At 73.7% G+C, this 56,375-nt stretch carries 50 protein-coding genes (1 of these 50 running past the window's edge); 26 read left to right on the top strand and 24 right to left on the bottom strand.

The genetic code is table 11. The annotated features are described in order from the left end of the window. Positions 1 to 668 carry the 3' portion of a serine hydrolase domain-containing protein gene (locus ACFYUV_RS47560; protein WP_387681876.1) on the top strand. It extends 592 nt beyond the left edge of the window, so only the last 668 of its 1,260 coding nucleotides appear in the window; its start codon lies beyond the left edge, outside the window; the stop codon is at positions 666 to 668. Between the two features lie 14 nt (positions 669 to 682). Here ACFYUV_RS47560 and ACFYUV_RS47555 read toward each other — a convergent pair whose 3' ends face one another. Together ACFYUV_RS47555 and ACFYUV_RS47550 are read right to left on the bottom strand one after the other, a co-directional pair. Then, complete coding sequence (locus tag ACFYUV_RS47555; protein WP_387682121.1) at positions 683 to 1,420, bottom strand: SDR family NAD(P)-dependent oxidoreductase; 738 nt, start codon at positions 1,418 to 1,420, stop codon at positions 683 to 685. Beyond that, on the bottom strand, positions 1,420 to 2,010 hold the full coding sequence (locus ACFYUV_RS47550; RefSeq protein WP_387681873.1) for an isochorismatase family cysteine hydrolase: 591 nt from the start codon (positions 2,008 to 2,010) through the stop codon (positions 1,420 to 1,422). Before ACFYUV_RS47550 ends, ACFYUV_RS47555 begins: the two co-directional genes overlap by 1 nt. 178 nt (positions 2,011 to 2,188) lie before the next feature. Here ACFYUV_RS47550 and ACFYUV_RS47545 point away from each other — a divergent pair, with 178 nt between their 5' ends. From ACFYUV_RS47545 to ACFYUV_RS47515, 7 genes are all read left to right on the top strand, one after another. Beyond that, a complete protein-coding gene (locus ACFYUV_RS47545; RefSeq protein ID WP_387681870.1) occupies positions 2,189 to 4,033 on the top strand; it encodes a protein kinase in 1,845 nt (614 codons plus the stop codon). Between the two features lie 113 nt (positions 4,034 to 4,146). Continuing rightward, positions 4,147 to 4,509: a Zn-ribbon domain-containing OB-fold protein gene (locus ACFYUV_RS47540; RefSeq protein WP_387681867.1), complete on the top strand. Its 363-nt coding sequence runs from the start codon at positions 4,147 to 4,149 to the stop codon at positions 4,507 to 4,509. An 11-nt stretch (positions 4,510 to 4,520) separates the two neighbouring features. Beyond that, entirely contained in the window at positions 4,521 to 4,829 is a 309-nt protein-coding gene (locus ACFYUV_RS47535) for a VOC family protein (protein ID WP_387681864.1), read from the top strand. A 16-nt stretch (positions 4,830 to 4,845) separates the two neighbouring features. Then, positions 4,846 to 6,360: a class I adenylate-forming enzyme family protein gene (locus ACFYUV_RS47530; protein ID WP_387681861.1), complete on the top strand. Its 1,515-nt coding sequence runs from the start codon at positions 4,846 to 4,848 to the stop codon at positions 6,358 to 6,360. A gap of 62 nt (positions 6,361 to 6,422) precedes the next feature. Then, positions 6,423 to 8,426, top strand: coding sequence for an acetate--CoA ligase family protein (locus tag ACFYUV_RS47525; protein WP_387682118.1), 2,004 nt, complete (start codon positions 6,423 to 6,425; stop codon positions 8,424 to 8,426). Further along, positions 8,413 to 9,162, top strand: coding sequence for a glucose 1-dehydrogenase (locus tag ACFYUV_RS47520; RefSeq protein WP_387681858.1), 750 nt, complete (start codon positions 8,413 to 8,415; stop codon positions 9,160 to 9,162). The genes ACFYUV_RS47525 and ACFYUV_RS47520 overlap by 14 nt, the downstream gene beginning before the upstream one ends. Before the next feature lie 267 nt (positions 9,163 to 9,429). Then, positions 9,430 to 11,493, top strand: a complete 2,064-nt coding sequence (locus ACFYUV_RS47515; protein WP_387681855.1) for a CHAP domain-containing protein — start codon at positions 9,430 to 9,432, stop codon at positions 11,491 to 11,493. A 61-nt stretch (positions 11,494 to 11,554) separates the two neighbouring features. On the opposite strand, the gene ACFYUV_RS47510 is transcribed toward ACFYUV_RS47515, so the two are convergent. From ACFYUV_RS47510 to ACFYUV_RS47500, 3 genes are read right to left on the bottom strand one after another with little or no spacing between them, the layout of a single operon-like run. Continuing rightward, the gene (locus tag ACFYUV_RS47510) at positions 11,555 to 12,367 is read right to left on the bottom strand and encodes a TIGR03619 family F420-dependent LLM class oxidoreductase (RefSeq protein WP_387681852.1); all 813 of its coding nucleotides are present in this window, start codon (positions 12,365 to 12,367) and stop codon (positions 11,555 to 11,557) included. Beyond that, on the bottom strand, positions 12,364 to 13,350 hold the full coding sequence (locus ACFYUV_RS47505; protein ID WP_387681849.1) for an acyl-CoA dehydrogenase family protein: 987 nt from the start codon (positions 13,348 to 13,350) through the stop codon (positions 12,364 to 12,366). Before ACFYUV_RS47505 ends, ACFYUV_RS47510 begins: the two co-directional genes overlap by 4 nt. 19 nt (positions 13,351 to 13,369) lie before the next feature. Continuing rightward, entirely contained in the window at positions 13,370 to 14,470 is a 1,101-nt protein-coding gene (locus ACFYUV_RS47500; RefSeq protein WP_387681846.1) for an acyl-CoA dehydrogenase family protein, read from the bottom strand. A 66-nt stretch (positions 14,471 to 14,536) separates the two neighbouring features. Between ACFYUV_RS47500 and ACFYUV_RS47495 the strand changes: the two genes are divergently transcribed. Continuing rightward, positions 14,537 to 15,727: a helix-turn-helix domain-containing protein gene (locus ACFYUV_RS47495; RefSeq protein ID WP_387681843.1), complete on the top strand. Its 1,191-nt coding sequence runs from the start codon at positions 14,537 to 14,539 to the stop codon at positions 15,725 to 15,727. Here ACFYUV_RS47495 and ACFYUV_RS47490 read toward each other — a convergent pair. Next, on the bottom strand, positions 15,705 to 16,670 hold the full coding sequence (locus ACFYUV_RS47490) for an alpha/beta hydrolase (protein ID WP_358298575.1): 966 nt from the start codon (positions 16,668 to 16,670) through the stop codon (positions 15,705 to 15,707). The genes ACFYUV_RS47495 and ACFYUV_RS47490 overlap by 23 nt on opposite strands. A 148-nt stretch (positions 16,671 to 16,818) precedes the next feature. Next, complete coding sequence (locus ACFYUV_RS47485) at positions 16,819 to 17,475, bottom strand: type 1 glutamine amidotransferase domain-containing protein (protein WP_387681840.1); 657 nt, start codon at positions 17,473 to 17,475, stop codon at positions 16,819 to 16,821. A 73-nt stretch (positions 17,476 to 17,548) separates the two neighbouring features. Here ACFYUV_RS47485 and ACFYUV_RS47480 point away from each other — a divergent pair, with 73 nt between their 5' ends. Both ACFYUV_RS47480 and ACFYUV_RS47475 read left to right on the top strand, forming a co-directional pair. Then, positions 17,549 to 18,442: a LysR family transcriptional regulator gene (locus ACFYUV_RS47480; protein ID WP_387681837.1), complete on the top strand. Its 894-nt coding sequence runs from the start codon at positions 17,549 to 17,551 to the stop codon at positions 18,440 to 18,442. A 45-nt stretch (positions 18,443 to 18,487) separates the two neighbouring features. Continuing rightward, positions 18,488 to 19,216, top strand: a complete 729-nt coding sequence (locus tag ACFYUV_RS47475; RefSeq protein ID WP_358298581.1) for a dienelactone hydrolase family protein — start codon at positions 18,488 to 18,490, stop codon at positions 19,214 to 19,216. Here ACFYUV_RS47475 and ACFYUV_RS47470 read toward each other — a convergent pair. From ACFYUV_RS47470 to ACFYUV_RS47460, 3 genes are read right to left on the bottom strand one after another with little or no spacing between them, the layout of a single operon-like run. Then, on the bottom strand, positions 19,208 to 19,948 hold the full coding sequence (locus ACFYUV_RS47470) for an ABC transporter ATP-binding protein (protein ID WP_387681834.1): 741 nt from the start codon (positions 19,946 to 19,948) through the stop codon (positions 19,208 to 19,210). The two genes, ACFYUV_RS47475 and ACFYUV_RS47470, sit on opposite strands and share 9 nt — an antisense overlap. Further along, positions 19,949 to 22,609, bottom strand: coding sequence for an ATP-binding cassette domain-containing protein (locus ACFYUV_RS47465; protein WP_387681831.1), 2,661 nt, complete (start codon positions 22,607 to 22,609; stop codon positions 19,949 to 19,951). It lies immediately after the preceding gene. Further along, positions 22,606 to 23,838: an ABC transporter substrate-binding protein gene (locus ACFYUV_RS47460; RefSeq protein ID WP_358298587.1), complete on the bottom strand. Its 1,233-nt coding sequence runs from the start codon at positions 23,836 to 23,838 to the stop codon at positions 22,606 to 22,608. The genes ACFYUV_RS47465 and ACFYUV_RS47460 overlap by 4 nt, the downstream gene beginning before the upstream one ends. Before the next feature lie 129 nt (positions 23,839 to 23,967). On the opposite strand from ACFYUV_RS47460, the gene ACFYUV_RS47455 reads away from it, so the two are divergent. From ACFYUV_RS47455 to ACFYUV_RS47440, 4 genes are read left to right on the top strand one after another with little or no spacing between them, the layout of a single operon-like run. Continuing rightward, entirely contained in the window at positions 23,968 to 25,056 is a 1,089-nt protein-coding gene (locus ACFYUV_RS47455; protein ID WP_387681827.1) for an alcohol dehydrogenase catalytic domain-containing protein, read from the top strand. A 41-nt stretch (positions 25,057 to 25,097) separates the two neighbouring features. Continuing rightward, positions 25,098 to 25,589 carry a cupin domain-containing protein gene (locus tag ACFYUV_RS47450; protein ID WP_358298591.1) on the top strand — a complete coding sequence of 164 codons (492 nt, stop codon included), beginning with the start codon at positions 25,098 to 25,100 and terminating at the stop codon, positions 25,587 to 25,589. Beyond that, complete coding sequence (locus ACFYUV_RS47445; protein ID WP_387681825.1) at positions 25,589 to 26,254, top strand: ArsR/SmtB family transcription factor; 666 nt, start codon at positions 25,589 to 25,591, stop codon at positions 26,252 to 26,254. The genes ACFYUV_RS47450 and ACFYUV_RS47445 overlap by 1 nt, the downstream gene beginning before the upstream one ends. Positions 26,255 to 26,278: 24 nt before the next feature. Continuing rightward, positions 26,279 to 26,590: a hypothetical protein gene (locus ACFYUV_RS47440; protein ID WP_387681822.1), complete on the top strand. Its 312-nt coding sequence runs from the start codon at positions 26,279 to 26,281 to the stop codon at positions 26,588 to 26,590. A 46-nt stretch (positions 26,591 to 26,636) separates the two neighbouring features. Here the strand turns inward: ACFYUV_RS47440 and ACFYUV_RS47435 are convergent, their stop codons facing one another. Continuing rightward, positions 26,637 to 28,868 (bottom strand): MMPL family transporter, encoded by a 2,232-nt coding sequence (locus ACFYUV_RS47435; protein WP_387681819.1) that lies wholly within the window; start codon positions 28,866 to 28,868, stop codon positions 26,637 to 26,639. 97 nt (positions 28,869 to 28,965) lie between these two features. Between ACFYUV_RS47435 and ACFYUV_RS47430 the strand changes: the two genes are divergently transcribed. Then, positions 28,966 to 29,487, top strand: a complete 522-nt coding sequence (locus tag ACFYUV_RS47430) for a TetR family transcriptional regulator (protein ID WP_352362996.1) — start codon at positions 28,966 to 28,968, stop codon at positions 29,485 to 29,487. A gap of 91 nt (positions 29,488 to 29,578) precedes the next feature. Here the strand turns inward: ACFYUV_RS47430 and ACFYUV_RS47425 are convergent, their stop codons facing one another. The 3 genes from ACFYUV_RS47425 to ACFYUV_RS47415 form a co-directional block, all read right to left on the bottom strand. After that, on the bottom strand, positions 29,579 to 31,666 hold the full coding sequence (locus ACFYUV_RS47425; RefSeq protein ID WP_387681816.1) for a PASTA domain-containing protein: 2,088 nt from the start codon (positions 31,664 to 31,666) through the stop codon (positions 29,579 to 29,581). A 108-nt stretch (positions 31,667 to 31,774) separates the two neighbouring features. Then, positions 31,775 to 33,547, bottom strand: a complete 1,773-nt coding sequence (locus tag ACFYUV_RS47420) for a protein kinase (RefSeq protein ID WP_387681812.1) — start codon at positions 33,545 to 33,547, stop codon at positions 31,775 to 31,777. A gap of 9 nt (positions 33,548 to 33,556) precedes the next feature. Continuing rightward, positions 33,557 to 34,378, bottom strand: coding sequence for a TIGR03619 family F420-dependent LLM class oxidoreductase (locus tag ACFYUV_RS47415; protein ID WP_387681809.1), 822 nt, complete (start codon positions 34,376 to 34,378; stop codon positions 33,557 to 33,559). A gap of 86 nt (positions 34,379 to 34,464) precedes the next feature. Between ACFYUV_RS47415 and ACFYUV_RS47410 the strand changes: the two genes are divergently transcribed. Then, positions 34,465 to 35,712, top strand: a complete 1,248-nt coding sequence (locus ACFYUV_RS47410; RefSeq protein WP_387681806.1) for an LLM class flavin-dependent oxidoreductase — start codon at positions 34,465 to 34,467, stop codon at positions 35,710 to 35,712. Continuing rightward, complete coding sequence (locus ACFYUV_RS47405) at positions 35,709 to 36,578, top strand: TIGR03619 family F420-dependent LLM class oxidoreductase (RefSeq protein ID WP_387681803.1); 870 nt, start codon at positions 35,709 to 35,711, stop codon at positions 36,576 to 36,578. Before ACFYUV_RS47410 ends, ACFYUV_RS47405 begins: the two co-directional genes overlap by 4 nt. A gap of 152 nt (positions 36,579 to 36,730) precedes the next feature. Here ACFYUV_RS47405 and ACFYUV_RS47400 read toward each other — a convergent pair whose 3' ends face one another. After that, positions 36,731 to 37,186, bottom strand: coding sequence for a MarR family winged helix-turn-helix transcriptional regulator (locus tag ACFYUV_RS47400; protein WP_358298608.1), 456 nt, complete (start codon positions 37,184 to 37,186; stop codon positions 36,731 to 36,733). A 62-nt stretch (positions 37,187 to 37,248) separates the two neighbouring features. Between ACFYUV_RS47400 and ACFYUV_RS47395 the strand changes: the two genes are divergently transcribed. From ACFYUV_RS47395 to ACFYUV_RS47385, 3 genes are read left to right on the top strand one after another with little or no spacing between them, the layout of a single operon-like run. Next, complete coding sequence (locus tag ACFYUV_RS47395; RefSeq protein WP_387681800.1) at positions 37,249 to 38,427, top strand: FAD-dependent oxidoreductase; 1,179 nt, start codon at positions 37,249 to 37,251, stop codon at positions 38,425 to 38,427. Positions 38,428 to 38,476: 49 nt separating this feature from the next. Beyond that, a complete protein-coding gene (locus ACFYUV_RS47390; RefSeq protein ID WP_387681797.1) occupies positions 38,477 to 39,289 on the top strand; it encodes a HipA family kinase in 813 nt (270 codons plus the stop codon). Next, on the top strand, positions 39,286 to 39,663 hold the full coding sequence (locus ACFYUV_RS47385) for a DUF3037 domain-containing protein (RefSeq protein ID WP_387681794.1): 378 nt from the start codon (positions 39,286 to 39,288) through the stop codon (positions 39,661 to 39,663). Before ACFYUV_RS47390 ends, ACFYUV_RS47385 begins: the two co-directional genes overlap by 4 nt. Before the next feature lie 11 nt (positions 39,664 to 39,674). On the opposite strand, the gene ACFYUV_RS47380 is transcribed toward ACFYUV_RS47385, so the two are convergent. From ACFYUV_RS47380 to dxr, 4 genes are all read right to left on the bottom strand, one after another. Next, a complete protein-coding gene (locus ACFYUV_RS47380) occupies positions 39,675 to 40,517 on the bottom strand; it encodes a GNAT family N-acetyltransferase (RefSeq protein ID WP_387682115.1) in 843 nt (280 codons plus the stop codon). Positions 40,518 to 40,553: 36 nt separating this feature from the next. After that, positions 40,554 to 42,146 (bottom strand): alpha/beta hydrolase, encoded by a 1,593-nt coding sequence (locus tag ACFYUV_RS47375; protein WP_387681791.1) that lies wholly within the window; start codon positions 42,144 to 42,146, stop codon positions 40,554 to 40,556. A 129-nt stretch (positions 42,147 to 42,275) separates the two neighbouring features. Then, the gene (ispG, locus tag ACFYUV_RS47370; RefSeq protein ID WP_358298617.1) at positions 42,276 to 43,445 is read right to left on the bottom strand and encodes a flavodoxin-dependent (E)-4-hydroxy-3-methylbut-2-enyl-diphosphate synthase; all 1,170 of its coding nucleotides are present in this window, start codon (positions 43,443 to 43,445) and stop codon (positions 42,276 to 42,278) included. Between the two features lie 40 nt (positions 43,446 to 43,485). Next, positions 43,486 to 44,676, bottom strand: a complete 1,191-nt coding sequence (dxr, locus tag ACFYUV_RS47365; protein WP_387681788.1) for a 1-deoxy-D-xylulose-5-phosphate reductoisomerase — start codon at positions 44,674 to 44,676, stop codon at positions 43,486 to 43,488. 198 nt (positions 44,677 to 44,874) lie between these two features. Between dxr and ACFYUV_RS47360 the strand changes: the two genes are divergently transcribed. Together ACFYUV_RS47360 and ACFYUV_RS47355 are read left to right on the top strand one after the other, a co-directional pair. Next, positions 44,875 to 45,888 carry a peptidase gene (locus tag ACFYUV_RS47360; protein ID WP_387681786.1) on the top strand — a complete coding sequence of 338 codons (1,014 nt, stop codon included), beginning with the start codon at positions 44,875 to 44,877 and terminating at the stop codon, positions 45,886 to 45,888. A 55-nt stretch (positions 45,889 to 45,943) separates the two neighbouring features. Beyond that, positions 45,944 to 47,038 (top strand): trypsin-like serine peptidase, encoded by a 1,095-nt coding sequence (locus ACFYUV_RS47355; protein ID WP_387681784.1) that lies wholly within the window; start codon positions 45,944 to 45,946, stop codon positions 47,036 to 47,038. A gap of 106 nt (positions 47,039 to 47,144) precedes the next feature. On the opposite strand, the gene ACFYUV_RS47350 is transcribed toward ACFYUV_RS47355, so the two are convergent. After that, the gene (locus ACFYUV_RS47350; protein WP_387681782.1) at positions 47,145 to 48,572 is read right to left on the bottom strand and encodes an aldehyde dehydrogenase family protein; all 1,428 of its coding nucleotides are present in this window, start codon (positions 48,570 to 48,572) and stop codon (positions 47,145 to 47,147) included. Between the two features lie 291 nt (positions 48,573 to 48,863). Between ACFYUV_RS47350 and ACFYUV_RS47345 the strand changes: the two genes are divergently transcribed. Next, on the top strand, positions 48,864 to 49,511 hold the full coding sequence (locus ACFYUV_RS47345; protein ID WP_352362964.1) for a TetR/AcrR family transcriptional regulator: 648 nt from the start codon (positions 48,864 to 48,866) through the stop codon (positions 49,509 to 49,511). A 65-nt stretch (positions 49,512 to 49,576) separates the two neighbouring features. Here ACFYUV_RS47345 and ACFYUV_RS47340 read toward each other — a convergent pair whose 3' ends face one another. After that, positions 49,577 to 51,427, bottom strand: coding sequence for a PucR family transcriptional regulator (locus ACFYUV_RS47340; RefSeq protein WP_387681779.1), 1,851 nt, complete (start codon positions 51,425 to 51,427; stop codon positions 49,577 to 49,579). A gap of 124 nt (positions 51,428 to 51,551) precedes the next feature. On the opposite strand from ACFYUV_RS47340, the gene gabT reads away from it, so the two are divergent. Both gabT and ACFYUV_RS47330 read left to right on the top strand, forming a co-directional pair. Further along, on the top strand, positions 51,552 to 52,880 hold the full coding sequence (gene gabT / locus ACFYUV_RS47335) for a 4-aminobutyrate--2-oxoglutarate transaminase (protein ID WP_387681777.1): 1,329 nt from the start codon (positions 51,552 to 51,554) through the stop codon (positions 52,878 to 52,880). Positions 52,881 to 53,090: 210 nt separating this feature from the next. Beyond that, positions 53,091 to 53,291, top strand: coding sequence for a hypothetical protein (locus ACFYUV_RS47330; protein WP_352362958.1), 201 nt, complete (start codon positions 53,091 to 53,093; stop codon positions 53,289 to 53,291). Positions 53,292 to 53,324: 33 nt separating this feature from the next. Here the strand turns inward: ACFYUV_RS47330 and ACFYUV_RS47325 are convergent, their stop codons facing one another. The 3 genes from ACFYUV_RS47325 to ACFYUV_RS47315 form a co-directional block, all read right to left on the bottom strand. Further along, positions 53,325 to 54,539: a saccharopine dehydrogenase C-terminal domain-containing protein gene (locus tag ACFYUV_RS47325; protein WP_352362956.1), complete on the bottom strand. Its 1,215-nt coding sequence runs from the start codon at positions 54,537 to 54,539 to the stop codon at positions 53,325 to 53,327. Between the two features lie 224 nt (positions 54,540 to 54,763). After that, on the bottom strand, positions 54,764 to 55,933 hold the full coding sequence (locus ACFYUV_RS47320) for an extracellular solute-binding protein (RefSeq protein WP_387681772.1): 1,170 nt from the start codon (positions 55,931 to 55,933) through the stop codon (positions 54,764 to 54,766). 85 nt (positions 55,934 to 56,018) lie between these two features. After that, a partial coding sequence (locus tag ACFYUV_RS47315; protein ID WP_387681769.1) for an aldehyde dehydrogenase family protein occupies positions 56,019 to 56,375 on the bottom strand: 357 nt, incomplete at its 5' end.

Raw genomic sequence — 56,375 nt, 5'->3', positions numbered from 1 at the left:
TCCCCCGCGCCGCCCGCCTCAAGGCCCCCACCCGCCCCCGCCCCGCCCCCGAGAACGCCGCGGCCGCGCCCGCCTCGCGAGCCCCCGGGACCTCCGCGCCCGCCTCCGAGAGCCCCGCGGCCGCCCTGGAGACCTCCGCTCCCTCCGGCGGAGGGACCGGGCCGGGCGCCGGAGGGGGGCGGGATCTGCTGGGCGAGATGGGCCGGGCGGTGCTCGATCCCGGCAGCCTGATGAACCGGGCGCTCGGCAACCCGGCCATCCGCCTGCTCGAAGGCGGCGCGAACAACCCGGTGATCCTGCGCGCCGGATGGCCCGCCGCCGGGGTCGTCACCACCGCCAAGGGCCTGGCCGGGTTCTACCGCGCGCTGGTCGGCGGCGACCTGCTGAGCTCCGCGACCCTCCAGGACGCCCTGCGCCCCCGCGTCAGCGGCCCCGACCGCGTGCTGTTCATGGACACCGCGTTCGGACTCGGCTACATGCGCCCGTCGTTCACGTTCCCCATGCCGTCGGCGACCGCGTTCGGCCACTCGGGGATGGGCGGTTCGCTCGGCATGGGCGACCCCGACCGCGGGCTCGCCTTCGGGTACGTGATGAACCGGATGGCCGACAGCCTCACCGGCAACCTGCGCGGCCTGCGCCTGATCGAGGCCGTCTACCGCTCCCTGTGACTTCACGGCGCGCGTCACTGCATGGTCACGCCGCCGCTCACCGACAGCGTCTGGCCGGTGATGTAGGCGGCGCGGTCGGTGCACAGGTAGGCGATCAGCCCCGCCACGTCGGCGGGCGTGCCCAGCCGGCGCAGCGGGATCCCTTTGGCGATCTTGTCCACGAGCCCCGGCTCGGCCTCGGAGATCCGCCGGAGCATCGGGGTGTCGGTCGGCCCGGGGCAGACGACGTTCGAGGTCACCCCGCCCCTCGCGGCCTCCCGGGCGAGCGTCTTGGCCAGGCCGAACAGGCCCGCCTTGGTGGCCGCGTACGCGCCCTCGCCGCCCGAGCCGGCCCTGGCGCCGTCGGAGGAGACGAACACCAGCCGTCCCCAGCCCCTGGCCGTCATGCCGGGCAACAGCAGCTTGGTCATGAGCATCGGGCCGCGCAGGTTGACCTGCCACATCAGGTCCCAGTCCGCCGGGTCGCTCGCCGTGAACGGCTGCACGACCGACACCCCGGCGTTGTGCACGAGCACGTCCACGAGTCCGGCCTCGGCGCAGAACGCCTCGACGGAGGCGGGCGCGGCCAGGTCCACGGCCAGCGCCCGCGCCCCGGGCAGCGCCGCGGCCGTCCGGCGGGCGCCCGGCAGGTCCACGTCGGCGACGGTGACGCGGGCGCCGAGCGCGGCGAGGTCGGTCGCGACGGCCGTGCCGATCGCGCCCGCTCCCCCGGTGACGACGGCGACGCGGCCGTCGAGGCGCAGGCCGTCCATCACGTCCACGCCCGGACGAGGTCGGCGGCGGCGACGCGGGTGGCCAGCAGGCCGATCGTGTTGCGCAGGACGGCCTCGGCGTAGTCCTCGGGGATCCCGGCCACGGCGTCCCGCACCACCGTCACCCGGTAGCCGAGATTGACCGCCTCCAGCGCCAGCCCCGGGATGCCCAGGTTGAGCGAGACCCCCATCGCGACCACGGACGAGACGCCGAGGGAGCGCAGCGTCATGTCCAGCGAGGTGCCGGTGAACGGCGAGAACCCGTGGTGCCGCCGGCTCTCCAGGTCACCGTCCTCGCGCAGCTCGGGCAGCACCTCCACGGCGGGCGTGCCCTCCAGCATGTGCGCGGGGTCCTTGAGCAGGGAGACGATGAACGGGCAGTTGCCGGTGTGCGAGCCCGCCCGGTCCGGCCGGAAGGCGGCCGTGCAGTGGATCACCGGGAGCCCGGCCGCTCGGGCCGTGCGCAGGACGCGGGCGGCGTTGGGGACGACGTCGTGACGGGCGCAGGCCGCCACCAAATCCGGAAATTTCGTGAGGTCGCCGACGACTCCCCGCTGCATCTCCATCACCAGCACGACCGACCGCTCCACCCGCACCCTCCGTCATTTAGCCGAGCGCTTGCTTGGGTTCGCCACAGCATAACACCGCCCCCACGGCCTCACCGGACGTCACCTTTCATCACAAAGGGCGAAATTTCTCCAGACGTGACAACCCACACCCCGGGTGAGACCGTCGAATGCACGACGGCATGGCTGATGGGGGTTGGACTTGGTCCCTGGTTACCGTGAAGTTCGTCAGCTCGGCGCGGGCCGCACCGGCCGCGTGTTCCTCGCCACCTACCAGTCCACCGGCGCCTACGTCGCGATCAAGTACCTGAACGCCACCCTGCGCAGGGACCCCGAGTTCATGGACCGCTTCAGGGCCGACGCCCATCAGCTCGTCGAGCTCGACGACCCCAACGTGGTCCGCCTCTACGAGTACGTCGAGACCCCGGACCGGGCCGCCGTCGTCATGGAGCTGGTGGACGGCGTCTCGCTGCGCACACTGCTGGCCGAGCACGGCCGGACGGCCCCGGAGGCGGCCCTGGTGCTGCTCAAGGGCATCCTCGCCGCCCTGGCCGCCGCGCACGAGAAGGGCGTGCCGCACCGGGACGTCAAGCCGGAGAACGTCCTGGTCCAGGCGGACGGCACGAGCAAGCTGGCCGACTTCGGGGTGGTCGTGCACGCCGAGGAGCCGGGGGTGCCGGCGGGGAGCCCGGCGTACATGTCGCCGGAGCTGTGGACGCGGGGACGGGCCGGGCCGCCGGCCGACCTGTACGCGGCGGCCTGCGTGCTGTTCGAGGCGGTCAGGGGGCGGCCGCCCTACCGCGTGTACAAGGAGGGCGGGAACGGCGGGGACGGCGAGCTGGACGTCGCGGCCCTGCGGGAGCTGCACCTGGCGGCGCCGGTGCCGCTGGAGGTGGTCCCGGACGCCCTGCGCGACCTGCTCAGGCGCGGGCTGGCGAAGGACCCGGCGGTCCGGTACGCCTCGGCCCGGCAGTTCGCGGCCGAGCTGGAGGAGGACGCCGCCGCAGGATACGGGCCCGACTGGGAGCAGCGCGGCCGCCGCCGGCTCGCCGAGCTGGCCACGCTGCTGGCCCTGCGCTTCCCGCTGGCGGCCAGGACCGAGCAGGACGCCCGCGCCCCGGGCCGGCCGCGCGCCGGGATCCGCGGGCGGGCGGTCCGGCTGCCCGCGCTGCCGCCGCACCTGTGGGTGGCGGGCGCGACGGTGGTCGCCGTGGCGATCGCCCTCGTGATCTCCGGCGGACGGCTGTCGCCGGGGGCGGGCACGATCCTGATGCCGCAGCCGAAGCCGCCGGGCGAGCTGAACCCGGCGCCGGTCGACGCCCACACGCCGACGCCCCGCAGGAGCACGCCCGCCACGGCCCGCGGCAGCGCGTCCCCGCCCGCCGCCACCGGCGGGCCGCACGTCTCGACCGGCCCGCCCGCGCCCACGAGTGCCGCACCCCCGACAGCGCCCCCGACAGCGCCCCCGACAGCGCCCCCGACAGCGCCCCCGACGGTGCCGACGCGGGCGCAGAGCGGGACCGCCCTGCCGCCGCCCGCCGTACGGGAGGCGAGCATCGCGCGGTGGAGCGGCTCGGCGGGCGCGATCAGGGTGTCCGCGGACGGCACGGGGCCGGTGCGGCTGCGGATCGCGTACACGCGGCGGCTCGGCGATGGGCCGGTCACCACCGTGCGGCGGGAGACCCTCACGTTGCGCGGCAGCACCGCCTACACCAGCGGGGTCCGGCACGATCCCGGGAGCGTGGACTGCGGGGTGCGGGCCTACCTCGGGATCGTCGTCATGACCGAGCCGGCGGCGGTCAACGGGCCGCAGGTGAGCGAGGTCGCGGTGGACGGCCCCGCCTGCACCGCCCCACCGCCGACCCGCTCCGGCCCGGCCACCCCGACCGGCACCGCGTCCCCGACCGCCGGGCAGCCCGTGGCGCATCCCACGCCGGCGGCGACCTACCCGGCGACCGCGCATCCCACGGAGGCCGCCTCCCCGGCGGACTCCCACTCCGGGGAGGGCGGGCTGGTGCCCGGCGGCCAGGAGCAGGAAGGCCGGTAGGAGCAGGGCCCCGAGGAGGGCGCAGCGCGGGCGGCGGGCCGCCCGGGCGGGGGGCCGGTTTCGTGAGGCAGGGGCTCTTGTTCGGTAACCAAGCGTGCGCTAGCTTGGCAGCGATGAGCGGTGACACCTCCCCCACCGGCGCCGCAGGGGCGCGCGGCGAGCTGGTGATCCGGCGCTGCGTGTCCTGCGGCCGCCGCGGCTGCCTGCCCGAGCCGTCGTGCCCGTCGTGCGGCGGCGCCGAGCTGGCCGCCGAGCCCGCCAGGGGCACGGGGACGGTCCACACGTTCACCGTCGTGCACCGGTCGTTCGCGCCCGGCTACCGGGGGCGGGAGCCGTACGTGCCGGCGTGGGTGGACCTGGACGAGGGTGTGCGCGCGTTCGGGCACGTCGTGGGGTGCGCGCCGGAGGAGGTCCGCGTCGGGATGCCGGTGCGGGTGACGTTCGTGGACGATCTGCCGCATTGGAGGCCCGTGTGAAACTCGGCAACGTGCTCATCCCCGTAGCCGACCTGGACGAGGCGATCGCCTTCTACGGCCTGCCGGTGAAGTTCAGGGACGGTGACCGGTTCGCCGCTCTGGACGGCGGGGGCGTCACCGTGGCGCTGGCCGGTCCGGCCGAGCACGTCACCGCGTCGGCGGCGCCGTCGTACAAGGTGGACGACGTGGCGGTCGCGGTGCGCGAGATGGCGGCGCGCGGGGCCGAGGTGGTGCGCGCGCCCGAGGACGGGCCGCACGAGAGGCGGGCCGTGCTGCGCGACCCCTCAGGAAACACGTTCGTGCTCTACTCGCCCCTCTGACCTGGAGGCACCCCCCATGGCGCGATCACCCTACGGCAACTACGGCCACGCGATCCTGACCGCGGGAGCGCTGCGCACGCCCGACCGGGTGGCGCTGACGTACTGCGGCGAGCGCAGCTTCACCTACGACGAGCTGAACCGGGCCGTCAACCGCCGGGCGAACGCGCTGCTGGCGGCCGGGATCACCGCCGGGCAGCGGGTGGCGGCGCTGCTCAACGAGACGCTGCTGGTCGCCGAGGTCTACCTGGCCCAGGCCAAGATCGGCGCGGTGACGGCGGCGCTCAACCCGTACTGGCCGGCCGAGACGCTGCGGGCGGTGGTGGCCGCCTCCGGCTGCACGGCCTTCGTGTACGACTCCACGGTCGCCGACCTGGTCGACGGCATCAGGGACGCCCTCCCGCAGGTCACCACCTGGATCGACGCCGGTGAACTGACCGGCGGCCTGGAGGAGGAACCGCCACTGGGCGGCTTCCACGACGACCCGCTGGCCCTCTACTACACCTCCGGCACGACCGGCCTGCCGAAGGCCGTCGTGCACACCCACGCCTCCTCCCTGGCGACCGCCCAGATCTGGCTGGACGTGCCGCGCGGCCCCGACTCGGTGTTCGGCACCGGCGCGATCATCTGGGGCATCGGCTTCCCCGCCATCGTCGGCCCCGCCCTGTACGCGGGCATGCGCCTGGTTCTGGAGCAGGACTGGGGGCCGGCGAACTTCCTGCGCGTGGTGCCGCGCGAACGGGTCACCCACGTGTCGCAGATTCCGTCGTTCTACGCGGCGCTGCTGGGGACGTCCGAGCACGAGGGGGTGGACCTGTCGTCGATCCAGGTGATCATGCTGGGCGGCGAGCCGCTGACCGCGACCATGCTCGACCGGATCAAGGCCAGGCTGCCCGGGGCCGGGGTCTACTCCTACTACGGGCAGACCGAGGCGCCGTACACGTGCATGGGCCGCGTGGACGACGGCTCGACGCCGCTCGGGTCGTCGGGGCGGGCGCGCACGGGCAACGCCGTACGGATCACCGGCCCGTCCGGCGCCGCGGTGACCGGCGAGGTCGGCGAGATCAACCTGGCCGGGCCGCACCGCATGGCGGGCTACGACGGCACGGACGACCACGGCGTCCTGCGCGGCGAGTGGTACGTGGGCGGCGACCTCGGGACGTTGTCGGCCGACGGCGTGCTGCGCGTCCTCGGCCGCCGCGAGGACTCCATACTCAAGCACGGCCAGTGGACGCAGCCGGCCACGATCGAGGAGGCCGTCTCGGCGCTGGACGGCGTGGCGGAGGCCGGCGCGGTGGGCGTCCCCGAGGGGGCGGACGAGCAGCGGGTGCTGCTGGCGGTCGTGCCGCGCGCCGGGCAGTCGCTGGACGCCGCCAAGCTGTCGCTCGCCCTGGCCGACACGCTGCCCCCGCACCAGCGGCCCGACCACATCGTGGTGACCGGCGAGCTGCCGCACTCGCAGGACGCCTCCGGCGGCCCCGGCAAGCTGCTGCGCCGCCGGATCCGCGAGCAGCACGGGCACCTGCTCGGGTGAGCGCCCAGAACCACGGGAACCGGGACCTCCCCCGCGACCCCCACGATCGCGACACTCGGGACATCCCTCGCGAGCACGAGGTCAAGGAGCTGGTCGCGGCGGCCGGGGTGCCGGTGCCGCGTGGGGTGGTGGTGCGTGACCTGGACTTCGCGGCGGCCGGGGAGCTGGCCGAGCCGCTGGTGCTGAAGGCGTTCGGCCCGGGGCTGGTGCACAAGTCGGAGGCGGGGGCCGTACGGCTCGGCCTGCGGGCGGACGGCCTCGCCGCGGCGGCCGAGGAGATGCGCTCCCGGCTCGACGTGGAGGGGTTCCTGGTCGAGGAGCAGGCGCCCGCCGGGGTGGAGCTGATCGTCGGGCTGGTCGGCGACCCGGGGTTCGGCCCGGTGCTGCTGGCCGGGCTGGGCGGCGTCTGGACGGAGGCGATGCGCGACACGGCGCTGCGCCTCTGCCCGATCTCCGAGCGGGACGCGCGCCTCATGCTGGACGAGCTGCGCGGCGCGGCCCTCCTCCACGGCCACCGCGGCAGCCCGCCCGTGGACGTGGACGCCGTCGTCAAGCTGCTCATGACGGTCGGCGGCCCCGGCGGCCTGTGGGAACGGCTGGAACTGGGCGAGTTCGAGCTGAACCCGGTCATCGCCACCCCTTCCGGCGTGACCGCCGTGGACGCGCGCTACCTGCCCGGCCGGCCGCGCCCGCCCGCCACCCGCGAGCCGGCCGACTTCCTGCCGCTCTTCGAGCCCCGCGCGGTGGCCGTCGTCGGCGCCTCGGCGAGCAGGCCGAACTTCGGGAACATGTTCCTCGACTTCTACCGGGCGGCCGGGGTGCCGCTGGTGGCCGTGCACCCGTCGGCCGCCGAGGTGGCGGGGGTGCCCGCGGTGCCGTCGCTGGCCGCCGCCGACGTGGACTACGCGCTGGTGGCGGTGCCCGCCGAGCGGTGCGCCGAGGTCGTGCGGCAGGCGTCGGGCATCCCGTACGTGCAGGTGATGAGCGGCGGGTTCGGCGAGGCCGGGCGCGCGGACCTGGAACGCGACCTGGCCGCGGCCGCCCGCGCGGCGGGCACCCGGCTGCTCGGCCCCAACTGCATGGGCGTGTACTGCCCGCGCGGCCGGCAGACGTTCGTCGGCGGCGGGGTCGGACCGGCGGGGACGGTCGCGCTGATCTCGCAGAGCGGCGGCCTCGCGGGGGAGGTGATCAAGGTCGGGGAGCGGCGCGGGCTGGCGTTCAGCCGGGTCGTCACCGTGGGGAACGCGGCCGACGTGACCCCCGCCGAGCTGCTGTCCTGGCTGGCCCGCGACCCCGAGACGCGGGCCGTCGGGCTCTACCTGGAGGACCCGCGCGGCGGCCGGGAGCTGCACGAGGCGCTGCGCGCGGCAGGGTTGCCGGTGGCACTGCTGGTCGGCGGGCGCAGCTCGCAGGGACAGCGGGCGGCGCTCTCGCACACCGGCGGCATGGTGAGCGACCTGCGGGTGTGGGCGGCGGTCGCGGCCCAGACCGGCACGGCGCTGGTCTCCTCCCAGGACGACCTGATCGGCGTGCTGGCCTTCTTCCAGGCGCACGGCTCCCGCGTGACGGACGGCGACCGGGTGCTGGTGATCGGGCCGAGCGGCGGCGCCGGCGTGCTGGCGGCCGACGCGTTCGACCGGGCCGGGGTGCGGCTCGCCCCGCTGCCGGACGGGGTGCTCGACGGGCTCGGCCTGGCCGCCGCGGGCAACCCGCTGGAGGTGCCGGTGGGGCCGCGCGGGCGTCCCGGGCTGGTGCCGGAGGTGATCGGGGCGATCGTCCGGCGGGAGCCGTACGCGGACGTGATCGCCCACGCGAACGTGCAGAGCTTCTTCACCTACGGCGACGCCGCCGAGCCCCTGTACGCCTACGCGCGGGCGCTGGCCTGCGCGCAGGAGGCGCTGCCGCGGGTCAGGATCACGCTCGTCACCAGGAACGGCGAGTGCGCGCCCGCGGGCGTGGAGGACGAGGTACGGCGGATCGCGGCGGCGGCGGGCGTCCCCGTCTACCGCTCCATGGAGGCGGCCGCGGCGGCCGTCGCGGCAGGAGGTAGTCGTGGGACTGCTTGACGGCAAGGTCGCGCTGATCACGGGCGGGGCCAGGGGCATGGGCGAGTCGCACGTGCGCCTGTTCCTCGAAGAGGGCGCGCGGGTGGTCTTCGGCGACGTGCTGGAGGAGGAGGGCAAGTCGCTGGCCGCCGAGACCGGGGCCGCGTACGTGCGGCACGACGTGCGCAGCCCGGACGAATGGCGGCGGGCCGTCGGCACGGCCACGGAACTGCACGGCCGGCTCGACGTCCTGGTGAACAACGCCGGCATCCTCGCCTACGGCCGCATCCAGGACATGGCGCCCGAGGACTTCGACCGGGTGATCGACGTGAACCTCAAGGGCACCTGGCTGGGGGTCAAGTCGGTGATCGAGCCCATGAAGGCGGCCGGGCGCGGCGCCATCGTGAACATCTCCTCGATCGAGGGGTTCGTCGGGGCGGAGGGGTTGTCGGCGTACGCGGCCTCGAAGTTCGCGGTGCGCGGGCTGACCAAGTCGGCCGCGCGGGAGCTGGCCCGGTTCAGGATCCGGGTGAACTCGGTGCATCCGGGGGCGATCAACACGGCGATGGCGGTGAACCCGGACCTGATGGCCGAGGTGGACGCGGAGGCGTTCGTGAAGTCCATGGTCATCAAGCGGTTCGCGAAGCCGGTGGAGGTCTCGCACGTGGTCGCGTTCCTGGCCTCGGACCGGGCCAGCTACTGCACGGGGAGTGAGTTCACGGTGGACGGAGGGTTGCTCACCGGGGCCGGTTACTAGGCCCGCTGGGCGCGACACGCGCGCCTTTTCCTGTTAAATCACCCACCCTGGGCAGGTCCGCCAGCTTGGTTGAGCTGCGGTTATGCGCCCGGTGATGTCTTTGCCTTCTCTTGGGGCGTGCTTGACCTTGGTCACGAAGCGGTAACCTCGCACCGCACGGAAGACTACAGGTTTCCGGTTTTGCCACACATGTCCCGGGTTACCCCCGTGTACCCGAGTATGTGTGGATAAATCCGGATCTTGACCGGAAGGTTCCCCCATACTTCCATGACGCCCGAGATGCAGAAGTACATCGACCTGCTGGAGAGCCAGCTCGGCTACGCCGAGAAGGCCGGTGCGTACACCAAGTTCGGCGACTGGTACGGCAAGACCGTCGAGTTCGACGCCGACTACTCCGCCGCACCCTGGTGTGACATGTACCTCTCCTGGGCCGCGCACAAGCTCGGCTACCAGGAGTGGATCGGGCAGTTCGCCTGGACCGTACGGCACGCCGAATGGTTCAAGGCTCAGGGGGCCTGGGGGAAGACGCCCAAGCCCGGCGCGCTCGTCTTCTACGACTGGAGCGGCACCGGCAAGATCGACAACATCGACCACGTCGGCATCGTCACGCGGGTCGAGGGCGACACGATCTTCACCATCGAGGGCAACATCGACGGCGGCGTCGCCAAGCGCAAGGAGCGCGACACCAGCAAGGTCGTCGGGTACGGCTACCCCGAGCGCATCAAGGCCCGTCTCGACGAGGAGGCGGCCCAGAAGCGGGCCGACGAGCAGGCGGCGACGCCCGCCAGGCCCGGCACCGACGTGGGAACGCTCCAGCTCCCCGCCGACTCGCTCAGCTCCCTGATCCCGCACGTCGAGCAGGAGCGCGCCGCCGAGGCCCCGCTCGCCGCGCGTCCGAAGGCCGAGTCCGACAAGCCCGCCAGGACCACGGCGTCCTCGCCTCCGGCGTCCCCCGCCGCGCCGTCCGCGTCCGCCTCGCCGGCGACGGGGGCGGCGCCCGTGCCGACGGCGGCGGCCGGGAAGTCGGGACAGAAGTCCAAGCACGCCAAGGCGACGACCGCCGACACCACGTCCGCCACCGCCGAGCCCCTTCCCACGCTCGTGGACGCCTCCTCGACCGGCTCGATCCCCGCGATCGGCTCCCCGTCGCTGGTCGGGTCCGCGCTGATCGCCGCGCTGGCGCTCGTCGCCCTGGCGAAGACCCGCCAGAGCCGCCTCCGCCCGGCGACCGCCTCGGCGAAGGCCGCCCGCGTACGCGCCGCCGCGACCCTCTCCGCGAGGGAAGGCGTCACTCTGAGCACCGCCGCTCTGAGCGTCACCTCTGCAGAGGGCACCTCCACGGGCGTCACCACGGGCGTCACCGCGGGCGTCACTGCCGGCACCTCCACGGGCGTCACTGCCGGCATCGCCGTGCCCGTCGCTCTGCCTGTTCCCGTGCCCGTCGCCGTGCCCCTTCCCGGGACGCGTTCCAGGCGCGGCACCCACGCCGCCCCCTCACGCCACCGGCGTCGCCGCCGTCCCGCGGAGACGCGCCACGAGCACACCCGGCCCTCCTCGCTGCGGACCACCGCCGAGCCCGCCGACCCCTTCGAACTCACCACCGCCCCTTCCGGCACGAGCCTCGAACGCGCGGCCGTCTCTCCCGAGGCCGGTCAGGGGGGCCGCTCCGAGCTTGGCGCGGGCTCTTTCGAGGTCGGCCGGAACCGTACCTTCGAGTTCGCCGCCCCCGTCCCCGAGTTCGGCCCCGCGGGCGGCGAGGTCGCGGCCGGTGTGGACGCGTTCGAGCCGTTCACCGACCGGATGGCCCCGCCGCGGCGGCTGGACAGCGCCTCGTTCCGGCCCGCCCTCGACACGGCGCCCTTCGAGCCCATGTTCGACACCGGCCCGATGGTGCCGATCTCGCTCCCCCCGGCGACGAGCACGTTCAGCGCCTTCTCCCCCAGCCCCCGACCGGGCGCCGAGGTGACCGCCCGGACGAGGACGACGCCGCGGGCCGCCCAGGCGTCCGGGATCGGCGCGACGTACCAGGGCCGTCGCCGCCGCAGCGAGCCGCTCCTGGACGCGTACGCCTCCGAGCACCCCTTCTTCATGGACGAGTTCACCGCCGATTCCGTCCCGCGCGGCCGCCGCCACCGTCGCGCCGGAACCGCCGTAACCGCCGGGGCTGCCGGGACCGCGGTCTCGCAGCACCCGCGAGGCCCGCGCCGGGAGTCCGGCGGCGCGACCACCATCGACGCCTTCGTCCAGGACGCCCCTCTGCGGGGCCGCCGTCACCGCACCCCCACCCGCGAGATCGTCAGCGCCCCCGACTGGGGACGTCAGCCCGCCTGAGGACGGCCCGCCGGGGCGGCGGGATGCCGGGGAGGGCCGGGCGGGCGGCGGCCCGGCGGGGTCAGGTCACGTCGTAGTCGGCGGCGAAGGCGGCCAGGCGGGTGACCGCGTCCCGGCTGCGCGTCCACGGCCGTACGATCAGCCGTTCCACCCCCAGCTCCGCCCAGGCGGCCACCTCCCCGGGAGAGCCCAGCGCGTACGCGTGCGCCGTGACCGGCACCCCCGCCCCCAGCCGCGCCAGCTGCGGCCTGATGGACTCGATCGTGTGCGGCATGCTGATCCACCCGTCGCACAGCCGCGACGCCCGGCGCAGGGCCGCCGCCGACTCCCCGCCGGCCAGCACCGGCAGCCGCCCCTGCACGGGTTTGGGCTCGAAGGCGACCTCGGGGAACCGGTAGAACCGTCCGGAATGGGCGACCACGGGTTCGGTCCAGAGCCGCCGGACGATCTCGATGACCTCGTCCAGGCGGGCGCCGCGGGTCTCGAAGGGCAGCCCGGCCGCCGCCCACTCCCCGCGGTACCAGCCCGCGCCCACGCCGCAGATCGCCCGTCCGTCCGACACCACGTCCAGGGTGGCGAAGGCGCGGGCCGAGACGAACGGGTGGCGCAGCGCCAGCAGGTGCACGGCGGTGCCGAGCCGGACGCGGGTGGTGAGCCCGGCCAGCCAGCACAGGTAGGCCGGGGCGTCGAACAGCGGCGTCGTCGGCTTGATGCCGGGGTCCTCGGTGCCCGGGTAGACGGCGAGCGACAGGTCGGTGGCGAACACCAGGTGCTCGGGCAGCCACACCGACTCGAACCCCAGCTCGTCGGCGGCCACGGCCACGTCCTTCCAGGCGTCCGGGTGCAGCAGGCCCAGCGGCACGCCGTACTTCACGGATACCTCCGCAGGTCGCGGGTGCCCAGGCAGGCGCGGACGTGTTCGCGGTGGGCGGCGGCGGTGCCGTGCGCGGCCGACAGGGACCAGGCCCGCGCGAGCCAGAACCGCAGGTCCAGCTCCTCGGTGTAGCCGATCGCGCCGTGGGTCTGCAGGGCGACGCGGGCGGCCAGCGTCGCCGCCTCGCCCGCCGCGGCCTTGGCGGCACCGGCGTCCCGTCCGGCCGTGGGCGCGTCCCGGTCGACGGACAGCGCCGCGCGGTGCACCAGCGGCGCGGCGAACTCGACGGCGACCGCCACGTCGGCGAGCCGGTGCCGGACGGCCTGGAAGGACCCGATCGCCGCGCCGAACTGCCTCCTGACCCCCGCGTACGACACCGAGACCGCGAGCAGCTCCCGCGCGACCCCGATCAGCTGGGCGGCGGTCGCCACCGCGACGGCCCGCGCCGCGAGCGCCACCCGGTCCGCGCCGGGATCGGCACGTCCGGACGCTTCGAAGGCGACGTCGAACAACGGCCGGCACGGATCCACCCCCGGCACGGCGGTGAGCCGCGCCTCGTGCCCCGCCAGCACCCGCACCCCCTCCCCCGTACGCGCCACGACCAGCACGTCGGCGAGATCGGCGTCGGCCATGTACGCCTCCCCCGGCAGCAGCACCCCGACGCACACCCCGCCCGAGGCCAGCTTGGCCGCCTCGGGCGCCAGGAAGGGCGTCAGGAACGCCGCCGCCACCGCCGTCTCGACCACCGGCCCCGGCAGGCAGGCCCGCCCGGTCTCCTCGACCGCGGGCAGCACGTCGGTCAGCCCGAGCCCGAGCCCGTCGAGCTCCGGCGGCAGCAGCAGCCCGAAGAACCCCAGCTCGGCCAGCCGGTCCCAGGCGGGACGGCGTTCGGTCCGCAGCGCGCCGGGCGGGCAGTGCGCCCGCAGCACGTCGCGGACGGTCGCCCCCAGGGCGAGTTGCTCGTCGGTGAAGGCGAAGTGCATGAGGGCGACTCCAGAAGGGTCATCGGGGCAGGCCCAGGACACGCTCGGCGATGATGTTGCGCTGGATCTCGTTGGTGCCCGCGTAGATCGGCCCGGCCAGCGAGAACAGGAAGCCGTCCAGCCAGGCCGTCCCGCCGGCGCGGTCGCCGAGCAGTTCCATGGCCAGCTCGTGCATGCGCAGGTCCAGCTCCGACCAGAAGACCTTGCCCATGCTGGCCGCCGCCCCGATCTCGGCCCCGGCCATGATCCGGCGGGCGGTGGCGAAGGTGTGCAGCCGGTACGCCTCGGCCGCCGTCCAGCAGCGCGCGGCCCGGTCGGCGAGGACGGGATCGGCGTCCAGGGCCAGGTCGAGGAGGCGGTCGGCGGTGGCGAGGAAGCGGCCGGGGCTGCGCAGGGTCAGGCCGCGTTCGGAGGAGGTGGTGGACATCGCGATCCGCCAGCCGTCGCCCGGCTCGCCGAGCACCATGGAGTCGGGCGCGAACACCCCGTCGAAGTGCAGCTCGGCGAACCCGGGCAGGCCGTCGAGCTGGGCGATCGGCCGGACGGCGACGTCGTCCAGGGGGAACAGGAAGTACGTCAGGCCCTTGTGCCGCGCGCCGGAGGTGCGGAAGAGGCCGAAGCCGTGGGAGGCGTGGGCGGCCCGGGAGCTCCAGGTCTTGTGCCCGTACAGGAGCCAGCCGCCGTCGGCGCGTTCGGCGCGGGCGGTGAGAGCGGCGAGGTCGCTGCCGGCCTCGGGCTCGGACCAGGCCTGCGCCCACACGTCCTCGGCCGTCGCCATCCGGGGCAGCCAGCGCCGCCGCTGCTCGGGGGTGCCGAAGCGCATGAGGCTGGGGGCGAGGAGGAAGATGCCGTTCTGGCTGACCCGCGCGGGGGCGCCGGCGGCCCAGTACTCCTCCTCGAAGATCAGCCACTCGATCAGGGACGCGGCCCGGCCGCCGTACTCGCGCGGCCAGGAGACGACCGACAGCCGCTCGCCGGCCAGCAGCGCCTCCCAGGCGCGGTGGGCCAGGAAGCCTTCGGCGGTGTCCATCGGCGGGAGCCGTTCGGGCACGTGGGCGGCCAGCCAGTCGCGAACCTCGGCGCGGAAGTCCAGCTCGGCCGGGGAGAAGTCGAGATCCACGAAACCAAACTAGCGCACGCTTGGTCCACTGGCCAGGCCACCGCCCGTCGGCCTAGTGTGGACGTCGTGCAGGGTCTTCTGCTCCGGCTTTCCACGCTCGACACCGACGCCGAGAGCGCGGTGCGGGTCATCGCCTACTTCGACTCGCTGGTGCGCGACCACGTCACCGTGCCCGTGCTGCTCGCGGCGACCGCGCGGCTGGCGCGCTGTCCGGTCGGCCTGCACGACGCCACCGCCGGCCGGCGCCTCCGGACGGGCCCGGACGGCCGGGCCGCCGACGCGCAGACGCCAGACGCGGGGAAGCGGGCCGGGGCAGGGCCCCAGGAGGGGGCGCGGGCGAGGGAGCTGAACGGCGGTCTGGGCAGCGTGTGGATGGAACGCGAGGGCGCCCCGCACGGCCTCGACGACATCGTGCTCGAACGGTTCGCCGCCGCAGCCGAGCTGACCCTGGAACGCGCCGCCGCGCAGGCCCGCGAGGGCCGGGACCCGGCGCTGGTCGAGCTGGTGCTGTCGGCCGAGACCGGCGAGGCGGAACGCGCGCGGGCGCTCCGCCTGCTCGGCTTCGCACCATCCCCCCCACTCCAGGCCCTGGCCTTCGCCCTCCCCGGCGACCCGCTCCGGACCACGGCGTTTCCCCTCCCCGGCGACCCGCTCGCGGCCGGGTTGCGGGCGATGGGGCACCGCGTGCGTACGGCCAGGATCGGCGACACCCAGGCCGCGCTGGTGGCCACCACCGTCGAGGGCGAGCTGCCCGAGGGCGCCCGCGTGGGCATCGGCCCCGAGCTGCCCGGGTCGCACGCCGCCGAGTCGTGGGCCAAGGCCCGCACGGCGCTGCGCTTCACCGGCCCGCATGACCGGGTGGTGCGCTGGACCGATCTCGGCGCGCTCGCGCTGTTCGCCGACCTGCCCGGCCCGGCCGTCGCGGAGCTGGCCGACGTGCGGGCGATGGCGCGGCTGAGCGAGGACCACCTGCTCGCGGTGCGCGCGCTGTGCTCGGCCGGATCGGTCCGCGCCGCCGCCACCGGGGCGCACCTGCACCACAGCTCGATGGCCGCCCGCATCGCGCGGGCGGAGTCGGCGCTGGGCTTCTCCCTCGCCGACCCGGCCGGACGCCTGCGCGCCCACCTCGCCCTGGCCCTGCTGCGCCTCCTCGCGAACGCCACAACCGCGAACACCACCACGGCCGACGCCACCACCGCGAACACCGCCACCGCGAACACCGCCACCGCCGCCGCTACAGGCGGTACGCCCGCCTGAGCGCGGCCAGCCGGGTCTCCCGCGCCCGCCTGCTCAGCGGGGTGTCGGGCACCATGACGTCGAACCCGTGGAACGCCCCCGGGTAGAGGTGGAACTCGGTGGACACCCCGGCCCGCGCGAGCCGCTGGGCGTAGTCGATGTCCTCGTCCCTGAACACCTCCAGCTCGCCCACGTCGACGAACGCGGGCGGCAGCCCCGACAGGTCCTCGGCCCGCGCCGGCGCCGCGTACGGCGGGACGTCCGGGCCGCCCGCCCGGTCGCCGAGCAGGGCGGACCAGCCGTACAGGTTCGCGGCCCGGTCCCAGACCACGGCCTCGGTGAACTCCAGGCTCGACGGGGTGGTGTTGCGGTCGTCGAGCATCGGGCAGATCAGCAACTGGAGGACCACCTCGGGCCCGCCCCGGTCGCGGGCGAGCAGCACGGTCCCGGCGGCCAGCCCCCCGCCCGCGCTGGCCCCGCCGACGGCCAGCCGGGCGGGGTCGATGCCCAGCTCCTCGGCGTTCTTGGCGGTCCACACCAGCCCCGCGTAGCAGTCCTCGACCGGCGCGGGGTGCGGGTGCTCGGGCGCGAGACGGTAGTCCACGGAGACCACGACGACGCCGAGCCGCTCGACGTACTCGATCATCGAGGCCTCGTCCACCTCGGGCATGCCGACGATCATGCCGCCGCCGTGGATCCAGTAGAGGCCGGGCCGGCCGGCGCCGTCCTGCGCGGGGCGGTAGACGCGGACCCGGATGTCCGGTTCGCCGTCGGGGCCGGGGACGCGGCGGTCCTCGATCCGCACCTCGGTCTCGGCGGGCGGCATCGCGGCCAGCATCGCGTGGATCTGGGCCCGGTGCCCGGCCAGCTCCTCCGCGTCGAGCGCCGTCACGTCGAACGCCGGGAAGGGCGCGTTCTCCAGGGCGGCACGCAGGTCCGGATCGAGGTTGGGGTGGAACGCCATGAGGACTTCCTTCCACGGAGGGGGCTTGCCGTACCCCTCGATGGTCGGATTTCGCGCGACGGCGCGGCAACCGCCATCCGGCTGCCGTTGCGCGCGCCCCGCCCGCCGTCCGGCGACCTCGGCCGGGGTCGGCGGGGGTCAGCGGGGGTCAGCTCAGCAGGGTGACGACCTGTTCGGCCAGGGGCGCGGCGCTGGCCGGGTTCTGGCCGGTGACCAGCCGGCCGTCCACGACGACCTGCGGCTGCCAGTCGGGGGCGGGCTCGTGCCGGGCGCCGCGCTCGGTCAGCGCGTCGGCCAGCAGGAACGGCACCACCCCCGCCACGCCCCGCGCGGTCTCCTCGCTGTTGGTGAAGGCGGCCACCCGCCGGCCGTCCACCAGGTGGGAGCCGTCGGACAGGGTCAGGCCGACCAGCGCGGCCGGGCCGTGGCAGACCGCCGCGACCACGCCGCCGCGCTCGTAGACCTCGCGGCCGACCCGGGCGACGTCGGGGTCGGCGGGGAAGTCCCACATGGTGCCGTGGCCGCCGGCGTACAGGACGGCGTCGTAGGCCGAGGCGTCCACGCCGGAGAGGGGGGCGGTGTCCTCGTCCAGGCCGGTGGCGAGGAAGGCGGCCTGCGCCGGGTCGTCCGGGTCGTGGCCGTCGCGCGGCGGGCGGCCGCCGGCGATGCTGGCGACGTCCACCTCGAAGCCGGCCTTGGTGAAGATCTGCCAGGGATGGGCCGCCTCGGGGACGTAGTATCCGGTACGCTCCACGCCGCCGAGGTCGTCATGGCTGGTCAACACGATCAGGATGCGCTTGCTCATGCCTTCGAGCATGGCCGGGAAGGCCCATCAGCCACAAATAGCGAAATGTCGGTCGTGGCATCAGAATGCTGATATGTCGTCTCTCTCGCTGGACCTGCTGCGGACCTTCCTCGCCGTCCACAGGACCGGCTCCATCACCGCCGCCGCGCAGACGCTCGGCCTCTCGCAACCCGCGGTGACCGCCCAGGTCAAGACGCTGGAGGCGACGCTCGACCGGCCGCTGTTCGACCGGCTGCCGCGCGGCGTCGCGCCCACCCCCGCCGCCGACGAGCTGGCCCGCCGGGTGGCCCCGGCCCTCGACGCGCTGGAGGAGGTGGCCGGCTCGGAGCTGCCCTCGGACGAGGCCGTGCACCTGGGCGGCCCGGCCGAGTTCCTGTGCGAGGAGGTCATGCCGATGCTCGCCCCGCTCGTCCGCGACGGGCTGCGCCTGCGCACCACCCTCGGCCTGGCCGACGACCTGCTGGCCGACCTCGCCGCCGGACGGCTCGACCTGGTGCTGTCCACGATCCGGCCCCGGGTGCGCGGCATCCGGGCGGACCCGGTCTACGACGAGGAGTTCGTCCTGGTGGCGGCGCCGTCCGTGGCCCGCGCGCTGCCGCCCGGCCGGGTCGGGCCCAAGGAGCTGGCCGCGGTGCCCGTGGTGGCCTACGCCGAGGACCTGCCCATCGTGCGCCGCTACTGGCGGGCCGTCTTCGGGCGGCGGCCGTCGATGGCCGCGCAGGTCGTCATCCCGGACCTGCGCGGCGTGCTGAGCGCGGTGCGGGCCGGCATGGGCGTCTCCGTCCTGCCCGCGTACCTGTGCCGGCGCGACCTGGCCGAGGGCACGCTGGTCGTGCTGGCCGAGCCGGCGGAGCCGCCGATCAACACCGGCTACCTGGCCGTACGGTCGGGGGCGCCGGCCAGGCCGGCCGTGGGGCGGGTGCGGGCCCACCTGCTGGCGGCGTTCCGGGCGGCGCCGCCGTACTGAGGACGAAGGTGGATGACGGGCGATCACCTTGGGCATGCTGGGCACATGTGTCATTCCACCGACAGCCGGCCGCCCGCCCCGCCGATCCGGGGCGAGGTGGCGGCGCACGAGCAGATCACCCTGACCTCAGCCGACGGCACCCGCTTCATGGCCTACCGGGCCGACCCGGCCGAGCCGAACGGCCGTGGCGTGGTGATCATGCCGGACGTGCGCGGCCTGCACCCGTTCTACCGCGACCTCGCGGTGCGCTTCGCCGAGGCCGGGTTCCGCACGATCGCGATCGACTACTTCGGCCGCACCGCCGGGACCGACGACCGGGGTGACGACTTCGACTACATGCCCCACGTCGACCAGCTCAAGCTCGACCAGGTGCAGGCCGACGCGGCGGCGGCGACCGCCGAGCTGGCCGCCGGCGGCCCGGTGTTCACGGTCGGCTTCTGCATGGGCGGCGCCCTGTCGTGGCGTCAGGGCGCGGAGGGCAACGGCCTGGCCGGGAGCATCGGCTTCTACGGCGCGCTGCGCTTCATCGACGAGCCGACGACCGGCCCCGGCGCGCCGCTGCTGCTGCTCAGGGGCGGCGCGGACAAGGTGTCGAGCCCGGAAGAGTTCGACGCCTACACCGCGGCGCTGGACCGGGTGGGCACCGAGCACGAGACCCACGTCTACGAGGGCGCGCCCCACTCCTTCTTCGACCGTTCGTTCAAGGAGTGGGAGGACATCTGCCAGGACGCCTGGCGCCGCATCCTGTCCTTCACCGAACGGCACTCAGCCTAGGTACGCGGCCCGCACCACCGGATCGTCCCTGACCCGCGCCGGCGTCCCGGACGCGATGACCCTGCCCAGGTCCAGGACGACGATCCGGTCGCAGATCTCCATGACGAAGCCCATGTCGTGCTCGACCAGCAGCACGGTGGTGTCCAGAGCCCTGACGACCTCGCCCAGCCGGGCGGTCTGGGCGGCGTCCAGGCCGGAGGTCGGCTCGTCCAGCAGCAGGAGCCGCGGACGGTCCGCGAGGGCACGGGCCAGCTCGACCATCCGGCGCTGCCCGACCGGCAGCGCGGCGGCGTACGCGTCGCGCAGCGGGGTGAGCCCGCACAGGTCGAGCACCTCGGCCACGCGCGCGCCGCGCTCGCGCTCGATCCGCCGCCGGCCCGGCCACCCGGCCAGGTCGGCGGCCAGTCCGCCGCCACCGCCGTGCCAGTCGAGCGCGGCCAGCACGTTCTGGGCCACGGTGAGCCGGCCGAACACCTGCGTGCGCTGGAACGTCCTGCGCACGCCGGCCCTGGCCCGCCGGAGCGCGGACACGCCGGTCAGGTCGCGCCCGTCCAGCGTGACCCGGCCCGCGACCGGCCTGCGCAGCCCGGACACCACGTCGAACAGCGTGGTCTTGCCCGCGCCGTTCGGCCCGATCACGCCGCAGACCTGGCCGGGCGCGGCCTCGAACGAGACGCCGTCCAGCGCCCTGACGCCGCCGAAGGCCACGGACACGCCCTGCACCGCCAGCATTCACCTCACCCCCAGGTAGGCGGCGGTCAGCCGGTCGCCGTCCACCTCCGAGCAGGGGCCCGTCCAGGTGACGGCGCCCAGCCGCATGAACGCGACCCGGTCGGCGACGGCCAGCGCCTCGGTCGCCTTCTCCTCGACCAGCAGCAGCGCCACGCCCCGGTCGCGCAGCTCGGCGAAGACGTCGAACACCTGCCGCACCACGAGCGGGGCCAGGCCGAGCGAGGGCTCGTCGGCGATCAGCACCCGCGGCGGGCGCACCAGGGCCGGGGCCAGCGTGAGGAGCTGCTGCTCGCCGCCAGACAGCGCGCCCGCGGCCACCGTACGGCGGGCCGCGAGCTGCGGCAGGCGCCGGTAGACCGGCTCCGGATCGTCCAGCCAGGTGCGCAGGTTCTCCTCCACGGTGAGCCCGGGGAAGACGCCCCGCCCTTCGGGGGCCAGCAGGACGCCGGCGCGCGCCCGCCGGTGCGCCGGCCAGGCGGTGACGTCCACGCCGTCGAGCAGGATCCGGCCGCCGGTCACCGGCAGGTCCCCGGCGGCGACGGCGCACGCGGTGGACTTGCCCGCGCCGTTCGCGCCGAGCAGCGCCACCACCTCGCCGGGCCGCACCTCCAGCCGCACCCCGCGCAGCACGGTGCAGTCGGCGTAGCCCGCCACGACGTCCTCCAGCACGAACAGCGACCCGCCGGACCCGCCGCCCCCGGCCGGTAGCGCGGCAGGCGTGCCGGAAGGAACGGTGGAAGAAGCGGTGGGAAAAGCGCCGGAAGGAGCGGCGGGAAGGCGGCGGGCGCGGCGGCGATGGCGGGCCTCGGCGAGCTGGGTGAGCACGCCGTCCGGATGCCGGGCCAGGATCATGCCGCCCGCGCCGAACAGGATCGACCCGACGTGCGCGGACACGTCCCAGGTCGCCAGCAGTTCGGGCACGGCCACCGCGACCAGCCCGCCGAGCACCGCCCCGCCGATCCTGCGCACGCCCTGCAGCACCACCACGGCCAGCCAGACGAACCCGGCGAACGCCGGCAGGTCGGTGGCCGTGACCGACCCCTTGGAGATCGCGAACAGCACCCCGCCGAGCCCGGCGATCGCCGACGCCAGCACGAACAGCACGATCTTGGCCCGCGGCGCGGACAGCCCGGAGGTGACGGCCGCCGCGGGCGCCGACCGCACGGCGAGGACGGCCCGCCCCGACGCCGACCGCTCCAGGTTGCGCACCAGCAGCGCCACCAGCCCGATCAGCGCCAGCAGCACGGCCACCCGCACCCGCGGGTCGGAGGTGTCGGCGAAGCCGAGCCCGAGCGCCGGCAGCGCCCATCCGATGGTCCCGTTGCTGAAGGCGTCCACCTGGAACAGCACCTGGTCGGCCAGCAGCGCCAGGGCCAGCGTGGCCAGCGTCAGCACCCGGCCGCCCAGCCGCAGCGCCGGCAGCGCCACGACCAGCCCGACGGCCCCCGCGGCGGCCACCCCGAGCAGGATCGCCACGACGAACGGCAGCCCGGAGGCGAACGCCCACCCGCAGGTCAGCGCCGCCATGGCGGCGAAGGCGGCCTGCGCCAGGTTCACCATGCCGCCGACCCCGGTCACCACCACGAACGAGCAGAAGATCAGCGCCAGCACCAGCCCCTGGGCCGCGACGCCCACGTAGTACTCCGGCCCGAGCAGGGCGAAGACCGCCAGCGCGGCCAGGCCCGCCGCCCACGGCAGCCGCCTGCGCCAGGCCGGCACCCCGGCCAGGTGGTCGGGCGGCGGGACGTCCTCGGCGGCGCTGCCCGCCACCCGCTCCCGCGACCGGTTCAGCAGCAGCAGCCCGGCGAACAGCAGGATCACCGGCACGGCCGTGCGCAGCCCGGTGACCTCCTCCAGGAAGTCGGTGTACCCGGCGACCAGGTTCTGCACGACGCCGAGCGCGAGCCCGGCGGCGAACGTCCAGGGGATCGAGCGCAGCCGCCCGAACACCGCCGCCGTCGCCGAGGCGAACAGCAGCACCGTGTACGCCGTCGCGTCCAGACCGAGCACCGGCGCCGCCAGCACCCCGGCCAGCCCGGCGAGCCCCGACCCGAGCATCCAGGCCAGCGCCGAGGTGGCGTCGGCGTCGATGCCCCGGAGCGTGGCCAGGCGGCGGCGGTCCACGGAGGCGCGCATGCGCAGCCCGTACGGCGTGTGCCGCAGGAACGCCCACAACCCCGCCGCCGCGACGGCCGAGAAGGCGAAGGTGATGAGCTGGTCGGTGTCCAGCCGCACGCCGAGCGGGTCGAACGACACGGCCGGATGGGGTCCGACGCCGCGCGGCAGCGAGGTGGCGTCCGTGGCGGGCAGCCCGGCCAGCTCCACGGCCAGCAGACCGAGCGCGGGCAGCGCGATCGTGAGCCCGATGGTGGCGACGATCTGCGCGGTCTCCCCCGCCTGGGCGAGCCCGCGGAACATGGCCCGGTGCAGCAGGTAGCCGAGCGCGGGCGCGAACAGCCCGGCCGCCACCACCGCCGACAGCCAGGCGGGCAACCCGGCGGCGGCGGTGAGCTCGTAGAACACCAGGGCGGCCAGGAAGCCGACGGCGCCGTGGGCGAAGTTGAACACCCCGGTCGCCGCGTACGACAAGGTCAGGCCGGAGCCCATGATCGCGAAGACGGCCCCGGTGACCAGGCCGCTGAGCACGTACTGGAGGATCATTTCAGCGGCACGTTGTCGAAGCAGGCCATCCTCCTGGCCACCTGGAAGGCCCCGCCCTCCAGCTTGACCAGGGCGCCGCAGCCGTTCGGCTCGCTGTGGTCGCGCGGGTAGCGGATGCGGCCGAACCCGGGGTTCTCGTAGACGTAGTCGCCGTTGGCGGTGGCCAGGAACTTCTCCCTGGTCAGGTCCTTGCCGGTGCGCTTGAGGACGTCGAGGAAGATGTCGGCGGCCCAGTAGCCGATCGCCAGGTGCTGGGTGAGCGCGGTGCCGGGGGCGACCTGCTCGACGTCCTTCTTGAGCTGGGCGATCTCGGGCGCCGGCGACTCGAACGGCTCGAACATGGGCGCGGCGATCACGCCGTCGAGCGCCTGCGCGCCGGCCGGGTCCTTGAGGATGGCCAGGTCGTAGCTGGTGGCGTCGGTGAGCACGCCCTTGTACCCGGCCCGCTTGAGCGCCGCGTAGAGCCCGACGTTGAACTTGGTGCCGGCGATCACCGAGACGACGACGTCGGGGGCCTTGCCGCCGTCCGAGGTCATGATCTTGTTGACGTACGGGAGCCAGTCGGGGGGCGGGGCGGCGGCCGGCAGGCCGGAGTTCACGCCGGCCAGCTCGAACCCGGCCGCGGTGAACGACTGGGAGATGGTCGTGCCGCCGTACTTGCTGCCGCTGGAGTCGCTGGTCTGCACGTAGACGCTCTTGCCGGCGGCGCCGCCGAGCAGGTCGGCCATCTGCCTGCCCCACCACGTCTGGGAGCCGGCGCCCTGTTTGGGGGCCAGGCAGCCGTTGTAGCCGAACCCGGTCCTGGTGCCGCACCACTGCGGCCCGGTGGCCCAGCCGAACCAGGGGACGCCCTGCTGTTCGAGGAAGGCCGCGCCGCCGAAGTTCGGGGCGTGCACCGGGACCAGGGCGAACACCTGGTCCTTCTGGACGAGTTTCTTGGCCGCCGCGTCGCCCTTGGCCGCGTCCTGGGCGTCGTCCTCGGCGCCGATGAAGTCGATCTTCCGGCCGTGCACGCCGCCCTCGGCGTTGGCGCGGGCGAACCTGGCCTTCGCCCCGATCTCCGCGTCCCTGGTCGAGTAGCCGCTCGCGCTGGTCTTGGTCAGCACGCCGCCGATCTTGATCGTGGTGTCCGTCACTCCCGCGCCCGACTGGGCCGCGCCGGTCTGCTGGGCCGCGCAGCCGGCGACGAGCAGAGTCAGGGTGAGCGCCGCCGCGCCCCGCCGTACCATGTTGTTCTCCTCGCGACTCGGCCTAGCGCTCGCTTGGTTTCGCTGAGCGTAGATTTGCCGGAAGGGGGTGTCAACGGCCTACCGAGCAACCGCTTGCTCGCAGACGGCGCGCCGGGCTAGCGTGGGCCCATGCTGATGCGCGCGGCCGTGCTGACCGGGTTCCACGCCCCCATGGAGATCCGCGACGTCGAGATCGACGACCCCGGCCCCGGCGAGGTGCGCGTCCGGATCAGGGCCTCGGGCGTGTGCGGCTCCGACCTCAAGGCCATCGACGGCAAGAGCCCGGTGGTGGGCGCGCCGCCGTTCATCCTGGGGCACGAGAGCGCGGGCGTGGTGGAGAGCGTCGGCGCGGGCGTCACCTCCGTCAGGCCGGACGACCACGTCATCATCGCCATGAGCGGCCCCTGCGGGCGCTGCCGCCAGTGCGGCTCCGGCCGCTTCCACCTGTGCTCGGGCCCGCAGCGGCTGCCGACCATCATGGGCGGCCCGCCCAGGGTCACCCTCGACGGCCGGGAGACCCGCCGCTTCATCGGCATCGGCTCGTTCGCCGAGTACGCGGTGGTCGCCGAGGCCATGTGCGTCAAGATCGCCCAGGACGCGCCCTTCGCCGCCATGTGCCTGCTGGCCTGCGGCGTGGTCACCGGCGTGGGCGCCGTGCTGAACGTGGCCGAGGTGCCGCCGGGCGCCTCGGTCCTGGTGGTCGGCTGCGGCGGCGTGGGGCTCAACGTCATCCAGGGCGCGGTGCTCGCCGGCGCCACCACGATCATCGCCGCGGACGTGGCCGAGGGGAAGCTCAAGCTGGCCGAGCGCTTCGGGGCCACCCACCTGCTCACCGCCGGCGACCTGCCCCGCCAGGTGAGCGCGCTGGTCCGCGGCGGCGTCGACTACGCCTTCGACGCGACCGGCGTCCCCGGCGTGCTGGCGGACGCCTTCGCCGCCACCCAGCCGGGCGGGACCACGGTCATGGTCGGCAGCCCGCCCCAGGGCCACCCCATGGCGCTGGACACCGGCCTGCTGTTCTCCTCCCGCCGCCTCATGGGCACCCAGGGCGGCGACGCCGCGCCGCACCGCGACCTGCCCATGCTGGCCGCCCAGTACCTCCGCGGCCGCCTCGACCTCGACGGCCTGATCACCGAACGCCTCCCCCTCGACCAGATCAACGAGGCCGTCGCCCACGTCCGCCAGGGGACGGTCGCCCGCACGGTCATCACGTTCTGAGGCGCTATTCTCATTTTCTTTGGAATAGTGGAGGTTGTCCCATGTCGTACCCCCAGCAGCGCTACCTCGGCGAGACCGGCGAGATCAGCGCCACCCTGCGACCGGCGGACAACGGCCCCGACCTGTCGATGGCGACCGGCACCCGCGTCCACTACCTGGGCACGGGCGGCTCGACGAACGGCGCCTACGGCCTTTACCGCTGGGAGATGGGCCCGCGTCCCGGCGGCGCGTCCCCGCACTTCCACCGCACCATCACCGAGTCGTTCTACGTGCTGACCGGCACCGTCCAGCTCTACGACGGCGACAAGTGGGCCGACGGCCGCCCCGGCGACTTCCTGCACGTGCCCGAGGGCGGCGTGCACGCCTTCCGCAACGCCTCGGGCGAGCCGGCCTCGATGCTGGTGCTCTTCACGCCGGGCGCGCCGCGCGAGGCGTACTTCGAGGAGCTGGCCGAGATCACCCACAGCGGCCGCGAGCTCACCCCCGAGGAGTGGACCGAACTCTGGCTGCGCCACGACCAGTACGCGGTCTGATGGCGGATTTCCCCGAGGAGCCCGTCTACCGGCAGCTGGCCCGCGTCGGCAAGGCGCTGGCCAGCCCGGTGCGGCTGCGCCTGCTCGACGTGCTCGACCAGGGCGAGCGCACGGTCGAGGAGCTGGCGCGGGCGGCCGGCGTGCCGCTCAAGAACACCTCGGCCCAGCTCCAGCACCTGCACGCGGCCCACCTGGTGACCAGCCGCCGGGACGGCACGCGGGTCCGCTACCGGCTGGCCGACGAGCAGGTCTCGCGCTTCCTGGGCGACCTCCAGCGTTTCGCCCACGACCGGCTGTCCGGCCTGCGCGAGGCGGTGCGGGAGCACCTGGGCGACCTGTCCGGCGTCACGGCCGACGAGCTGGCCGCCAGGCTGGCCGATCCCGGCACGGTGGTCGTCGACGTCCGGCCGGCCGCCGCCTACGCCAAGGGGCACGTGCCGGGCGCGATCTCGGTGCCCCTTGACGACCTGGCGGGCCGCCTGGCGGAGCTGCCCGCGGACGCCCGGGTCGTGGCCTACTGCGGCGGGCCGTACTGCGTGCTCTCCCCGCAGGCCGCCCGCCTGCTGCGCGAGCGCGGTCTCGACGCCCGCCCGCTGGACGGCGGCCTGATCGGCTGGCGGCGTGCCGGGCACGAGGTCGTGCGGGAGCGTACTGTGAGCGGGTAATCGCCCACAGTGAGGGAGGTCCGCATGCTCGCCAGAGGAGCCGTCGCGGCCGGCCTGCTCGCGGTCGTGACCGTCGGCGGCGCCGGGCCCGCGCAGGCCCGCTACCGCTACGACTTCCGCAGCCGCGAGGTGGTCATCTGGAGCGAGCCGAAGGGCGGCGCGGCCCAGCTCGGCGTGGGCCGTCCCGGCGACGGCTTCGACTCCGACCGGTCGGAGGAGCACGAGCTGTTCCGCTGCGACGACGCCTTCGACAGCACCCTGTGGCACCACGGCGCCGACGCGGCCACCGGCGTCGTCGGGTGGGTGCCGGCCTGCCACCTCGACGACCCCGACTGACCGCCCTGCCACCTCGACGCCCCCGGCTTTCCGGTCGCCGGCGGGGTCAGCGCCCGGCGCCCACCGGCTCCTGCGCGCGCTCGCGGCGCGGCTCCGGCTCGTCCTCCTCGTGGCCCTCGACCGACAGGTTCGGCAGCAGCCGGTCCAGCCAGCGCGGGCACCACCAGTTCGCCCGGCCGAGCAGCACCATCGTGGCCGGCACGAGGAAGCCGCGGATGACGGTCGCGTCCACCGCGATGGCCACGGCCAGCCCGACGCCGAACGTCTTGACCATCGCGTCCGGGTAGGCGATGAACGCCACGAACACCGCCACCATGATCAGGGCCGCCGAGGTGATGACCCGGCCGGTCGAGCCGAGGCCCTCGGCCACCGCCCGGCTGTTGTCGCCGTGCCGGGCGTGGGCCTGGCGCACCGCCGTGAGCAGGAACACCTCGTAGTCCATCGACAGGCCGAACAGCACCGCGAACAGCATCAGCGGCACGTAGCTCTCGATCGGCACGGAGAAGAACAGCGTCTGGAGGTAGGAGGCGTCCATCGGGGCGTCCATGCCGACCAGGCCGCTGCCGAGGCCGATCGAGAACACCAGCGCCAGCGCGCCGAACGCGGCGCCCAGCGACACCAGGTTCATCACGGCGGCCTTGACCGCGACGACGGGCGCGCGGAAGGCGAACAGCAGGAGCAGCGCGCTGAGCAGCACGACCACGCCGATGACCAGCGGGGTGCGCTCGTTCATGCGGTCCCCGGCGTCGGTCAGCCCGGCCACCTTGCCGCCGACGTGCACCTGGACGCCCGGGATCGAGATGGCCCTGACCTCCCTGACCACCTCGGCGGCCTTCGGGTCGCTCGGCGCGTAGTCGCTGATCGTCTGGAGCAGCACCGAGCGGCCGGAGGCGTTGACCTTCGGGTCCGACACGTGGGCGACCCCGTCGACGCGGGCGACCTCGTCGGCGAGCCGCTTCACGGTGGCGTCCCCGGCCCCGGAGACCTTCTCCGGCAGCTCGGCGACCACGATCAGCGGGCCGTTGCTGCCGGGGCCGAAAGCCGTGGCCATCAGCTCGTACGCGCGCCGCCCGGCCGAGTCCTTGGCCGCGTAGCCCTCGTCCAGGGGCCCCAGCTGCAGCGCGAGCGCGGGCGCGGCCAGCGCGCCGAGCACGAGGACGCTGCCGATCAGCACCCGCCACGGCCGGCGCGCCACCCACGCTCCGAGCCCGGCCCAGCCGGCGCCCCCGCCGCGGGTGGACGACCGCCCGCGCACCAGCGGCACCTTGAGCGCGTTGACTCGGTGGCCGAGCAGCCCGAGCAGGGCGGGCACCAGCGTGACCGAGGTCAGCACGGCGAAGACGACGGAGATGCCGGTCACCCAGCCGAGCGTGCTCAGCAGCGGGAACCCGGCCAGCATCAGCGCGCTCAACGCGATGATCACGGTGCCGCCGGCGAACACGACGGCCCCGCCCGAGCTGGAAACCGTCCGGCGCACGGACTCCACGACCGGCACGCCGTCGGCCAGCAGCTTGCGGTGGCGCGACAGCAGGAACAGCGCGTAGTCGATGCCGACGCCGAGCCCGATCATCGTGGACATGATCCCGGCCTGCTTGGGCATGTCCACGACGTAGCCGAGCAGGCCGATCACGCCGAGCCCGGTCGCGACGCTGACCAGCGCGGCGAAGATCGGCACCATCGCGGCGACCAGCGTCCCGAACGCGAAGACCAGCACGAGCAGCGCGCAGACCACGCCGATGATCTCGCTCGGCCCGGTCTTGATCTCCTTGCTCGCCGGGTTGGAGTCGGCGGCGGGCACCACTTCCAGCCCGGCGTCCCTGGCCGGGGCCGCGGCGTCGGACAGGGCCTGGGTGTCCTCGCCCACCTTGTCGGGGTCGTTGCCCTGCATCTTGACGGTGATCACGCCGATCTGCAGGTTCGAGGCGATGCCGCCCATCCGGTAGGGCGTGTCCACCTGGACGACGTGCGGCATCGTGCGCATCGCGGCCACCGAGCGCTCGACGGCCTGCTTGTGCGGTTCGTCGGTGAGCTTGCCGTCCGCGGAGTACAGGAGGAGTTGCACGGTTCCGCCGGTGGCGTAGCCGGGGCCGAAGCCCTCCTTCATCAGGTCGTGCGCGCGCTGCGCGTCGGTGCCCGGGATGGAGGCGTCGTTGCTGACCGGGCTGCCGAGCGCGAGGCTCGCCCCCATCAGGCCCGCGGCCAGGACCACCCATAAAGCCAGCACGATCCGCCCGTGCCGCGCGCACCAGCCACCCAGCCGACCAAGAAACCGCGTCATCGTCTCGCCCCTGCCCGACGGCCGTCCTGTACGGTCGTACAGGACTACGATAAAACGGAGGACATCGGAAATTCCGGATCCCGTGGGAAATGAGACGATGACCACACCCGACGACACCCGCTCCCGGATCCTGGCGGCCGCGCGCGAGCTGTTCGCCGAGCGCGGCTACGCGGGCACCTCGCTGGCCGACATCGCCGCCGCGGTCGGGCTGACCAAGACCGCCGTCGCCTACCACTTCCACCCCAAGGACCGGCTGGCCTCCGAACTGCTCTCCCCCGCCGCGGCCGAGATGATCACGCTGCTCGACACCGAGCATCCCGACCGCAAGGCGTTCGTCGAGGCCCTGGCCGTCTTCGCGGTGCGGCACCGCGCGGTGATCCGCCTGTTCATGGAGGACCTGGCGGCCGACGACAGCCAGCCGCCCGGCTCCGAGCGCGCGGTCGTCGGCACGTTCAGGGACGAGATCTTCGCCAAGCTCGCCGGCGAGAACCCGGGTCCCGAGGCCAGGGTCAGGTGCTGGGCGCTGCTCGGGGCGCTGCAGTGGGGCGTGGTCAAGACCATGGACCTGCCGGAGGACCAGGTCACGGCGGTCATGCTGGAGTCCGCGCTGGCCTTCTGACGGCTTCCCCACCGCTTCCCCGCCGCCTCCCCACCGCCTCCCCACCGCTTCCCCGCCGCCTTCCCGCCGCTTGCGGGCGCGTCGGCGGCGGCTACAGGCCGGTCGAGGGGTCGGTGGCGGGGCCGGTCGGGGTCTGCGTGGGCTCCTCGGGGCCGGGGCCGCCGGACTGGCCGGCGACGCCGACCGTGATCACCACCACGTCGCCGGGCGCGGCACAGGTGCCCGGGGTCAGGCTCTGGCTCAGGACGGTGTCCGCCTTGGCGTCGTCGTCCACGACCTGGGCGCGGGACCGTACCGTGAAGCCGGCCGCGACCAGGTCGGCCCGGCCGTCGGCGCGGGGCCGACCCACCACCGACGGCACCTCCACACCCTGGCGGGCCACCGTGAGCGCCACCGTCGCGCCGCCCGGCAGGCGCGCGCCGGCCTCCGGCCGCGTCGCGAGGACCTGGCCGTCCGGCTGGTCGGAGCAGGCCCGGGTGACCGTTCCCGCCGCGAGCCCGGCGGCGGTGAGCGCCGCCTCGGCCGCCTTGCGCTGCCGTCCGATCACGGACGGCACCGGCACCCCCGCCGACACCTCCAGCGCGACCGCGCCGCCCCGGCCCACCACCGTGCCGGCCGCCGGACGGCTGCCCAGCACCTGGCCGATCTCCCGCGGCGAGTCGGTTCTGGTGACGTCGCCGACGGTCAGCCCGGCCTGCTTGAGCGCCTTGACCGCGTCGGCCCGGCCCAGACCGGTCAGCGGCGGGACCACGACCGTCGCCGGCCGCCCGGCTGTCGGCTCACCGGTCGGTTCGCCCGTGGGTTCGCCGGTGGGCTCGACGGTGGGGTCGACGGCGGGCGCGACGGTGGGGTCGACGGCGGGCGCGACGGTGGGAACGCGCTGCCGCTCCGCCGGCTTCCCGCCCGGACGCGAGGAGGCGTGCGCCGAACCCGCCGGGGTGGGCGGGTGCGGCGGCAGCACGGACGCCTGGCCGGAGCGGTGGCCGTTGAGCGCGGGCACGATCACGGTGAGGACGACCGCGGTCACCAGCAGCGCCGCGCACACCGCCACGACCGCCTGCACCCACCCGGCCCCGCGTCCCCGGCCCTGCCGGTCCGGCCCGCCCGTCCCGGCCCGCGTCCGCAGGCCGTCCGACGTCCTCGGGCCGTCCGGCGGGCCCGCCTCGTCCGGCGTCCGCAGGCCTCGCGGGGGCGCCTCGACCGGCGCCGTCGGGCCCGGCGGGGTCATCGGGTCGGTGGACGTGGGAGGTTCCGGGCCGGCGCCCGTCCGCGAGCGCAGGTGGTAGGCGCCGGCCACGCCGGTGACCTCGGGCTCGGCCAGCGGCACCGGCGGACGTTGCCCGGGGACCAGCGGCACGTCGCCGTCCCCGGAGTCCGGCGCGTCGGGCTCGCCGAGCAGCGCGAGCAGCAGTTCCCTGCTGGAGGGCCGGTTCCTGACGTCCTTGTCCAGGCAGGCGGCGACCAGCACCCGCAGCCGCCCGTCCAGCCGGCCCAGCTCGGGCGGCGCGGTCAGGATGCGGTGCAGCACCGGCGCCACCGAGTCCTGCCCGAACGGCGCGCTCGCGTTGGCCGCGAAGCACATCGTCGCGCCCCAGGAGAAGACGTCGGCCGCCCCGGTCACGGCCGAGGCGGTGATCTGCTCGGGAGCCATGTACGCCGGCGTGCCCACGCCCCTGTTCGTCACCGTGGCCGCTGCGTCCAGCGCCCTGGCCAGGCCGAAGTCGATCACCCGCGGCCCGTCGGGCCCGAGCAGCACGTTCTGCGGCTTGAAGTCCCGGTGCACGATGCCCGCCCGGTGGATCGCGGCCAGCGCGGTCGCGGTGCCGACCGCCAGCCGCTCCAGCGCGCCGCCGTGCCGCGGCCCGGTCAGCGAGACCTCCCGGTGCAGCGAGGGCCCGTCGACGTACTCGCTCACGATGTACGGCCGGCCCTCGTCGAACCCGGCGTCGATCACCTGGGCCGTGCAGAACCTCGCCACATGCTTGGCCAGCTCCACCTCCCGCAGGAACGCCCCTTGCTCGTCCCCCACGGGCCCGTGCAGCAGCTTGACCGCGTACCTCTCGCCGCTTCGCGAACCGAGGAACACCGCGCCCTGTCCGCCTTCACCCAGCCGCCCGGCGAGCTCGTACTCGCCGAGTCTGTGCGGGTCCCCCGTTCTCAGCGGCTGCGCCGTCGGCACGGGGCGCCTCCCCTCGCCGCCACCCCTTCTTGCTCTCCACTGAAGGCAACGGGCGGCGTTCAGTCAACAGTGTGCACGGCAATCGCCGCCTGACCGTGACACAGCCGGTCAGGAGGCGCGGGAGAGCCGGCCCGAGTACATGACGGCGCCGGTGTCGGACCGGGTCACCTTGACCTGGAACCGGTTGGGGTCGTCCGAGGGGACGATGCGGACCGTCCCGGCGTGGCACGCCTGGCCCTTGACCTGGCCGAGGGCGAACACGACGGCGCTCCTGGTGGGGGTGAGCCGGCCGGAACAGTGCAGGTCGGCGCCCCAGCGCATGGTGGATGCGCCGTCGGCGCGCAGGCGCAGCTCGACCGGGAAGACCCGGCCGGCCGTGGGGTGCTCGGCCGATCCCGTCCAGGTGCCGTCCAGGGTGGCGCGCGTCGCGTCCGGTTTCCCGGTGGTGGGGGTGGGGTTGTGCTGGGCCGTCCCCTTCCCGGGGCCGTCCAGGCCGGGTCCTTGGGACGCGCGCAACCAGAACACGAGACCGGCGACCCCCATCGCGACCCCGGCCACCGCCACGACCACCTGCCACCTCCGCCACGACCTGCGCCCCGCACCGGCGGGCGTCCCTTCGGGGGGAGTGAAGGAGGGTCCCCCGGCCGCGCCGGCGGACGTCCCTACGGGGGGAGGGGAGGCCGCTCCCCCCGCCGCGACGGCGGGCGTCCCTACAGGAGGAGGGGAGGCCGCTCCCCCCGTCGCGACGGCGGGCGTCCCTACAGGAGGAGGGGAGGCCGCTCCCCCCGTCGCGACGGCGGGCGTCCCTTCGAGAGGTGCGGTGGGCGCTCTCCCGGGCGCGTGGGCGGAGGGCCTTTCGGGGGAGGGCCAGGGGGTTGTGGGGGGCGTCGCTTCCGGAGAGGGGCGGGGCGCGCGGGATCCCCCGGGAGAGGGCCATGGGACTGTGGCGGGCGCGTCCTCCGGAGAGGGGCGGGGCGCGGTGGTGGGGGTTCTGTCGAGAGTGGGGGTGGTATGCGGGAAGGGGGGCGGCGGGGCCGGGGCGGCGGCTTGGGCGCCGGAAGGCAGGACGTCGCCCGTTCCGCCGTCCTGGCCGAGCAGCGCGCGCAACGTCTCCTCGGCGTCCGGACGGTCGCGCGGGTCGTGGGCCAGGCACGCCTCCACGATCTCCCGCAGCCGCCCCGACAACCCGCGCAGATCCGGCTTGCCGTACAGGATCCGGGCCAGGACCTCCTGGTAGGTGTCCGCCATGTACGCGTGCCGCCCCCCGGCCGTGTACGCCACGGTCAGCCCCCACGCCCACATGTCCGCGGGCGGCCCCGCCGGCTCCCCGCTGATGCGCTCGGGCGACAGGTAGGCCGGCGTGCCGATGGGCGACCTGGTCGTGGTGGCGGCGGCGTCCATCAGCCGGGACACCCCGAAGTCGATCACGCGCGGCCCGTCGAGGCTGAGCAGCACGTTGCCCGGCTTCAGGTCCCGGTGGACGACCCCCGCCCGGTGGATCGCCCCCAGGGCGGTGGCGGTGCCGATGGCCAGCCGGTCGAGCGAGCCGCCGCGCCGCGGCCCACCGGCCATCACGTGCTCGCCCAGCGAGGGCCCTTCGACGTATTCGCTGACCAGGTAGGGCCGGTCGCCGTCGAGGTCGGCGTCGAGGAGCTGGGCGGTGCAGAAGGCCGCGACCCGGCGCACCGCCTCCACCTCGCCGAGGAACCTGCGCCGCACGTCGGCGTCCTTGGACACGCTCGCGTGCAGCAGCTTGATCGCGACCTGCCCCCCGTCCGCCGAGTGACCGAGGAAGACGACGCCCTGGCCGCCCTGCCCGAGCCTGCGCGAAATCCGGTACTCCCCCAGCTGTCGGGGATCATCAGCACGCAGCTCGGACATAGGGCGTCATTATGACACCGCCTGCAGCAGCGCGGCGTAGCCGTCGAGGGCGCGCAGCACGACGTCCGCCGGGCCGCTCGGCAGGGTGGCCACGGCCTCCTCGATGCCGAGCCCGGCGAAGTAGTCCAGCTTCTCCCTGGTGGGCAGCGTCCCGAACGGGATCACCCTGGCCATCGGCCGCCCGGCCTTCTCGCACGCCTCGCGCAGCGCGGGCAGGGCGTCCTTGACGCCCTTGCCGCCGATGGGCATCCAGCCGTCGCCGTACTCGGCGATGTGCGCGAACAGCTTCGGCCCGGCGGCCCCGCCGAGGTAGACGGGCAGGTCGTGCGCGGGCTTGGGCCACGACCAGGACGGTTCGAGCCCTTCGACGGCGGCCACCTCGTCCCGCCAGAAGGCCCGCATGGCCAGCACGTTGCGCCGGGCGACCTCGCGCCGCCGCCCGTACGGCACGCCGTGGTTCTCGATCTCCTCGACGTTCCAGCCGAACCCGACGCCGACCACCACGCGCCCGCCGGACAGGTGGTCGAGCGTGGCCAGGGCCTTGGCGGTCACGATCGGGTCGCGCTGGGCGGCGAGCAGGATGCCGGTGCCGACGCGCAGCCGCCGGGTCGCGGCGGCGGCGAAGGAGAGCGCGACCAGCGGGTCCAGGGTGCGCTTGTACTCCTCGGGCAGCTCGGCCTGGCCGCCGGCGGGCGGCGTGCGGCGACTGACCGGGATGTGGGTGTGCTCGGGCAGGTAGAGCGAGTAGAACCCGCGCTCCTCGGCCGCGGCCGCGAGGTCCTGGACCGGCATGGCCAGATCCGTGGCGAACATCGTGACACCCAGCCTCATACGGCCTCCTCATGTCAACCAAGCGATTGCTCGGCTAAGATTTCCAGGGTAGCTTGCAAGGCGACGTCCGCGGAAAGAGGTTCCCGGTGAAGTTCTCTATCTTCCTGAATCCGCAGATTCCAGGCTCTGGATACGCGGCCGAGGAGAACGCCAAGGCACGGCGTCCCATCGGACGCGACACAGAGTCGTATCAGCGGCTGCTGCACGAGGTGCGGGAGATAGCCGTCCACGCCGACCAGATCGGGTTCGACGCGCTGATGATGACCGAGCACCACTTCCACTCCGAGGGGATGGAGTTCTCGGTCAATCCGCTGATGTTCCTCACCGACCTCGCCGCGCGGACCGAGCGCATCCTGCTCGCCCCGCTCGGCATGGTGCTGCCCGCCTGGGACCCGATCAGGGCCGCCGAGGACGTGGCGCTGCTCGACCAGTTCAGCAAGGGCCGGCTGCGGCTCGGCGTGGCCCGGGGTTACCAGAACCGCTGGATGAACGTCCTCGGCCAGCGCTGGCACGCCGCCGCCGCCCGCTCCGACGGCTCGGCCTCGGACACGCGGAACTTCGACGTCTTCGGCGAGGTGCTGAAGATCATGAAGATGGCCTGGACGCAGGAGACCCTCCGCTACAAGTCCGACGTGCTGGACTACGAGGTGCCATACCCCTTCGACGGTATCGAGGGCTGGCCCGCGGTGGAATGGACCAAGACGTTCGGGGCGCCCGGCGAGGTCTCCGACGACGGGAAGATCCAGGCCGTCTCGGTCTGCCCCCGGCCGTACCAGAACCCGCATCCGGAGTTGTGGCAGCCGTTCACGATCTCCGACCGGTCGGTGATCAGGGCCGCGCAGGAGGACATCCTGCCGTGGATGTTCACCCCCAACCCCGACGACCACGCCGCCAAGGCCAAGCTCTACCAGGAGGAGTCGGCCCGGCAGGGCCGCCACTACAAGCTGGGCGAGCACACCGGCATCCTGAAGATCGTCGGCATCGCGGACACCACCGAGGAGGCGATCAACACCTTCGGCCGCAGCATCCCCAAGGACTTCGCCGCCTTCTTCGGCCCCTTCGGCTACCTGGAGGTGCTGCGCAAGAAGGAGGACGAGAAGCACAAGCCGATCTCCCCCGAGAAGGGCGACGCCAAGCGCATGAACGACGTGGAGATGGCCCTGTTCGGCACGCCGGACGACGTCAAGCGCGGCATCCAGCGCATGCTCGACCGCATGCCGGACCTGGAGTGGTTCGGCCTGTACATGCAGGGACAGCAGGGCGTGCTCCCGCTGGACACGGTCAAGCGGAACCTGGAGATGTTCGCCACCAAGGTCGCGCCGGAGTTCCGATGAAGATGTGGCTGGGGGCCTCGTTCGTCCCGACCGACCAGTTCGTGGAGCTGGCGCGGGCGGCCGAGCGCTGCGGCTTCGACACCTTCACGCTGTCGGACCACCTGTTCTACGCCGACTTCGCCTCGCGGTACCCGTACTCGCGGTCGGGCGCGCCCCGGTGGAACGCCGAGACGCACTGGCCCGACGTGTGGGTGACGATCGGCGCGATGGCCACGGCGACCACGACGCTGCGCTTCTCGCCGAACGTCTACATCGCCCCGGCCCGCGACCTGTTCACCGTGGCCAAGCTGGTCTCCACGGCGGCGGTGCTGTCGCGGGAACGGGTGACGTTCGGGGTCGGGGTGGGGTGGTGCGAGGAGGAGTTCGCCGGCACCGGCCAGGACTTCCACACCCGGGGCCGCCGCCTCGACCGGATGCTGCCCACGCTGCGCGCCCTGTGGTCCGGCGAGACCGTCGAGCTGGACGGCCTGCCGCCGCTGTCGATCTCCCCCACGCCGGCCGGGCCCGTGCCCGTCTACGTGGGCGGCGACAGCGAGGCGGCGCTGCGCCGGGCCGCCCGCCTCGGCGACGGCTGGCTGGGCAACCGCATCTACACCGAGGAGCAGCTCGACCCGGTGCTCGACACCCTCCGCCGGCACCTCGACGAGAACGGCAGGACGGGCCCGTTCGACATCGTCGCCCCGCTGGCCGTGCTGCCGGACGCCGAGACCTACCGCCGCCTCGCCGCCAAGGGCGTGACCGCCACCATGGCCGCCCCCTGGTGGCTGGCCACCCCCGAGGAGAAGGCCCGGTACGGCGAGGACAGCCTCGACCTCAAGATCGCCACGATGGAGCGCTTCGCCGAGGAGGTCATCGCCAAGCTCTGACCTCGCGCCCCGCCCGGCCCCCCAGAAACCAGCCCACCGGACCCCGGACCCCGGGCCTCCAGAAACCGGAACCCCAGAACTCCGGAACCCGGAACCCGGAACCCGGCACCTCCGACGATCCTGGCCGGGAGCGCGGCACGCGCGCGCCCCGGTCACGATCCCCCTTCGGCCAGGTTGGCCATGATCCGCCGCAGCATGCCCGTGACCTGCTCGATCTCCTCCCCGGAGAAGCCCGAGAAGACCTGGCGGCTGACCCCGCCGAAGATCGGCGGCAGGCGCGGCACCAGCGCGTGCCCCTCGTCCGTCAGCTCGATGACGACCGAGCGCCGGTCCTCGGGCCGCCGGACCCGCCGCAGCAGCCCCTTGGCCTCCAGCCGGTCCAGCAGCCGGGTCATCCCGGCCGTGTCCGTGCCGAGCCGGCCCTTCAGCACGCCGGGCGTGCTGCGCCCGCCCGCCGCGTGCAGCAGCAGCGCCGCCTGCTGCGCCGTGAGCCCGAGCGGCGCCAGGCGGCGCTCGGTCTCGGTGTTGAGCTCCCGCCCCACCTGCACGAGCAGCGACCCGCCGCCCAGCACCAGTTCGAACGGCGGCGGCAAACGATCGTCGGTCACGCGACCAGAATAGCTGGCGCAAGCATTTACTGTCGCGACAGCTATCGTCTATCGTCGGATCCATGGACACTTCTGCCCACGTCATCGTCGCAGGAGGCGGCATCGGCGGCTTATCCCTGGCCCAGGGCCTGCGCAAGGCGGGTCTCCAGACCACCGTCCTGGAGCGCGACCCCTCGGCCGGCCACCGCGCCCAGGGTTACCGCATCAGCCTCAAGGAGACCGGCGCCGCGGCGCTGCGCGCGTGCCTGCCCCCCGGCCTGTACGACCTGGCCGTGGCCACCTCCATCCGCCCGGCCACCCGCATGACGTTCATGGACACCCGGCTGGTCCCCAAGTTCTCCAAGGACGTCCCGCCCCAGCTCCCCGGCGTGGACGGCTTCGGCGTCAACCGGCTCACCCTGCGCGAGATCCTGCTGTCCGGCCTCGACGTGCGCTTCGGCACCGAGTTCACCCGGTACGAGCCGCTGCCCGGCGACCGCGTCCGCGCCCATCTCGCCGACGGCTCCGCCCTGGACGGCGACCTGCTCGCCGGGGCGGACGGCGTCGGTTCCCGCGTCCGCGCCCAGCTCCTCCCCGACGCCGTCGTGGACCGGCTCGACTGGGCCCTGTACGGCAGGACCGCCCTGACCCCCGACCTGCTGGCCGCCACGCCTCCCGACCTGGTCGACACCTTCAACCGGGTCACCGCGCCCGACCACACCGCGATCTCGGTCGCCACCTGCCGCCCCTGCGCGCCGGTGGCCGAGGCCGCCGCCCGGCACGCCCCCGGCGTGGAGCTGACCGACGTCCCCGGTTACTTCTCCTGGACGCTGACCGCCCCAGGCCCCCGGCCGGACGACACCTCCCCCGCCGCCCTGCACCGGCTCGCGCTCGCCACGGTCGCCGGCTGGCACGAGGGCGTGCGCCGGATCGTCGAGCGGGCCGACCCCGAGGCGACGTTCCTGGTGCACACCCACTCGGCCCGGCGCGTACGCCCCTGGGACGAGCCCGCGGTGACCCTGCTCGGCGACGCCGTGCACAGCATGAGCCCGGGACGCGGCGAGGGCGCGAACGTCGCGCTGCGCGACGCCCACATCCTGAGCGCGGGCCTGGCCGCGGCCGCCGCCGCAGGCCGCCCGCTCACCGAGGCGAAGACGGCCTACGAGCACGCCATGCTCGACTACGCGTTCACCGCCGTCGAAGCCTCGTTGCAGCAGCCGTTCGCCCCTTTCGCCCGTCCTGTCCGGCCACCGGCGCGTTGAACCGGCCCGGAGTTACGGATGGAGGCCAGGGGGACGATAGCCTCGTCCCGTGCTGGAAAAGATCGCAGCCACCCGATATGTGACCCCGCTGCGGGAGGGCGGGTCGCTGCCGGGCGTCGTCGAGGCCGACGACCTCGGCACGTACGTGGTGAAGTTCCGCGAGGCGGGGCAGGGCCGGCGGGTGCTCGTCGCGGAGATCATCGCCGCCGAGCTGGGCCGCCGGCTGGGGCTGCGCACCCCCGAGCTCAAGCTCATCGACCTCGACCCGCAGCTCGGCGTCCGCGAGCCCGACGAGGAGGTCCAGGACCTCCTCAAGGCCAGCACCGGCCTCAACCTGGCGGTCGACTTCCTGCCCGGCGCGCTCGGGTTCGACCCGCTGGGCTGGATCCCCGACCCGATGTTCGCCTCCAGGGTCGTCTGGTTCGACGGGCTGATCCACAACATCGACCGGAGCTGGCGCAACCCCAACCTGCTGGTCTGGCACCGCGACACCTGGCTCATCGACCACGGCGCGGCCCTGTGGTTCCACCACAACTGGCGCACGGCCGACCCGCAGCGCCCCTTCGACACCGGCGACCACGTGCTCGCGCCGTTCGCGCCCGACGTGCTCGCCGCCGGCGACGACCTGGCCGGCCGGATCACCCGCGAGCTGCTCGGCGAGGTGACGGCCCTGGTGCCCGACGAATGGCTCGACGGCGAGCCGGGCTTCGACTCAGCCCAGGCCGTGCGGGAGGCCTACATCGGCCATCTGCTGAGCCGGGCGCACGGCCCGCGCGAATGGCTGCTGCGCGGCCCCGACAAGGAACGCAGGGCAGCGGGGCCCGGCTCGGTCGGCGAGTTCTGGCGGGGAGGCAGCCGGTGACCAGAGACGTCTACGAGTACGCGGTGATCCGCGTCATGCCGAAGATCGAGCGCGGCGAGCTGATCAACGCCGGCGTGCTGCTCTACTGCCAGCCGCGCGACTACCTGTGCGCGCGCGTGCACCTCGCCCCGGCCCGCCTGCGCGCCCTCGACCCCGGCGCCGACCTCGACGGCGTGCGCCACGCGCTCAGCGCCTACGAGCGGGCCTGCGGCGACCGGCCGGGCCCCCTCGCGGGCGAGCCGCTGGGCGGCCGGTTCCGCTGGCTGACCGCGCCGCGCAGCACGATCGTCCAGACCGGCCCGGTGCACGCCGGCCTCACCGCCGACCCCGCCACCGAGCTGGCCCGCCTCTTCGACAAGCTGGTCGGCCTCTGAGCCGCACACCCTCAGAACAACACCGACATGAAGGTGTCCACCTCGCGGAACCCCACCTTGCGGTAGACGGCCCGCGCCGAGTGGTTGAAGTCGTTGACGTAGAGCGACACGACGGGGGCGAAGCAGCTCATCGCCGCCTCCACGACCGCCGCCATGCCCGCCACCGCGTGGCCCTTGCCGCGCTGGTCGGGGGCCACCCACACGCCCTGGATCTGGCAGGCGTGCGGCGTGACCGCGCCCACCTCGGCCTTGAACACCACCCGGCCGTCGTCGATGCGCGCGTAGGAGCGGCCGATGCGGATCAGCTCGGCGACCCGGGTGCGGTAGAGCGCGCCGCCGTCGCCGAGGTTGGGCGAGACGCCCACCTCCTCGGTGAACATCGCCACGCACGCCGGCAGCACGATGTCGAACTCCTCGGGCCGCACCCGGCGCACCAGCGGATCGGCGGGCACGGGAGCCTTGCTGGAGGTCGCCATCACCGGCTGCGCCCACCGGATGGCCCGCGCCCTGCCCCAGTGCGGCTCCAGCCGCTCCCACAGCAGGGACACCGCCTCGACGGGGCCCACGATGGACGAGCACCTGCGCCCCTGCTTGCGGGCACGGTCGGCGAACGCGTGCACGGCCTCGGGGCCGGCGTTGACCGGCACCATGTTCGCGCCGGCGTAACAGAGCGACACGAGCCCGCCGCGCGGCCCGAATCCCCACATCTGCCCCCCGAGGCGTGCCGGATGGAGTCCGACGGCCCGCACCCGGGAGGAGACGAAGACGTTGGCGACCGGATCGCAGTCAAGCAGGGCGAGAACCTCGTCCCGGTCGCTGTCGTCGAGCACGCGCGACGCCGATGTACGCAGCATCACATGGTCAGACTACGCGAACGTCCCCCGAATAGCTCACCGGGACAGCACGTCGGTGAGCCGATCGTGACCCTGCGCGCCGCGCGCGGTCATGTGGGCGGCCATGTGGGCGGCCGGAGCCGGGTCCGGCAGGGCCGCGCAGGACGCCGTCCGGGCCGGCAGCGTGCCGTCGGCCAGGTACGCGGCGAGGTGGCCGTCCACGCACCGGTTGCCGGCCAGCGACACGCCGTGGTTGCCGCCCTCGTCGATCACCATGCCGCTGCGCGGGAATCGCCGGTGCATGGCCAGCGCCCCCCGGTACGGCGTCGCGGCGTCGTCGCGCGACTGCAGGAACAACACCGGCGGCAGCTTCGGCGAGCCGTGCACCGCGACCGGCGTGCCGCCCTTGACCGGCCAGAACGCGCACGGCGCGTTGAACCAGGCGTTCGGCCAGGTCAGGAACGGCGCCCGGTGGTGGAGCCGGGTCATGTCGGTGCGCCACTTGGCCCAGTCGCGCGGCCACGCCGCGTCGCGGCACTGCACGCCGAGGTAGACGGCGTAGCCGTTCTCGTCGTCGGCGTCGTTCTTGCCGCGCCGGTTGTACGCCTCCACCAGCGGCTGCACGTCGCCCTTGCGCACGTAGGCGGACCAGGCGCGGGCGAACTCCGGCCACACCCGGTCGGTGTACCCGCCGAGGGTGAAGGTGTCGTCCAGCTCGCTCGGCCCGACCACGCCGCCGGCCGGGCGGGTGCGCAGCCGGTCGCGCATCGCGTAGTAGGCGAACGAGGTCTGCTTCAGCGTGCCGCCCAGCCGGTAGACGTCGTTGTGCCGGGCCGTCCAGGACAGGAAGGCGCGGTGGCGGCGTTCGAAGGCGACGTCCTGGCCCAGGTTCGACCGGTACCAGACGCCCTCGGGGTTGACCGTGCTGTCCATGACCAGCCGCCTGACCCGCTGCGGGAACAGGGTGGCGTAGACGGCCCCGAGGTAGGTGCCGTACGAGTAGCCCAGGTAGCTGATCTTCTCCTCGCCCAGCGCCGCCCTGATCGTGTCCATGTCCCTGGCCGAGTTCTCGGTCGTCAGGTGCGGCAGCATCCAGGCCCAGAGGTCGCCGCAGCGGGTGGCGTACTCGTCGGCCCTGGCCAGCAGCCTGCTCTCGTCGGCGGCCGTGTGCGGCACCGCGTCGGGCCGCGGCGCCCGGTAGTAGGTGTCGGGGTCCACGCAGTGGAGCGACGGCTCGCTGCCGCCGACCCCGCGCGGGTCGAACCCGACGACGTCGTAGCGCTCGCCCAGCCTGTTCGGCAGCCCGTTCGAGACGAACTCGGTCAGGTCACGGCCCGAGGCCCCCGGGCCGCCCGGGTTGATCAGCAGGGTGCCGAGATGGTTGCCGTCCCTGGACACCTTGGCCTTGATGCGGTTGATCGCCAGCTTGATCGACTGGCCCCAGGGGTCGCGGTAGTCGAGCGGCACGCGTACGGTGGCGCACTCCAGGTCGGCCCGGACCGTCTTGCCCTCCTTCGCCGGGCACGGACCCCACACCACCTGTTGCGCCCCCCAGGCCGCGCCCCTGCCGGCCGACGCCACACCGTCCGCGCTGACAACCCCGGCGACCAGCACCGCGATGCCGACGGCAACACTGAATACGCGCTTCACCCAGCCCCTCCCCCTCGTCATGGCCCTGTGATGCTCCCGCGGGCGAGCGGGTCATGACGCCGGGTATGGGGAAAGGCTTGCCAGATTGTAATGGGGCCATTGCACCGGGTGACCGGCCCCTCGGGGCACTCAGCCCACGGTCACCTGGGGCCCGGAGACGTCGTCGTCGTCGAGGTCGACCTCGACGCCCATCTCCTCGGCCAGCCGCAGGGCCTCCTCGATCAGGGTCTCGACGATCTGCGACTCGGGCACGGTCTTGATGACCTCGCCCTTGACGAAGATCTGGCCCTTGCCGTTGCCGGAGGCGACGCCGAGGTCGGCCTCGCGCGCCTCGCCGGGACCGTTGACGACGCAGCCCATGACGGCCACCCGCAGCGGGACCTTGAGCCCCTCCAGGCCCGCCTGGACCTGCTCGGCCAGCGTGTAGACGTCGACCTGGGCCCGGCCGCACGACGGGCAGGAGACGATCTCCAGCCCCCGCTCGCGCAGCCCCAGCGACTCCAGGATCTGGGCGCCGACCTTGACCTCCTCGACGGGCGGCGCGGACAGCGAGACGCGGATGGTGTCGCCGATGCCCTCGGCCAGCAGCGCGCCGAACGCCACGGCGGACTTGACCGTGCCCTGGAAGGCGGGGCCGGCCTCGGTGACGCCGAGGTGGAGCGGGTAGTCGCACTTGGCGGCGAGCAGCCGGTAGGCGTTGATCATGACGACCGGGTCGTTGTGCTTGACCGAGATCTTGATGTCCCTGAAGCCGTGCTCCTCGAACAGCGAGCACTCCCACAGCGCGGACTCCACCAGCGCCTCGGGCGTGGCCTTGCCGTACTTCTGGAGCAGGCGGGGGTCGAGCGACCCGGCGTTGACGCCGATCCTGATCGGCACGCCGTGGTCGGCGGCCGCCCTGGCGATCTCGCCCACCTTGTCGTCGAACTTCTTGATGTTCCCCGGGTTGACGCGGACCGCCGCGCAGCCCGCCTCGATGGCCGCGAACACGTACTTCGGCTGGAAGTGGATGTCGGCGATGACCGGGATCTGGGACTTCTTCGCGATGATCGGCAGCGCGTCCGCGTCGTCCTGCGACGGGACGGCCACGCGCACGATCTGGCAGCCGGACGCCGTCAGCTCGGCGATCTGCTGCAACGTGGCGTTGACGTCGGCGGTGACCGTCGTCGTCATCGACTGGACGGAGACGGGCGCGTCGCCGCCCACGGGAACGCTGCCGACCATGATCTGGCGGGAGTGCCGGCGTTCGGCGAGCGGCTTGGGGCGGACCGTCGGGATGCCGAGTGCTACAGAAGACATTTCTACCCTTAGGTGTGACGACGCTACCCAGTCTAGGTAGCTAGAAGGACTGCCCGGCTGTGAGTTCGGCCGCACGCGCCCGGGCCCAGGCGTCGGCGGCCAGCACCTCCTCCACGCTGGAGGCCGGGGTGACGCGGTGTTCCTCGACGACCTTGGCGACCGTGTCGACGATCGCGGGGAAACGCAGCCCGCCCCTGGTGAACGCCTCGACGCAGACCTCGTTGGCGGCGTTGTAGACGGCGGGCGCGGTGCCGCCCTCGGCGCCGACGTGCCGGGCCAGCGCGACGGCCGGGAAGGCCGCGTCGTCGAGCGGCTCGAAGGTCCAGGTGTGGGCCTTGGTCCAGTCGACGGGCCGGGCGGCGCCGGGCACGCGGGCCGGATGGGCCAGCGCGAGCGCGATCGGCAGGCGCATGTCGGGCGGGCTGGCCTGGGCGATGGTGGAGCCGTCGACGTACTCGACCATGGAGTGGATCACCGACTGCGGGTGGACGACGACCTCGATGCGGTCGAAGCCGATGTCGAACAGCAGGTGGGCCTCGATGACCTCCAGCCCCTTGTTGACCAGGGTGGCGGAGTTGATGGTGATGACCGGGCCCATGGACCAGGTCGGGTGGGCCAGCGCCATCTCGGGGGTGACGTCGGCCATCTCCTCGCGCTTCATGCCCCTGAACGGGCCGCCGCTGGCGGTGATGACGAGCTGCCTGACGACGGCGGGGTCGTGGCCGCCGGGGCCGGACGCCCACAGGCACTGCTGCACCGCCGAGTGCTCGGAGTCGACCGGCAGGATCTGCCCCGGCGCGGCCAGCCGTTTGACCAGCGGCCCGCCGATGATCAGGGACTCCTTGTTGGCCAGCGCGAGCGTGCGGCCGGCCTCCAGCGCGACCAGCGTGGACGTCAGGCCCAGCGCGCCGGTGATGCCGTTGAGCACGGTGTCGCACCGCCAGCCCGCGACCTCGGCGACGCCCTCGTGGCCGCCCAGCACGACGGGGGACGCCCCGCGCGCGGCCAGCGCCTCCTTCAGCGCCGGGACGGCGGCGGCGTCGGCCACCGCCACGACCTCCACGCCGAACCGGGCCGCCTGCGCGGCCAGCTCCTCGACCCTGCCGCCCCCGGCCGCGAGCCCGGTGACCTCGAACCCGGTGGGGTCGGCGGCGATGACGTCGAGGGCCTGGGTGCCGACCGAGCCGGTGGAGCCGAGCACGACGACGGAGCGGAGGGTCTCTGCATGCACGTGTCCATTGTCCCCGCTGCCGGACGCGGACGGGCACGTGAGGGGCCGACCGGCGCGATCCCGGCTCCTGAGTGACGCGCGATAACCCAGGCCATTTAAGTCCAAATATCGCTATATCGGGATGCGCATATCTTGAGAAATCCTGATTATTGTGCGGCTACCTTCCAAGCCCCAGCTCCGGTTTCGGGAGGTTACGTAATGCCCCGCAGATTTGCCCTGCTCTCCATCCTCACCCTCGCCGCCGGGAGCATCGCCCTGCTCCCGGGCACCGCGGCCCAGGCCGGCGCGGCACCCCGTCCCGCCCAGCACGCCGCCGCGGACTCGACGTCCGAGCAACGGCAGGTCACGCGGTACTGGACCGAGGCCCGCATGGAGAGCGCGCAGCCGCTCGACCTGCCCGCGCCCGAGAACGGCGGGAAGTCGGCCCACAGCGCGGCGGCCGAGCCCGGCGAGCCCGGCGGCGGCACCCCCTGGCAGGCGCCGCCCACCGGCGGCCGGGACGACGGGCGGCAGCTCCGGTCGGCCAACAGCTCCGGCGCCCCCTGGAGCGGCGGCGGCGCCGCCGTGAAGACCACCGGCCGGGTCTTCTTCACCTACCAGGGACGCAGCGCCTCCTGCTCGGGCTCGGCGGTGACCAGCGCGAACAAGAGCGTGGTGCTGACCGCCGGCCACTGCGTCAAGCTCGGCGGCGCCTTCCACACGAACTGGGTGTTCGTGCCCGGCTACGCCGCCGGCCAGCGCCCCTTCGGCACCTGGCCGGCCGCCAAGCTGCTGACCACCCCCCAGTGGAACGCCAGTGAGGACGTCAACTTCGACGTGGCCGCCGCCGTGGTGGCCCAGGTGGACGGCAAGAGCCTGGTGGACGTCGTCGGCGGCCAGGGCGTGGCCTTCAACCAGCCGCGTGGCCGGCAGATGTACTCCTTCGGCTACCCGGCCGCCGCCCCCTACGACGGCTCGAAGCTCATCTACTGCAGCGGCCGCACGTTCGACGACTTCCTGCTCTCCGACGACCTCGGTCTGACCTGCGACATGACCGGCGGCGCGAGCGGCGGCCCGTGGATGCTGAATTTCGACGAGTCGACCGGTCTCGGCACGCAGAACTCGGTCAACAGCTTCAAATACAACTTCGCCCCCAACTGGATGTTCGGCCCGTATTTCGGAAACGAAGCGCAGGCCGTGTACCAAGCAGCGCAGACCACCGGCACACTCTGATCAATTTACGGAAAGTAGCCACAAGAACACACGTCGTGGTGCACACTCGGGGGCCATGACCCTGAGCACCTCCCTGCTTGCGGCCGCCCCGCTGATCGCGGGGCTGACGGGACCGGCGATCCTCGGCGCGGTCCCCGGCCAGCACCAGGTCGATCGTCCCGCCGTCGAGCAGGCCGTCGAGCACACCGCGGCCCGGCGGAGCATGGTGGTCGAGCACGAGGCCGCGCGGAGCGACGCCGAGCAGCGGCGCGTGCTCGGCTACTGGACCCCGCAACGCATGGCGGCGGCCCTGCCCATCGGTCTGCTCGACTCCGTGACCGACGGCGACGGCCTGCTCGGCGGCCTGACCGGGCGCGGCGGGGTGCAGGCGAAGCCCGGCGGGTCCGGCGGGACCGACGGGTCCGGCGGCCGCACCGAGATCAACGTCGGCCGCCGGCACCAGGCGTCGTCACGGCCCCAGGCCAGCACGATCGGCGCGCGCTGGAGCACCGGCGGAGCCGTGACCAGGACCACCGGGCGGGTGTTCCTGACCCTGGCGGGCGCCGACTTCGTCTGCTCGGCCAGCACGGTCACCAGCGCCAGCAGAGACCTCGTCGTCACCGCCGGCCACTGCGTCAAGGACGGCGCCGGCGAATGGGCCCAGAACTGGACGTTCGTCCCCGGCTACGGCAGGGGCGGCGAGCAGCCCTACGGCCAGTACGCGGCCCGCCGCATGTTCGTGTCCGCCCCCTGGTCGCGCTCGGGCGACGACAACCACGACGTCGGCATGGTCGCCCTGGCCACCTCGGGCGGGCGGCACGTCGCCGACGTGGTGGGCACCCAGGACATCGCCTTCAACACCGCGCGCGGCGGCCAGACCTACGGCTTCGGCTACCCGGCCGACCCGCCCTACGACGGCGACCAGCTCGTCTACTGCGCCGGGCGGCTGCGCGACGACCCGTACAAGCAGACGCACGACCAGGGGCTGGGCTGCGCCATGACCGCCGGGTCGAGCGGCGGCCCCTGGCTGTCCGGCTTCGACCCGATGACCGGCCGCGGCACGGTCACCTCGCTGAGCAGCTTCAAGTACAGCGACGACCAGCACACCATGTACGGCCCGTACTTCGGCCAGGCCGCCAAGACGGTCTACGCCACGGCCGAACGCGCCTGAAAGCCACCGCCGGACGCGCGCTTGAAAGCCACCGCCGAACGCGCCTGAGAAACGGCGCCGGACGCACGACCGCCCCGCGCCGGGGAGGCGCGGGGCGGGCCGGGAGCTACAGCGACAGGCCGGTGAGCACCATGACCTTCTCGTAGGTCAGGTCCTCCATGGCCGAGTGCAGGCCCTCGCGGCCGATGCCGGAGTCCTTCACGCCGCCGTACGGCATCTGGTCGGCCCGGTACGACGGCACGTCGCCGATGATCACGCCGCCGACCTCCAGCTCGCGGTTGGCCTTGAAGGCGGCGTCCAGGGAGCGGGTGAAGACGCCGGCCTGGAGGCCGTACTTGGAGTCGTTGACCATGGCGTACGCCTCGTCGATCGACGCGGCCGGCTGGAGGATCATGACCGGCCCGAAGACCTCCTCGCAGGCCACCTTGGCGTCGTGCGGGACGTCGGCCAGCACGGTCGGCGCGACCGTGGCGCCCTCGCGGGTGCCGCCGGCCAGGACGCGGGCGCCGGCGGCGACCGCCTCGCGCACCCACTGCTCCACACGCTCGGCGGCGGCCTCCGACACCAGCGGCCCGACCTGGGTCTTCTCGTCGGCCGGGTCACCCGTGACGAGCGCGCCGACGGCCGGCAGCAGCCGCTCGACGAACGCGTCGTAGACCGGCTGCTCGACGATCACCCGCTGGACGGCGATGCAGCTCTGACCGGCCTGGTAGTTGGAGAACAGGGCGATGCGCTGCGCGGCCCAGTCGAGGTCGGCGTCGGCCAGCACGACGGCCGCGGCGTTGCCGCCCAGCTCCAGGGTCACGTGCTTGCGCGGCACCTGGTCGGCGATGGCGTAGCCGACGGGCGCGGAGCCGGTGAAGGAGACCACGGGCAGGCGGGGGTCGTCGACGAGGGCGGCGGCGCGCTCGTTCTGCACGGGCAGCACCGAGAACATGCCCGCGGGCAGGTCGGTCTCGGCCAGGATCTCGCCGAGAACCAGCGAGGACAACGGCGTGGCCGGCGCGGGCTTGACGATGATCGGGGCGCCGACGGCGATGGCGGGCGCGACCTTGTGGGCGACCAGGTTCAGCGGGAAGTTGAACGGGGTGATCGCCAGCACCGGGCCCTTGGGCACGCGGGAGACGTAGGCGAGACGGCCCGCGGCGGCCGGCTCGGTGTCGAGCCGCTGCACCTGGCCGGACCAGCGGCGGGCCTCCTCGGCGGCGAAGCGGAACGTGGAGATGGCGCGGTTGACCTCGCCGCGCGCCCAGAAGATCGGCTTGCCGTTCTCGGCGGTGATCAGGTGGGCGATCTCGTCGGCCCGCTCGGCCAGTCGGCGCGAGACGTGGGCCAGGGCCTCGGCACGTACGTGCACGGGCAGCGCGGCGGCCTCGCGCGAGACCGCGTGGGCGGCCGCGGCGGCCTCCTCGACCTGAGCATCGGTCGGTACGGAGTACCGGCCGACCGCACGACCGTCATGGGGGTTGGTCACGGTGAGATCGGTTTCGCCGGTGGCGGGCCGGCCGGCAAGCCAGAAGGTACGCACGTCCATACCCACGACGTTATGCCAAGCGGGAGGCCGGGGATTTACACCACGGTGCACAAGACTCCCATGAGCGCTCACCGTTAAGTACAAGCCCTGGTGTATACCCATGATGTAACAGAAGTAGACCCAATTCGGGATGTTTACCATGCGGAGTGGTTTGAGCGATCTCCGCCATGGCTAAGTCATCGGGTGCGGGTCTCCAGCGCGGTGGGCCCCCGATCAGAAAGGCGTGGGCCCCGTGACCGAGCAAAGTGAGGTCACAAGGACACTGAGCTCCTTGGTCGCTGGGGAGGTCGCATGACCTCGACCCCGCTGGGCCTGCAGGGCGCCTACCTGCTGGGCGAGCGCGCCACCCACGACGAACTCCGTTCCCGCCTGCTCGACGTAGCGGTGAACCTGCTTCAGAGCGAGGGTCCCGACAGTCTGACCATGCGCAGGATCGCGGCCGAGGCCGGCTGCACGACGACCGTCATCTACACGATGTTCGGCAACCGGGAGGGCCTGGCCGAGGCGCTGTATCTGGAGGGTTTCGAGCGTTTCCGCCGCTTTCTCGAAGCGGTCCCGCAGCGGCGCAACCCGCTGGAGTACCTGACCGCGCTCGGCCCCGCCTACCGGCAGGCGTGCCTGTCCGAGCCCGGCTACTACAACCTGATGTTCGAACGGGCCATCCCCGGTTTCGAGCCCAGCGAGCGGGCCAGGACGCTCGCCCGCGCGGCGCTGAACATCCTCGACCGGGTGATCGCCGACTGCATCTCCGCCGGCTACCTGACGCCGACCCAGCCACGCAAGATCGCCGACGCGCTCTGGGCCGCCGCGCAGGGCGCGATCAGCCTGGAACGGGCCGGCCACCTGCGGGACGACCGCACGTACGAGGCGGTCACCCTGGCCACGATCTGCTGCTACCTGGTGGACAAGGACAGCCTGCCCTCGGCCCCCGGCCGCTGAAGGCCGCTGAAGCACCCGCAGGCCAGCGGCGGGCCCAGCGGTGGCCCAGGGGCCCAGCGGTGGGCTCAGCGGCGGGCCGCCTCCAGGGCGAGCCACAGCTCGGCCCGTACGCCCGGGTCGTCGAGGTCGCGGCCGAGGAGTTCGGCGACGCGGCGCATGCGGTAGCGCAGGGTGTGCCGGTGGACGCCGAGCCGCTGGGCGGCGGCGTCCCAGTGGCCGTTGCTGTCGAGGTAGGCGCGCAGCGACTCGACCAGGTCGGCGCGGGATCCGTACGCGGTGAGCGGGGCCAGCAGCGCGCCGGAGAACGCGCGCAGAGTGTCGGCGTCCAGCAGCGCGAGCAGGCCCTGCCCGGCCAGGTCGGCGAAGCGCGTCACGCCGCCGTCGCTGTGGGCCAGCGCGCGGCGTGCCTGGTCGAGCGCGTCGCGCAGGCCGTCGTAGCGGCAGGGCGAGCTCAACCCGACCGGCCCCTCCACCTCCCGCGCCACCTTCTCCGCGCCCCCCTCGGACACCAGGCAGACACTCACCGGCTCCCCGCCCTGAAACCCGCCACCCCTCCCCCTGCCGCTGCCACCACCGTGACCGCCGCCGGAACCACCACCGTGATCGCCGCCTGAACCATCGCCGTGAGCGCCGCCGTGAGCGCCGCCGTGAGCGCCGCCGTGAGCGCCGCCGTGAGCGCCGCCGTGAGCGCCGCCTTCACCGCCGGTGCCGTCGTCGAGGAGCGCTGTGAAGCCGTGCGGTTCCAGGGTCTCCAGGGCGGCCGCGCCCGCCGCCAGGACCACCAGCGGCTCGCCGGGCAGCCGCGCGCCGAGCGTGGCGGCCACCGCCCGCGCCTGCTCGACCGCCCCGCCGAGCAGCAGCTCCAGCACGGCCGAGCGGAGCCGCCGGCCGGCCTCCCGCTGGGCCCTGCCCTGCTCCATGGCGAGCGTGAGCAGCGAGCCGGCGGCGTTGATCACCGTGTGGGTCACCGGCGAGAACGGCTTGCGGGCGCCGACCGCGAAGAAGCCGCGCGGCCGTGGACCGCCGCCGAGCGGCTGGATCACGACGTGCTCGTCGGGCCCGGACAACGCGAGACTCGCCGGCACCCGCTCACCGGCCTGGACCGCACCGCGCCTCCGCGCCCCGACCGGCACGCCGGCGCCCACCCGCTGCCCAGCCTGGCCACCACCCCGCACGCGTTCGCCGGCCGGCGCGCCACCGCCCATCCGCTCACCAGCCAGGCCACCACCCCGCACGCGTTCCCCGCCCGGCGCGCCACCGCGCACCCGCTCGCCGCCCTGCCACGCGGTGGCGACGGGTTCGCCGGTGAGAGTGCGCTCTGCCCCGGCGGTCTGGTCGGGCTGGGGTCTTGCCGGGCCGCCGGCGCGCAGCCGGCGCAGCTCGGCCACCACGACCGGCACGTCGGCCCCCGGCGTGGCGTGCCGGAGCTCGCCCGTCTCGTCGAGCAGCGCCGCCCACCCGTCGATCTCCTTGGCCACCCGGTCGATGACCGCGTGCATGCCCTCCGGACGCAGCGCCGCCCGGGTCAGCCGCCCCTGCGCGGCGAAGGCGCGGGTGATCTCGTCGTACTGCTCGGCCGCGAGCAGCTCGCTGACCACCTTGCCGATGGCGATGAACGGCGTCTCGCGCGGCACCTCGAACAGCGGCAGCCCCGCCTCGTCGGCGGCCGCGACCAGGGCGGCCGGGACGTGCTCGTGGGAGAGCCCGACGCCGAAGCCGAGCCCGGCCACCTCACGGCTCACCAGCCGGGCGACATATCCGGAGAAGTCGCCTTCCAGGCGGATCCCGGTCGTCAGCAGCAGCTCCGAGCCCTCAAGGAACGGCGTCGGGTCCTCCAGCTCGCTGACCGCCACCCAGCGCACCTCCGCGTCGAGCGCTCCGGCGGCCGCCGCGCCCGCCAGCTGACGCAACTTCATCCGTCGCGCCACGGTGCGTAGCGAAGGTGCCATACGAGTTTGTCCATTCCGGCAAAGGCGAGCACCCCCAGTGTGCCATATCGACGTATCGGCCCAGGTCGGAGCCCGACGTAGCGTCGAGCCCATGAGCATTCCCCAGGAGCGGCGCGTCGTGACCGCGATCCCAGGCCCCAAGTCGCAGGAGCTGCTGGCCCGCAAGCAGGCCGCCGTCCCCTCCGGCATCGGCACCACGCTGCCGGTCTTCGTCACCCGCGCCGGCGGCGGCATCCTCCAGGACGCCGACGGGAACTCTCTAGTCGACTTCGGCTCCGGCATCGCCGTGACGAACGTGGGCAACTCCGCGCCGAAGGTCGTCGAGCGCGTCCAGAAGCAGGCGGCCGACTTCACCCACACCTGTTTCATGGTCACCCCGTACGAGTCGTACGTGCAGGTCTGCGAGAAGCTCAACGAGCTGACCCCCGGCGACCACGAGAAGCGCACCTTCCTGGTGAACTCCGGCGCCGAGGCCGTCGAGAACGCCGTCAAGGTGGCCCGGCACGCCACCGGCAGGCAGGCCGTCGTGGTGTTCGACCACGGCTACCACGGCCGCACGCTGCTCTCGATGACCATGACCGCCAAGAACATGCCGTACAAGCAGGGCTTCGGCCCGTACGCGCCCGAGGTGTACCGGGTGCCGCTGGCCTACCCGTTCCGCTGGCCGACGGGCGCGGACAACTGCGCGGAGGAGGCCGCCGCGCAGGCCATCGACCAGATCAACAAGCAGGTCGGGGCGGAGAACGTGGCCGCCGTGGTGATCGAGCCGATCGCCGGCGAGGGCGGTTTCATCGTCCCGGCCAGGGGCTTCCTGCCGCGGATCGCCGAGTTCTGCCGGGCGAACGGCATCGTGTTCGTGGCCGACGAGGTCCAGACCGGCTTCGCGCGTACCGGTCACCTGTTCGCCTGCGAGGACGAGGGCGTCGTCCCCGACATCATCTGCACCGCCAAGGGCATCGCGGGCGGCCTGCCGCTGGCCGCCGTGACCGGCCGCGCCGACCTGATGGACCACGTGCACGTCGGCGGCCTGGGCGGCACGTACGGCGGCAACCCGCTGGCCTGCGAGGCCGCGCTCGGCGTCCTGGAGACCATCGAGTCGGAGGACCTGGTCGCCAAGGCCCGCCGCATCGGCGAGATCATGCTCCCCCGCCTCCGCTCGCTCCAGGAGCGGTTCCCGGCGATCGGCGACGTGCGCGGACGCGGCGCGATGATCGCGATCGAGCTGGTCGAGCCTGGCACGAAGAACCCGGACCCGGCGGCCGTCCAGGAGATCGTCAAGCGCTGCCACGCCGAGGGCCTGGTGGTCCTGACCGCCGGCACGTACGGCAACGTGCTGCGCTTCCTGCCCCCGCTGGTCATGCCCGAGCACCTGCTTGAGGAGGGCCTGGGGATCCTGGAGAAGGCCATCTCCGCTCTATAGCAAAGACCGAAAAATCGGGCATCCGGCTTGCGGCTGGATGCCCGATTTTGTGTGTGTAACGCAGGTCACTCGGGTAGAGAATTCACCCTGGCTTGACGCTCAGCTAGACGATCACGGCCTCGGTCAGGGTTATAACGGATCCGGACATGCGGAGGGGCGATGGCAGCTGGGAGCGTGATGAACTGGGGTCCCACCAGAACGGCACGGAGTATGTTGACGTTCGACCCTGAGGGCCTGACGCCGGCCCAGCGCGACGGCGACGCCTGCGTGGTGTGCCACAAGAGGTGGCCGCGGCCCCGGGTCCGGGTCGGCAAACTGCCCGACAACTCCTCCGTGCTCGCCTGCACCGAATGCGCCGAGGCGCTCCTGCCCGCTCCCATGGCGACCGTGGTGGCCTTCCCCGGCCGCTAGACCGGCCGCTAGACCGGCCGGCGGTCACGACCGTCAGGCCGCCGCGGCCGTCTCGCGCAGGCCCCACGGCGAGCCGTACTCGCGCAGCAGGTCGAGGAACGGCACCGCGTCGAACGCCTCGGGGCCGAGCACGCCCTCGCCCTTCCACACCCCGGTCGCCACCAGCTCCAGCGCGACGACCGGATGGATCGCCGTCTGCCACACGACGGCCTGGGAGCCGTACTCCCGCATCGACCACTCGTTGTCCACCACGTGGTACAGGTACACCTCGCGCGGCGAGCCGTCCTTGCCGGTGCCCTTGACCCACGTGCCCGCGCAGGTCTTGCCGCGCATGCGGGCGCCCAGCGTCGCCGGGTCCGGCAGGCTCGCGGCGACCATGTCGCGCGGCGCCACCTCCGCCCCGCCCACCCTGATCTTGTCGGCGCTGTCCAGGCCCAGCTTGCGCAGCGTCTTCAGCACGCCGATGAACTCCTCGCCGAGCCCGTACTTGAACGTCACCCGCCGCGCCGGGATCCACCTCGGGACGAGCAGCACCTCCTCGTGCTCGACGTTCACGCACTCCACGGGCCCGATGCCGTCGGGGAAGTCGAACACCTCGGGCTCGCTGAACGGCTCGGTGGTGCGCCACTGCCCGTCCTCCCAGACGACGGGCGGGTTCAGGCACTCCTCGATGGTGGTCCAGATGGAGAACGTGGGCGCGAAGTCGTAGCCGTCCACGACGAGGTTGGCGCCGTCCCTGATGCCGATCTCGTCGATCTCGTCGAACAGGTGGTCGGCGGCGTAGCGGGCGAACACGTCCGCGAGCCCCGGCTCGACGCCCATGCCGACCAGCGCGAGCCGGCCCGCGCCGCGCCACTCGCCGTCGCGCTCGAACTGCCGGTCCCCCAGCTTCACCCCGGGCTTGCGGTACGGCTCGCGCGGATGCGGCTTCGACAACGACATCGCCATGTCCAGGTAGTGGGCCCCGGCCTCCAGGGCTGCCTCGAACAGCGGCATCGTGAAGCGCGGATCGACCGCGTTGAACAGCACGTCACATCGGTGCTCCCGGAGCGCCGCGGCGACCTGGGCCCGGTCGGAGGCGTCCAGCTGGATGGCGGTGAAGCGGGGGTCGTCCACGGCGGCGACGGCGCGGGCCGCCCGGCTCTGTTGGGAGTCGGCCACCACGATGTGTTCGTAGAAATGGCGGCGGGCGGCGATGGGCACCACGGCGGAGCCGACGCCTCCGGCGCCGACAAGAAGGATTCTCATGGAGAGACCATACTCACTGACTGGTCATTCAGTCGAATTTTCGCACCGACGAGTCCCGGCACCTGGACGCTCTTCAGCCCGGGAACAGCAAGACGCCGTGGACGTCCTTCAGCCCGGAGACGGCGAGACGCCCCGGGACAGGGGGGAAGGCCCGGGGCGTCTCAGCAGGCGCACCCGGGGGAAGGCGCGCCCGCGATGGGGTCGAGCGGGGGCGGAGATCTCACCTACTCGGCGAGTTCGGCCCACCGTTTCCCCCAGACGGCATAATCAGTGCATTCCCCGTCCTCGCCGCGGCAACCGCCCGGCGGCCGGACGGCGAAGGCAATCCGGTCGAGCCGCTTGGGGTCGTCGGCGCCGTACAGGTCGCAGATCGACTTGGCCCGGCCCTTGCACGCCTTGTCGTTGGCCGGCGCGAGCCCCACCCAGGCGGCCGCGTCGCGCTGGGCGTCGGCCGCGGTCATCCAGGTCAGCCAGCGGTAGGCACAGGTGGTGTCGGGCAGGTTGGCGCCGAGCATCCAGGAGTCGAGCCAGCCGGTGGCCGTCTTGGCGCCGACCGTCCGGACCGGCTTGCCGGCCTTCTGCAGCAGCAGGCGATAGTACGGTGTGGCCTGCGCGTAATCCAGCGACCCGGTGGCGAAGCCCTTGATCAGGTCGATCGGCTTGCGCCAGTAGGTGCGCTCCTTCTGCTGCCCGAGCAGCGCCATGGCCCGGTCGAGCTGCTCCGGGCTCAGCTCGTACGGGTCCTTGACGGTGGCGTCGGTCAGCGCGGCGTCGGCGATGGTCAGCGGGGTGTCGCGGAGCGCGGCCCGGCCGGAGGCGAACGCCTGGCTCATGCTCGCGTCCTTGACCCTGGCCGAGTCGTAGATGAACTCGTGGTACCCCCACAGGAACGGCACGCCGTAGACCTTGCCGGACACCTTCGTCATGTCGCGGAAACGCTCGTTCAGGTCGTCGTAGCCGCTCACCTTGGCCGGGTCGATCGGCTGCACCAGCTTGCGCGTGATCAGGTCGCCGGCCAGCGCCGGGCCCGCCGAGATCAGGTCGTACGGGCGCTCGGCGGCCGCGACGGCCCGCTCCATCTCCTCGGCGGTGCGGACGGTGTCGACGCGGGCCAGGCGGCAGCCGGTCTCCTTCTCGAAGGAGCCGACCCAGTTGGCCTTGGAGCTGAGGCCGCCGTACTCGGCGTAGCCGCGGTAAGTGAGGATCTGCAGCGTGCCGTCGCTCTGGGTGGCCGTGGGCGACGGCGTGGCCGACGGGGTCGGCTTCGGGCTGGGCTTGGCGGCCGGCTGTGCTGCCTGCTGAGCCGCCTGCCCGGCAGCCGAGGACACCGCTCCCGTGCCGGCGACCAGCGCCGCCGCGGCCAGCGCCACGGCGGATATGCGACGGCGTCTCACGATGTCCCCCCTTGTCCGTTGCGCTGGAGCTTACCGGGGACGGGACCGGGAGGGACGCCGGTCCCTCCCGGCCGTGAGGCGTGAGTTACCCGTTCGTGGGGAAGCCGAGGTTCACACCACCGTGGGACGGGTCCAGCCAGCGCGAGGTCACCACCTTGCCCCGCGTGTAGAACTGCACCCCCTCGGTGCCGTGCACATGCGTGTCACCGAACAACGACGACTTCCACCCACCGAAACTGTAGAACGCCATCGGCACCGGGATCGGCACGTTGATCCCGACCATCCCCACCTCGACCTCGTTCTGGAACCGGCGCGCCGCACCCCCGTCATTGGTGAAGATCGCCGTACCGTTGCCGTACACACCCTCGTTGATCACCCGCAGGCCCTCCTCGTACGAGGACACCCGCACCACCGACAACACCGGACCGAAGATCTCCTCGGT

Source organism: Nonomuraea sp. NPDC003560 (assembly GCF_042878785.1).
Classification (GTDB): Bacteria; Actinomycetota; Actinomycetes; order Streptosporangiales; family Streptosporangiaceae; genus Nonomuraea.
This window is presented reverse-complemented; position numbering and strand designations above follow the sequence as displayed.

Bases quoted from the DNA above. Each gene is read 5' to 3' on its own strand.
- ACFYUV_RS47455 (WP_387681827.1), top strand. From the start codon at position 23,968: ATGCTGATGCGCGCGGCCGTGCTGACCGGGTTCCACGCCCCCATGGAG.
- gabT (WP_387681777.1), top strand. From the start codon at position 51,552: ATGAGCATTCCCCAGGAGCGGCGCGTCGTGACCGCGATCCCAGGCCCC.
- ACFYUV_RS47420 (WP_387681812.1), bottom strand. From the start codon at position 33,547: ATGTCCGAGCTGCGTGCTGATGATCCCCGACAGCTGGGGGAGTACCGG.
- ACFYUV_RS47395 (WP_387681800.1), top strand. From the start codon at position 37,249: ATGGACACTTCTGCCCACGTCATCGTCGCAGGAGGCGGCATCGGCGGC.
- ACFYUV_RS47340 (WP_387681779.1), bottom strand. From the start codon at position 51,427: ATGAAGTTGCGTCAGCTGGCGGGCGCGGCGGCCGCCGGAGCGCTCGAC.
- ACFYUV_RS47465 (WP_387681831.1), bottom strand. From the start codon at position 22,609: ATGATCCTCCAGTACGTGCTCAGCGGCCTGGTCACCGGGGCCGTCTTC.
- ACFYUV_RS47355 (WP_387681784.1), top strand. From the start codon at position 45,944: ATGACCCTGAGCACCTCCCTGCTTGCGGCCGCCCCGCTGATCGCGGGG.
- ACFYUV_RS47485 (WP_387681840.1), bottom strand. From the start codon at position 17,475: ATGAGCAAGCGCATCCTGATCGTGTTGACCAGCCATGACGACCTCGGC.
- ACFYUV_RS47450 (WP_358298591.1), top strand. From the start codon at position 25,098: ATGTCGTACCCCCAGCAGCGCTACCTCGGCGAGACCGGCGAGATCAGC.
- ACFYUV_RS47380 (WP_387682115.1), bottom strand. From the start codon at position 40,517: ATGCTGCGTACATCGGCGTCGCGCGTGCTCGACGACAGCGACCGGGAC.
- ACFYUV_RS47350 (WP_387681782.1), bottom strand. From the start codon at position 48,572: ATGGACGTGCGTACCTTCTGGCTTGCCGGCCGGCCCGCCACCGGCGAA.
- ACFYUV_RS47480 (WP_387681837.1), top strand. From the start codon at position 17,549: ATGTCGTCTCTCTCGCTGGACCTGCTGCGGACCTTCCTCGCCGTCCAC.
- ACFYUV_RS47440 (WP_387681822.1), top strand. From the start codon at position 26,279: ATGCTCGCCAGAGGAGCCGTCGCGGCCGGCCTGCTCGCGGTCGTGACC.
- ACFYUV_RS47405 (WP_387681803.1), top strand. From the start codon at position 35,709: ATGAAGATGTGGCTGGGGGCCTCGTTCGTCCCGACCGACCAGTTCGTG.
- ACFYUV_RS47435 (WP_387681819.1), bottom strand. From the start codon at position 28,868: ATGACGCGGTTTCTTGGTCGGCTGGGTGGCTGGTGCGCGCGGCACGGG.
- ACFYUV_RS47555 (WP_387682121.1), bottom strand. From the start codon at position 1,420: ATGGACGGCCTGCGCCTCGACGGCCGCGTCGCCGTCGTCACCGGGGGA.
- ACFYUV_RS47415 (WP_387681809.1), bottom strand. From the start codon at position 34,378: ATGAGGCTGGGTGTCACGATGTTCGCCACGGATCTGGCCATGCCGGTC.
- ACFYUV_RS47360 (WP_387681786.1), top strand. From the start codon at position 44,875: ATGCCCCGCAGATTTGCCCTGCTCTCCATCCTCACCCTCGCCGCCGGG.
- ACFYUV_RS47540 (WP_387681867.1), top strand. From the start codon at position 4,147: ATGAGCGGTGACACCTCCCCCACCGGCGCCGCAGGGGCGCGCGGCGAG.
- ACFYUV_RS47325 (WP_352362956.1), bottom strand. From the start codon at position 54,539: ATGAGAATCCTTCTTGTCGGCGCCGGAGGCGTCGGCTCCGCCGTGGTG.
- ACFYUV_RS47475 (WP_358298581.1), top strand. From the start codon at position 18,488: ATGTGTCATTCCACCGACAGCCGGCCGCCCGCCCCGCCGATCCGGGGC.
- ACFYUV_RS47460 (WP_358298587.1), bottom strand. From the start codon at position 23,838: ATGGTACGGCGGGGCGCGGCGGCGCTCACCCTGACTCTGCTCGTCGCC.
- ACFYUV_RS47470 (WP_387681834.1), bottom strand. From the start codon at position 19,948: ATGCTGGCGGTGCAGGGCGTGTCCGTGGCCTTCGGCGGCGTCAGGGCG.
- ACFYUV_RS47505 (WP_387681849.1), bottom strand. From the start codon at position 13,350: ATGCACTTCGCCTTCACCGACGAGCAACTCGCCCTGGGGGCGACCGTC.
- ACFYUV_RS47430 (WP_352362996.1), top strand. From the start codon at position 28,966: ATGACCACACCCGACGACACCCGCTCCCGGATCCTGGCGGCCGCGCGC.
- ACFYUV_RS47330 (WP_352362958.1), top strand. From the start codon at position 53,091: ATGTTGACGTTCGACCCTGAGGGCCTGACGCCGGCCCAGCGCGACGGC.
- ispG (WP_358298617.1), bottom strand. From the start codon at position 43,445: ATGTCTTCTGTAGCACTCGGCATCCCGACGGTCCGCCCCAAGCCGCTC.
- ACFYUV_RS47515 (WP_387681855.1), top strand. From the start codon at position 9,430: ATGACGCCCGAGATGCAGAAGTACATCGACCTGCTGGAGAGCCAGCTC.
- ACFYUV_RS47530 (WP_387681861.1), top strand. From the start codon at position 4,846: ATGGCGCGATCACCCTACGGCAACTACGGCCACGCGATCCTGACCGCG.
- ACFYUV_RS47490 (WP_358298575.1), bottom strand. From the start codon at position 16,670: ATGGCGTTCCACCCCAACCTCGATCCGGACCTGCGTGCCGCCCTGGAG.
- ACFYUV_RS47445 (WP_387681825.1), top strand. From the start codon at position 25,589: ATGGCGGATTTCCCCGAGGAGCCCGTCTACCGGCAGCTGGCCCGCGTC.
- ACFYUV_RS47345 (WP_352362964.1), top strand. From the start codon at position 48,864: ATGACCTCGACCCCGCTGGGCCTGCAGGGCGCCTACCTGCTGGGCGAG.